Raw genomic sequence first — 57149 nt, 5'->3', positions numbered from 1 at the left:
TGACGGACGGAATAAGCGTGGCTGCGACATAAGCGCCTAAAATCCAGGATTTCAGCTTGAAATTGAACCGCCCAAGCGCAAAGGCCACCATCGTTCCCATCAGCACGTTGCCCAGAACGGACAAGCCGAGAATCGTGCCCGTATTCATAAAAGCGTTCAGCATATCCCCGCGGTGGAATACGGTGGAGAAGTTGTCGAAGTTAAGGAACGAGCTCGGGAAATCAAATACGCCGGACTTGGCGTACTCCTCATTGCCCTTGAACGCATTCAAAATGACGACATACGGCGGGAACAAAATAACAAACACGGCTGCAAGCAGTACCGCGTATTTCAGGGCGGCAGCTATTGTGCGGGAGGGCGGGACCGTGGCCGGGCGCGCGGTTACGCTGCCGGTACGGTGTTTTAATGGCGTTTCCATGCTCATGCTCTAGTCCCCCCCTCGCAAAATCAGCTTCCGCTGTACAAATATCACCAGCACGACGATAAACAGCAGCACCATCCCCATCGCCGAAGCAAGCCCGTAATTGCTGAAATTAAAGGCGGTCTCGACGGTTTGGGTAACAAAGGTCTGGCTGGAACCGGCCGGTCCGCCCTTGGTCATGACAAACGGCAGATCAAATACTTCAAGCGCGCCGCTGACCGTCAGCAGCATGCTGAGCTCCACGATTTTAATGATGCTCGGCCATGTAATGTAGAGAAAAGACTTGAACGGTCCCGCACCGTCGATTTTCGCCGCTTCATACAGATCGCCGGGAATCGACTGCAAAGCGCCTAAATAAATAACCATGTTAAAGCCCATAAACTTCCACGCCGAGATAAAAGCAAGCGAATAGTTGACGATAGCGGCGTCTCCCAGCCAACTCCGGATCCAAGACTCCAACCCGACGGAAGTCAGCAGCGCATTCAGCGAGCCGTTCTGCGCATCGTAGACGTAGGTGAACATATAGGCAATTGCAACGCTGTTCATAATATAAGGAAGGAAGAGCAGCACCCGGAACGTATTGCGTCCTCTTAACCGCGAATTGAGTAGTACGGCGAAGAATAAAGCAATGACGTTCTGTGCGATTCCCCCTATGAAGTACACGAAGTTATGGGAGAGAACCTTGAAAATATCCGCGTTCGTAAAAATCTCCTTATAATTGCTGATGCCTACCCAAGCCTTCTCCGGGCTGTAGCCGTCCCATGAGGTAAAGCTCAACCAGGTCAGGTAAATGGCCGGATAGAAGGAAAATACCGCAAGCAGCAGCAGCGGAAGCGTGAGAAAGGAGATTAATATGACATAGCGCTGTACCTTGTAACTCATTGCAAACATCGGCAACCCTTCTTTACTCCTTGATAAGGAGGAAGAGAAAACGTTATCGATTCCGCCGATAAGCATCTTCTCTTCCCGTTAACCCGCTATGAACCTTATTTGCCTAAGGCTTTCTTGGCATCTTTCCACTTCTTGTTGTAGGAATCAAATACCGCTTTCATGTCTTTGCCCATAATCGCGTCTTGAGCGAAGGCGCTTGTGTCGAACTGCATTTTGTTCGCAATCGCGAGGTAGTCGTCGTTCTCGGCAGCCATCTCGATCACCTTCGGATTGGTCGCCATAAATTCGTTCAGCTGAGCCAGCTTAGGCTTCTTGTCTTTCAGAACGGGGATAAAGCCCGCGTAATCGTCATAACCGGATTCTTCGATCAGGAATTTGAGGAAGGCTTTTGCCGTTTCCGGATTTTCGCTGTTTTTATCGATGCCGTAGTAGTAGTCGGAAGCCAGTATAACCTTCGCTTCCCCGCTGTTATCCAGCGGCAGCGGGAAGAAACCTACGTCCTCCGCGGCAGCGCCGTTGTCTACCACTTGCGGCACTACCCAGTTGCCAAGCAGGAACATGGCGATTTTGCCGGAAGCGACATCCTTCTTGGAGCCTTCCCAGTTCGTCGACATCAGGTCCTTCTCGACGTAACCGCCGTCCACCATTTTCTTCAGGATGGAAAACGCCTGCCAGTGCGGGCCGTCCACCGCGAAAGGTTCATCCTGCGTTGCCATCGTGTTATGCAGGGACGGGTCATTGGCGAAAATAAACGCCTCCTGATCCCAGCCGTACAGCGGCCATTTGTCCTTGAAGTTTGTCGCGAGCGGGATGATGCCCGCTGCTTTCAGCTTTTCGGCAGCGGCGTACAGCTCGTCGAGCGTTTTAGGCACTTCGGTGATGCCGGCTTGCGCAAAAGCCTTTTTGTTGTACGTTACGCCCATTGCGGCGCTGCCGGAGGAGATGCCGTACAGCTTGCCGTCCTGGCTGCGGTTGTCCTTGAAATAAATACGATCGTTCAGTCCGAGATCATCAAGGGGAAGATAAAAGTTCGGCAAATCCGAGTTTTTCACCGTGCCGGGGATCAGGCTGATGTCGGCGAGTTCGTTCGACGCCATGCGGATCTTGGTGGTTTGGTCATAATCCTTGATCGCTTCGATCTCAACCGTCGCGTCCGGGTATTTCTCGTGGAATTTGGCCGCGTAGTTCTTGAGCTCCGTATCCACCAGGTCCGTCCGGTTGGTTGTGAATACAACCTTGCCCGCGATCTTCGGAGCAGCCGGCTCCTCGCTGGCTGCGGCGTTTGTTGCTGCTGCGTTATCAGCCTTCGTTGTTGCGGCGGCATTATCCGCTTTATTATTGCTTGGCGATGCTGTCCCTTCGCTGTTTCCGTTATTTGAGCCGCAACCTGCTGCCATTGTCATTGCGAGGCCTAACACGGCCATGGTGGAAATCAACTGCTTCTTCTTCAAACCCGACTCCCCCTTGAATATGTAGTGAATGCGCTTACTTACAAAACCGATTATAGAGAAAGCGCCTTCGCAATTTAATGTCGCGGTTTTTTGTTTATGGTCTTTTATTTGGGTCTTTTCTACAAAAATTACTTCGAAGTTTAAGCTTCTTGATTTCGTAGAAAAGTTGCTTCGGAAGCATCGACTTCTATAAATTCCGGTACTCCTTAGGCGTAATGCCTACCATTTTCTTAAACACCTTATTGAAATAGATGGAGTCCGGGTAACCCACCTGCTCGCCGACCTCGTAGACCTTCAGGTCAAGCCGCTTCTTCAGCAGCTCCTTCGCCTTCATCATGCGCAGCTGCAGCACGTATTGCGTGATGGTCAATCCCGTCTCCTGCTTGAATAACGTGCTGAGATAACTCGGGTTAAGGAATACCTTCTCGGACAGCTCGGTCAGTTCAAGGTCTTTATCATAGTCCTGCTGGATCAGCTGTTTAACCGTCTCGATCACCCTGTTGCCGCCCTCCTTGCGCAGCGATGCAAGACGGTACATGGACAGCTCCAGCAGATGCTGGATCCGTTCCTTCAGCTCCGTTAGATTAAAAAAGTCCGCAACAGATTGGTAAACGCCAACCCCTGGCGGCGTCAGCTTCACCAGTTCGTCAAGCAGGCCGTCAACCTTCTGCACAGCGGTATACAACAGATTCGCCATAAACTGAACGAGATCCGAATATGGCGGTCTAACCCGCTCGAGTTCCACGAACATCTGCTGCACAGTCGCTCCGATTCCTTCGGCATCAAGCCGCTCCAGCGCCTGGGTAAAGCTGCCCGTCAGCAGCCCGGTGAAAAAAGCAGGATCCGCTGGAGCATTTGGCCCTTCCTTGCCCGTCATAACGGCAAACGCTTCACGCTTGTAAATGCCGGCGTAAGACAACGCCAACGCCTCCTGGTAGGCAGGCACCGCCGCATCGATCCCTCTATATCCGCCGCTGATTCCGATCGCAAACTTGCCTTTGGCGGCAAACTGCAGGTCGTTCATCAAACGAAGCGCCGTTTTGTGAGCAAGCCTGCCCGTCTCCTCCTCCTTGGGAGCAGGAACCAACAGGGCGATAATCTGCGCCTCCATAGCCACGCTCTCTATGCCTTCAGCCGCCATCGTTCTTCCCCATTCCAGCAGCTGCTCCTTCATGCCTTGATTCGAAGCCCGGACGGCAAGCATCGCGTAAGGGCGCTCGAATAAGACCGGCACGGAAAGCTCATCTGCAACGGTAGATACAGGAGCATCCTTATCGCCGCCCAGCAGCCGGCGCAAGTGCTGCTCCCGCAGCAAAAGGTCGCTCATTTGCGCTTTTTTGCTTAGCAGCTGCTCCTTTTCTTTTTCCTGCTTTGCCGCCTTTAGCTCTTCATGAATATGAGACAGGTTCGCCAGCAGTTCTTCCTTATCCACCGGCTTGATCAGATAATCCTTTACGCCATACTGCATGGCGGTACGCGCATAATCGAAATCATTATAGCCGCTCAAAATCAGACAGCGCGCTTCCGGAAGACGGCGCCTTAATTCCTCTATAAACTGCAGCCCGTCCATATAGGGCATTTTAATATCGGTAACGACAACATCCGGAGAGAGACGGTCCAGCTCCTGGGAGGCCTCAAAGCCGTTCGAAAAGCTGCCGACAACCAGATACTCCTCGTTCAGCTTGGAAATAATCTTCTCCAGCCCGCGGCGGATCAGATCTTCATCGTCGATAATCATAATGCTCAGCATTTGTTATTCACCATGCTTTCTCGGAAGTTTTAGATTAACGGTTGTTCCTTCTCCCCACTTGCTCTCGATCTCCAGCCCATACGTCTCGCCGTAATGCAGCTTAATCCGTTCGTTGACATTGCGCAGGCCTACCCCTGTCTTGGAGCTTGCCGATTCGCGCGTACCGTTCATCGCTTGCCGAAGCAGATCCAGCGTCATGCCGTCCATCCCCGCTCCTTCGTCTTTGATCGAAAAAATAAGAAGCTGCTCCTTCAGCTCCGCCGACAAGCGGATCGTGACTTCGTTGGGCTTACCCTCCATGCCATGGAGAATCGCATTCTCGACAATCGGCTGGAAGGTCAGCTTCATGACCGGGAAGTTCATCAGCTCCTGCGGAATGTCGAAGGCAACGACAAACCGGTTGCTGAACCGGTAGCGCAATAATTGAAGATACCGCTCCAAATGCTGCAGCTCTTCCCTTAACTCAACCGTCTCCCGCCCCCGGTTAATGCTGTATCTTAATAGCTTGCCAAGCGTAAAAGTCATCTCCGCGACCTCTTCGTCATCGTTAATCTCGGCGGTCATCCGGATGGTCTCCAAGGTGTTGTATATGAAATGGGGGTTAATCTGGCTTTGCAGCGCTTCCAGATCAGCCTCTTTTTTGCGGGACTGGATCACGTAAATTTCGGAGATCAGTTCCTTCATCCGCCTTAGCATGCGGTTAAATTCCGTGCCGAGTATACCCACCTCGTCCTTCTGCTTCACGTCAAAGCTGACGTCCAGGTTGCCGCCGCGCACCGTGCGCATCAGGTCCGTCATCTGACGGAGCGATCTGGTCATCATAAAAGCCAATATAACCGAGACTAGCAGCGCAAAGCCGATAATCCCGATGGTTGTCGTAAGCGTGACGTTCCGCGTCAATTGGGCATCGTGATGCAGATAGTCAACCGGAACAAACGCGAATATTTTCCAGCCGGTATCCTTGGATACGGAGTAACTGCATATGTAAGAGCTTCCGTCGACCACGACATTAAAGCTGCCCTGATCGCCTACGGCTCTCTGAATGACCTCGTTGCCCGTAATATTGGTGGCCGTCAGCACATGGTCGCTGTCATAAGCCACATTGTTCTGGCCGTCAATAATAAGCGTCTTCCCGTTCGTTACCGTATTCAGCTCCTGCACGACATCCTCAATGACGTGAATATCGGCATCCACCGCTACGTAGCCGATTGTCTCCAGCGTGCCGATATCCCGGATGCTCCGGAGCACCGTGAACAGATATTGCGGAGTGCCGTTAGCGCGCATCACCCGCTGGGTCGGAATAATGACGGGATTGCCGTTGCCCTCGATAGCGAGCCGCTTCCATTCCTCGTAATGGCTCATCATATCCTCGCGGATGGCATCCGTCTTGATCCGGTAGAATACATTGCCGTAATTATCGTAGAGATAGGCGGAATAGAGGTTTTTCCTCATGCTGTCGAGCAGGCCGATATAGAAGTCCATCTGGCGCTGCTTCTCGAGCGTCATCTCCTGATGGCTCATGTATTGCTGCATTTCGACCGAGTAGAGCGGGATTTTGCTGACGGTCATCATGTCTTCCAGATGGCTGTCCAGATTTGCCTGCATGTTGCTGATCAGCTCGGTAACGTAGTTTTTTGTATTCTTATTAATAGATTGAATGTAATTCTGATAGGAAATAAAGCCCGTAGCCGAAATAGGAATAATGATTAGAACCACGAATACGATAATCAGCTTCTTCTGCATGGTCATGCTGCTAAACCCGTTAAAACGGAAAAAACCACGTCCTATATTCATTTGCGCCGGCTCCCGTCACTCAATTATGTAAGCGTTTACTGTGATTCTGACACAGAGCCCAAGAAACAGGCAACCTTTTCTTCACGTAAATCGGGAAGGCCTAAACAGAGTGCAATAAACCTAAAAATTAGCCAATAGTCAGGGGGCTGCGGTTGGCGTTAGATTAGTAGCACGCGGCCTGCGTATTTCGTGCGGAAAGGAGGTAAAGCGTTTACATTTTATCCCAGGCCAGCGTACCATTAGCCCAATCATTTGAGGAGGTTATCGTGTGATCACCACTAGATTCCGAATGCTCTCCTACTCCCTTGCCCTGCTGCTCGCCTTTATGTCTTTGCTGGCGTTAGTCGGCCCTCCGGCGAAAAAAGCTTCCGCCGCCGTCTCCGGCTTCGTTACCCGCTCCGGAAGCCAGCTGATGCTGAACGGCCAGCCGTTCCGCTACAGCGGGCCTAACATCTATTGGCTTGCCCTAGACGAGAATCCTGTCGAGTATCCGACCGAATTTCGCGTAAACAACGCCTTGCAGACGGCAAAAGAAATGGGCGCAACCGTCGTTCGCTCCCATGCCGCCATCTCCTTCGGATGTCCGAAGTGTATTATGCCATCGCTTGGTACATACAACGAGACCGCCTTCCAGAAGCTTGATTACGCGATCAAAGCCGCCGGCGACGCTGGACTTCGCCTCGTTCTCCCGCTCATTGACCAATACGATTATTACCACGGCGGCAAAAAATCATGGACGCGCTGGTTCGGCTATCCCGACGACGGCATCAGCTACACCGGCTACGAGTTCTACAATAAGCCGGAAATCATCAGTGCCTTCAAACAGCATCTAAGCGTCCTCCTCAACCGCACCAATACTTACACCGGCGTCAAATACAAAGACGATCCGACCATTATGGCCTGGGAAACCGGCAACGAGCTGGGCTGGTACGACAATCCGACGGCGATGAAGAACTGGACGCAGGACATTGCCGACTATTTAAAAAGCATCGACAGCAACCACCTCGTCATGGACGGCACCTATGGCGTGAAGGATGCTCATCTCTCGATTTCGAGTGTAGACATCTACAGCGATCACTTCTACCAATGGCCGGCCGTTGGCGCATGCTGCAAAGGGTTGTCGGTTACCGAGCTGAATGCGCAGGCGAGTAAGGTTCAAGCCGCAGGCAAAGCGATGGTTGTAGGCGAATTCGCGTGGAACCTGGAAACCTACGGTACGCTTGCGAACTTCCTATCTGCCATCGAAGCCCAGCCGGCGATTGTCGGCAGCAACTATTGGGCGCTGTTCGGGCAAAACGACGACTATGGCTACAAAGTGCATAACGACGGATTCACCATCTACTATCCGGGCACCACTACGGATATGCGTACCAAAGCCCAGCAGCTGCGCAACCACGCTTACGCGATGCGCGGGATAGCCGTTCCTGCTGCAGGCGTCCCTGACGCGCCGCTTATTACGGGCCATCAGGCAAGCGGCGGAAAGGTTCAGTTGAAATGGAGAGGCGCGGCGGCAGCGGACAAATATACCGTCGAACGCGCAACAGCCGGTGCAAGCGGACCATGGACCGTTGTCTGCAATCAATGCGCGACGGACAATGATACGCCATGGACCGATTCGACCTCTGTCTCGGGCACGGCTTATTGGTATAGAGTTAAAGCCCATAACCTTGCAGGGGTTGCCGGCAGCTATTCTCCCGTCTATGCCACCGGCGGAACGGCTCTGCCTGCTCCGGGCGCTTTCGCGCAGTCGTCCCCGGCAAGCGGCGCAACGGGCCAAAGCGTGCTGCCGTCATTCGGCTGGAATGCCTCCAGCAACGCCGCAAGCTATACGCTTGTTGTCGCGGATAACAGCTCCTATACGAGCCCGGTTATTAACGCCAGCGGACTGACTTCCACCTCTTATACCCCGGGTTCCGCGCTTGCCTACAACAAAACGTACTACTGGAAGGTAACGGCCGTTAACGGCACGGGTTCCACGGTTGCATCAAATGCCGGTCTAACCTTCACGACCGCGACGCAAGCGACGTCGATTACGGTTGATTCGTTCGACTCCTACAGCTCGGACAGCGCGCTGCAAAGCGCTTACGTCCGCAATACGGACGGCGGCGCCTTGACGATTACCCGGGATACCGCAAACAAAAACGACGGCACCTACGGCATGAAATTTGCCTACACCATTGCAGCCTCTCCCGCCAATTTTGCAGGCGCAACCAAGCAGCTGGGTACGGCCGACTGGTCCGGAGCAACCGGATTGTCGTTTTGGCTCAAGCCGGACGGGTCGAACCGGACCCTGACGATTCAGTTCAAGGAGACCAGCGGCGAGCTGTGGGAAACGTACTATACGTTGTCCGGCACAACCGCGGGAATCGTCAATCTGCCGTTCAGCTCCTTCAACCATCCGGGCTGGTACAGCGGCGGCAACGGCGTGAAGGACTTGAATACGGTTAAGGAATACAGCATCTACGTGAATCAGGGCTCCGGCTCAACGGGCAGCAGCTCGATTTATATCGACTCCGTGACGGCGGGCCAGGTCGGCGGAGGCACTCAGCCTCCAAGCGATGCCATCGACAGCTTCGACAGCTACGCTTCGAATAGCGCGCTGCAGGCTGCCTACACAATGAACTCGTCCGGCAGCGCCATTACACCAACCCTTGATACATCCGTGAAAAGCGATGGTACTAACAGCATGAAGCTGAGTTATAACATTACAACGGCGGCCAACTATTCGGGCGTCATTCACCCGGTTTCCGCCAACTGGACCGGCAAAACGGGCATCAGCTTATGGGTGAAGCCGGACGGCTCAAACCGTACGCTGACCGTACAGTTTAAAGAAGCCAGCGGTGAGCCATGGGAGACGACTTATGTTCTCTCAGGCACAACGGCTGCAACCATTACGCTGCCGTTCAGCAGCTTTGCCCGTCCAAGCTGGTACAGCGGCGGCAACAGCACGCGTGATCTTGGCTCCATTGCCGAGATTAACTTCTACATTAATCAAGGCTCAGGCAGCACCGGCAGCAGCACGATTAATATTGATGCGGTAAAAACGTACTGAGGTTAGTAAAATGAAGAAGCCCTCTCAAGCGCAGGCTAATTGCCGGCTTGAGAGGGCTTTTCCTCTTAGGATAATGTCGCGTATAAAAGCAAGGTCCCGACGCTGCCCACCCATAACATAGGCACGCAGTTTGTTAGTATGGCAGCCCGTTTATAACGCCGGTAAATGGACCAGGCAACAATCGAGCAAGCGATCATAAAGAGTGGATAAACGCCAAGGCCCAGTACGAATAAAATGTTTAATGCCGTAAAGCCGCCGTCAAAGGACATGAAAGACATCCCGAACGTAAACAGCCACGGAATCAGAAACAGCAAATAAATAATCTGGCTAATAACGAGAAACTTCTTCAAAGATTATCCCCCTAAATTCTATATGATCTTAATAGTTCGCTATGCAGAAAAAATATCCCTTTTCCTTATTTCCAGGAATGTTCCTCCCGTTCCCCCCGTATATTTAGATGGCTATCCATCCCATTATTTAAGGCTTATGCTTTCGACGCAAGAATCATCATAACAGCCTTAAACAGGCTGTTTGAGTGATAATTCTTTTTTAGGAGGTACCTATGAACGCATCGTACTCGGAACTGCGGGCCAGAGCGAGAGAAAGCCTTAGAGGCAATTGGGGAAAAGCGATCGGAGGCTTTCTGCTGGCCATATTATTGGCGGCCGTTATCGGTCTGATCAACTACTTGATCCCGGTACTCGGAAATGTGATCAGCTTCCTGATCAGCGGCGCCATCTCACTTGGACTCATCAGCTTCTATCTGGGCATTGCCAGGAAAGAAAATCCGCCTGTATCGGAAGTCTTTATCGGCTTCGCCCAATTTATTAAAGCGTTCTGCCTGTACTTTATGATCGGACTCTTTACTTTCTTATGGACGCTGCTGTTTGTCATTCCGGGCATTATTGCGGCATTCCGTTACTCGCAAGCGTATTTTATTCTCCGGGATAATCCGGATATCGGCGTTCTGGAGGCTATCAACGAAAGCAAACAAATCATGAAGGGCAATAAATGGCGCTACTTCGTGCTGCAGCTGACCTTTATCGGCTGGGCGATCCTGGCCGCGATTCCTTTTGGCCTGGGTTATCTGTGGCTGTGTCCATACATCAGCGTTACGCAGGCTCACTTCTACGATGAAGTGACCGGCAGAAATTCGCCTCCAACCCCTGATTCGTTCTAAGTAACCGAATAACAAGAAAGGGGTGTCCCGCGAGTCATTACATGACAATGGGACATCCCTACTTTAGCGTTACGCCACCTTAGTGTATCCCCGCCTTATTCACACGTTGTTCCTCACTAACTTTGAGCCTGGCCTCACTGTTGCGTATCACGTCTGACCGCGGAAAAGTTCATTATTAGTGAGGCATTCTGACCTAACGATGGGCCTAAAGCTGATCATATACGCATTAGTGAGTATCCCCGCCTTGTTCACACGTTGCTCCTCACTAACTATGAACCTGGCCTCACTGTTACGTGAAAATGCCCCCTAGTGGCATGTCTGAGCGCGGAAAAGCTCATTAATAGTGAGGCATTTCGCCCTAACGATGGGCCTAATGCTGATCATATACGCATTAGTGAGTATCCCCGCCTTGTTCACACGTTGCTCCTCACTAACTATGAGACTAACCTCACTGTTACGTGAAAATGCCCCCTAGTGGCACGTCTGAGCGCGGAAAAGTTCATTATTAGTGAGGCATTCCACCCTAACGATGGGCCAAAAGCTGATCATATACGCATTAGTGAGTATCCCCGCCTTGTTCACACGTTGCTCCTCACTAACTATGAGACTAACCTCACTGTTACGTGAAAATGCCCCCTAGTATCACGTCTGACCGCGGAAAAGTTCACTATTAGTGAGGCATTTCACCCTAACTACAGCAAAAAAACCAGATTTCCTCTCCGGGAATCTGGTCTACCACTCGTTCACTTGTTAGCCCACCATCGGTGCGGTCTCCGCATGCGTGCCTTCTACCGGGTTGCCTTCTTTACGCCAGTACTCGATGCCGCCGATCATCTCTTTTACCTTGAAGCCTAGGCCGGACAAGCGCGCCGCGCCTTTGGTGCCGCCGTTGCATGCCGGGCTCCAGCAATAAACGACGATGAGCTGCTCCTTCGAAAACGATGCCGTTGTTTCCGCCGTCATTTCTCTCGAAGGCAGGTTAATCGCACCAGGAATGTGGCACTCGGCATACGCTTTTGGACTGCGTGCATCAATCAGCAGAAAATCATTGAGGCCATGCTGCATGTCGTAGTACACATCAGCTACGTCCGTCTCAACGGACAGCTTGTTCATATAGTGGCGGTGCGTAGTTTCAGGCGAAGCAGCAGGGGTTTCAAGAACGAGCGAAAAGAGTTGGTTTGTCATAACGAGTACCTCCAGTTAGGGATTAGCCAAATGCCTTGGCTTGTTGAAATCAATATAGCATGATCCCTAACATCGGAGTTATCGATGGTTTTCGATTGACTGCTTCAATGATTCTGATGATTGCCTCCTCCGATTAGATCCACGAAGCCAAGAAAGGCTTTGGACTGCCATTTCTTCTTCGAATAAATCAGCTGGGTATAAAACCTGCAAGCCGGGTGGTTAAAAGGCAAGGCAATCAGCTGCTGCTTACGAATTTCTTCGGCAGCCGCGATACGCGGCAGCAAAGCAACGCCAAGGCCATACACCACGCATTGCTTGATAGCCTCCATGTTCCCGAACTCATAGGAAGGCTTGCTGTCAATCTCGCCGTCCCTAAGCACTTTGAGCAGCATTGCCCGATACGTGCAGCCGTCCTCTGTGAGGATAAGAGGCTCGCCCGATAAATCCTCTGCCCGAACCTCGCTTAATGCCGAGAACCGATGCCCGGGACTCGCGATAATAACAAGCTCCTCTTCCCTCAACACCTGCGTATGGAGCTCCGGATCCGAGAACGGCGGATCGAGGATAATTCCAACATCCAGCGTCCCCTCTTTGACGGCTTCTATAATAAGAGGCTCATTCCCCGGCTGCAGCATGATGCTGATATCCGGATACTGCTGGCGGTACGCCTGCAAATACGGTGGCAGATAATAGGCAGCCAGCGTCTCAATCGTCCCGATGGATAACGTCCCTTTGGACTGCTTCGACACGACTTCCTTCGACTCCTCATGGAGCCTGAGCACTTCCTTCGCGTAAGGAAGCAGCGCCTCCCCGGCGATCGTCAGCCTCATGCTCCGGCCGAACCGTTCAACTAATACGGCGCCGTACGACTCCTCCAGCCTCTGGATTTGCGTCGTAATGCTGGACTGGGCATAGCCCAGAATTTCCGCCGCGCGGGTGAAGCTCCCGTGCTTCGCGACTTCGCAGAAGGTTTTTAAATAGGTTAATTCCACGCTAGAAACCTCCTTTTCGCCAAAAGCCTGCTAATTCCGTTTACGATATTGATTCGGGGGCAGCCCCGTCGTTTTCTTAAATGCCGTACTGAAATAATGCTGCGATTCATAACCCGTCTTCTCGGCGATCTCATGTATGGCTTGATCCGTCTCGTTCAGCAGCCGAATCGCTTCCTTCATCCGGGCGGCTGTCAGCATGCTGATAAACGATGTCCCCATCTCTTGTTTAAAAATACGGCTCAGATATACGGCCGACACGTTCAGCTCGCCCGCAATCCCCTCAAGCGACAAGTCCCGGTCTTCAAACCGGTCGGAGATAATCTCTTTCGTCCGCCGGACAAAAGGGCTGAGCTTCGTCTCCCGGTTAACGGAAGCCCGTGCCTCCGCATAAAGCGAGGGTACATCTCCTGATGAGCTGTGCTGGTAGCTGGCCACAATCTCAATCTTCAAATAGCCCGCCACATCCGCCTCAATCTGCCTAAAGACCGACTCCTGCGGTTTGCCCCAGATCAGAACAACAATTAATCCTACTTTATCCCGGAAATGAACGGAAGTAAACGGCTCAAGGTGCTCTTCCATAATGTTCTCGATGGCAAACAATAGAAGCTGGCGGTCCTTCTCGGAGAAAAACGCCTTGCCCTTCGACTGCTCCGGCCACCGGATGACGCCCACATAGTCCGGCTCCTCGCCCGGCATCCGAAGGAACGAAAGCTGCTCGCGAATCTCCGCTTCTCCGAGCTCTCCCTTAATCCATTCGAGGCAAAATCTTTCCCTGAGCAGCGCGAAGTTCTTATCGATCTGCTTGGAAGCCATCTGCAGAAGCTCTTCGTTAACGGTAGTTTCCTCCAGCTTCTGGACAACTCTCGCCAGCACTTCTCCCAGCATATCGGGATTAACCGGCTTCAGAATATAATCGTCAACCTCCAGCTTGATTGCTTCATAAGCATAATTAAATTCATCATGGCCGGTAATAATGACAATCTTGCATTTGGGAAGCTGCTGGCGAAGGTGGCTGATCAAGGTGAGGCCGTTCATAATAGGCATGCTGAGATCGACGAGCAGAATATTCGCCTGCTTTTCCACGGCCAGCTCCAGCGCTTCCTCTCCGTCTTCGGCTTCCCCAACGACCTCCAGCTGCAGATCCTCCCATGGTATAGAGCTGCGGATTCCTTCCCGGATAATGGACTCATCATCCGCGATTAACACCTTCCATGTGCGCGTCATGCGTATCCTGCCCCTTCCGATGAATAATAGGATGCTTAATGATTACCGTTGTTCCGGCTTTCTCTTTGCTCGCTATCGCAATGCCATAGGTCTCGCCAAAGCTTAACCGGATCCGCTCCTGCACGTTCCTCAGTCCGTAGCTGGCCGCTTGCCCCTGTCCTTGCTGACGTTCTTCCGCTGCCCTCTGCGCCGCATTTGCTTCATGAACCGAAGGCACCGCCTGAAGCACGGCGCGCAGCGCTTCGAGTCTTGCTTCCGTCATCCCCGCTCCGTCATCTTGAATAACCAGTTCCAATATCTCTTCGCTAATAATGGCGCGGATCGTTATCATCCCCGGCCCGCGGCGTTCCTTAATGCCGTGATAGATCGCGTTCTCGACAAGCGGCTGAAGAATAAGCTTCAGCACGAACAAGTCGTCGCAGCTTCCGTCTACTTCAATGTTATAGTTCAGCTTATCCTTATAGCGGGTTTGCTGGATTTTCAAATAGCTCCGGATATGCTCGATCTCATCGGTGAGCGGTATCATCTCCTGGCCTTTGCTTAGCCCGATCCGGAACAGCTTGGACAAGGCCTCCACCATCTCCGTTGCTTCCTTCGCGCCGTCCTTGCGGGCCAGCCACTGGATCGTATCCAGCGTATTGTACAGAAAATGCGGCTGAATATGGGCCTGCAGGCTGCGGAGCTCCGCCTCCCGCTTGAGCCGCTGCTCCGCCCACACTTGCGAGATCAGCCGGGTCATCTGCGACAGCATCTTGTTAAAGCTGCGGCCAAGCAGGCCAATCTCATCCTCCCGCTCCTCCGGAATGCGAATGCTCATATTGCCCTCCTCAACCTTGCGCATGAAGGAGGCCAGCTGCGAGATCGGCCGGGAGATCGAATGGGACAGGTAATACGAGGCGGCAATGCCAAGCATGCACACGATAAACACGAAGGTAACGAGATAGAGGTTAATATCCTTAATCTCCTGCACGCTGTCCTGAACGGCAAAGACCCCAACGGTCGTCCAATTGGTGAAGGAGGATTTCTGATAAATAAACTGCAGCTTCTGGCCCCCTACCGTTTGAGCGAACATGCCGGATACCTGCCGGCCGGGCAGAGCAACGCCTAGACTTCCGATCTTGGAGTTTTTCGGCGCGTAAATGCTCTCGCCCTTATCGTCGATCACCATCAAGTAGCCGGATTTTCCAAGCCTAACATCCCGAACCGTCTCCGCGATTACCCTCAGCTTAAGATCAATAAGGACAACCCCTAACGTCTTCTGCGTATCCGGATCCTGAATGGCGCGGACAACCGAGACGACCTCGCTGTCCTTGTAATTGGAATGGGTCGTCACGTTCCGGTTGGCCGGATGGCCGATAATTTTGAAGATCCCTTTCGCCTCAACAGCCTCCTGATACCAGCTCTCTTTTGCTAGACTATCGTTCGTCCGGGCATACATCTCGTTGCTGAAATAATCGCCGTTGGGCCGCACAACGATAATTCCCGCAACCTCCGAGTAGAGCGAGGTAAAGCCCTGCAGGAATTTGGACATGCGGTATTCCTCATGGTCATCGTCAATGGCCTCCTTCCCCTCGCTCAAGAAAGCCTGAATATCCGGATTCATCGATATGAAATAGGAGATATTCTGAATATTGCCCGCGTAATAATCCAGCGACTTGTTTACGTTGTCGATAAGCTGCATCGTATGGCCGTTAACCTGCTTCTCGACAATGCCGTTAACGATCCACCCCATTAATAATCCAATAACAAGGGAAGGCAAAATGCTGATCAGCAAGAAATGAAGAATCAGCTTGTATCGGATAGACCAGTTGTTCAGCTGGAAGCTCTTCTGCAGCTGTTTGAATACCATGGCTAGCGCTCCCCTTTACCCGTTACTTGGCATAAAACTGGTCTACGTCACCCGGAGTCACTACCGTAATGCCCGTATCGATGTTTGTCGGCAGCGGCGGGATGCTGGAATCCCCGTTATCCGACATCGGATTCACGATATGGTTGCGGAGATGGAACAGCTGCATAAGCGACCAATACCCCATGTTCCACGTCCCCTGCGCCAGAGTCGCCGAGATCGTGCCGCTCTTAACCATATCAAGCGTCCCTTTATCCGTGTCAAAGCTGATGATCTTTACCTGATCCAGCTTGTTTAACCGCAGAATGGCATTCCCCGCGCCGACCCCTCCGTTTGCTTCCGTTACGAAAATACCGCTTAGATCCGTGAACTTGCTCAGCAGATCGCGTACCTTCTGCTCCGATATCATCTGATCGCCTTTGCCGTCGGCAATCCCAACCAGCTGTAGATCGGGGAATTCCTTCTCCAGCGTCTCCTCAAAGCCCCTTGTTCTCTCCTGGTGGTTCAATTGATTAGGCAGCGTAATGACGCCAACCTTGCCGGTTCCGCCCGTCAGCTCGGCCATTTTCCGGGCTGCCGTTACTCCTGCATTATAGTTATTGGTTCCTATATAGGAATAGGCTTTGCTGCGAGGCGCGTCCGCGTCGAACATCACAACGGGAATGCCCGCTTCCACCGCTTTGTTAATCGCCGGGTTCAGAGCTTCGGAATCAATGGCGCTTACGGCTATTCCAGCGGGACTCCGCGCGATAACCTGCTCGAGCACCATCATTTCCTCCTGCACGTCGTATTGCGTCGAGCCCCGGTATTCCACCGATACGCCAAGCGCTTCCGCCGCGTCCTCGAAGCCTTTCAGCCCGTTTTTCCAATAGTCGATACCGGCCAGAAAATTCACCATCACATACTTCTCGTCCAGCGTACCGTGCAGCCCCTCGGGCTCATCCAGCAGTCCGCTATTGTCTTCCTTGACAAATACCATATACAAATAGGCCATCAGCGTCCCAATCAGCACGATATAGACGAGCAACAGCTTCTTCACCCGGATCCCCCCAATATGCAAAAAACCGCTTTCATTAACATAGCAGTTAAGCGCGCCTAGACACAAGAAGTGTTTAGACGCGCCAAGAGACGGCTCTGTTATTAAGCAGATTTGTTTTTGTTATAGAGGTCGAAAGCAACCGCGAGCAGCAGAACCAGACCCTTGATGCCCTGCTGATAATCGATGCCTAGACCAACCAGCGACATCCCGTTATTCATGACGCCCATAACGAGACCGCCAACGATCGCTCCGATTACCGTACCCACTCCGCCCGTTGCCGAAGCGCCGCCGATAAAGACAGCCGCGATGGCATCCAGCTCGAAGTTCACCCCTGCCTTTGGAGTAGCCGCGTTCAGCCTTGCCGCAAACACAAGACCCGCAAGGGCGGCAAGCACGCCCATATTAACGAAGACCCAGAAGGTCATCTTTTTCGTCTTCACCCCTGACAATCTTGCTGCCTTTTCATTGCCTCCAAGCGCATAGATATGACGGCCCATAACCGTTTTTCGCATCACGAAGGTGTACAAGGCAATCAGAACAAACAGCATGATGAGAATGTTCGGAAGACCTTTGTAGGAAGCAAGCACGTACGTAAACAGGTTTGTAATAATCACGATTGCCGCCAGCTTGATTAGGAAGAACGGGATCGGCAGCAGCTCAAGCTTGTATCTTTTCTGGACTAGACGTCCGCGCCACTCCATAAAGATGTACAACACCGACAGTATGATACCGATCAACACCGTAAGCAGATGAATGTCCCAGTTACCCGGAATGTCCGGCAGGAATCCCGTGCTTATGGAACGGAAGCCTTGAGGGAACGGAGCAACCGACTTGCCGTCCAGCACCAGCATCGTGAGGCCGCGGAATAATAACATCCCAGCCAGCGTGACGATAAAGGAAGGAATCCGTACGTAAGCAACCCAGAAGCCCTGCCAAGCGCCAACGATAGCGCCAAACACTAGCGACAGCACCATCGCCACCGGGAAGGACATCCCGTGTTTGACCATCATGATGGCCGACACCGCACCGACAAATGCCGCAACGGAGCCGACGGAAAGATCAATATGTCCGGTTATTATAACGAGCAGCATGCCAATGGCCAGAATAAGAATATAGCTGTTCTGCAAAATAAGGTTCGTAATATTAAGCGGCTTCAGCAGAATGCCGTCGGATAGAAACTGAAAGAGCAGCATGATTAAAATCAAGGCAATAAACATGCCGTATTGCCGGATATTGCTGCGTATTAATTTCAGAGCGGTTTCCATGCTGTCCTACCTCCTGCTTTTCGTCATATACTTCATAAGCGTTTCCTGGCTGGCTTCGGCTCTTGGCACTTCCCCGGTAAAACGTCCTTCGTTCATGACGTAAATCCGGTCGCACATCCCGAGCAGCTCCGGCAGCTCCGAGGAGATCATCAAAATCCCTTTCCCTTGTTCAGCCAGCTGATTGATAATGGTGTAAATCTCGTATTTCGCCCCTACGTCAATGCCCCGGGTTGGTTCATCGAGAATAAGGAGGTCCGGACCGGTAAAAATCCACTTGCTTAGCACAACCTTCTGTTGGTTTCCTCCGCTCAGGTTGCCGGTTTTCTGATGGACGCTTGGCGTCTTGATGTTCAGCTTCTTGCGGAAGCCTTCCGCCTCGGTTATCTCTTTGTAATCGTCCACCACAAACCATTTGGAAATACCCCATAGGTTGGCAAGCGTTGTATTGCGTTTGATATCGTCCATCAGGATAAGCCCGTATTCCTTGCGGTCCTCGGTTACGTAAGCAATACCCTCGTCGATCGCTTTGCTGATGTCGGGCAGACGGATTTCCCGGCCGTCCTTGAACAGCTGGCCGCTGATTTTTTTTCCGTAGGATTGACCGAATATACTCATCGCAAGCTCCGTCCGTCCCGCCCCCATCAGCCCCGCAATGCCAACAATCTCGCCGCGGTTAATATGGAAGCTGACTTCGTCGATCACTTTCCGGTCCGATTGCTGCGGATGGTAGACGTTCCAGTCTTTGACCTCAAACAGGATATCTCCGATATTCGGCTCCCGCTCCGGATAACGATGCGTCAGATCGCGTCCAACCATTCCTTTAATAATCCGGTCCTCGGTAATTTGATCCTCCCGAACCCGCAGCGTCTCGATCGTCTGGCCGTCGCGCAGAATCGTAATGGAGTCGGCTACCTTCATAATTTCGTTAAGCTTGTGGGAGATGATAATGGACGTCAGCCCCTGCTCCTTGAACGCCAGCATCAAATTCAGCAGATTTTCGCTGTCCTCTTCGTTTAGCGCTGCGGTTGGTTCGTCCAGGATAAGCAGCTTTACTTCCTTCGATAAAGCTTTCGCAATCTCGACAAGCTGCTGCTTGCCTACTCCCATCGTTCCTGCAAGCGTGTTCGGGGATTCGGACAAGCCTACCGTTTTGAGCAGCTCGCGCGTCTTCACCACCGTCTCGTTCCAGTTGATAATGCCGCGGCTTGCCTGCTCGTTGCCGAGGAAAATATTTTCAGCCACGGACAGCTGCGGAATAAGCGCAAGCTCCTGGTGGATGATGACGATGCCAAGCTGCTCGCTGCTTCCGATATCTTTAAATTCGCAGGCTTTGCCCTTGAATAAAATGTCGCCTTCATAGGATCCAAACGGATATACGCCGGAGAGTACTTTCATGAGCGTCGATTTGCCCGCGCCGTTCTCTCCCATAAGCGCGTGTATTTCGCCTTCTTTTACCTTTAAGTTAACGTTCTCCAGCGCCTTTACGCCCGGAAAGGTTTTGGTGATTCCCCGCATTTCGAGCAGGATATCAGTCAAAGCTATCACCACGCCTTCAGTTGGATAAGGAATACGGAAAATGATCTAGCAACGGCTTTGGGGCCGTCGCTAAATCATTTGGCTGCCGCAATGCGTGAGTACTTTATTTCAGTTCATCTTCGGTGTAATAGCCCGAATCGACCAGTACTTGCTTGTAGTTGGCGCTGTCTACCGATACCGGCTCCAGCAGGAAGGAAGGAACGACCTTCACGCCGTTGTTGTACGTTTTCGTGTCGTTCACTTGCGCTTCTTTGCCTTCGATCACCGCTTGGGCCATGCTGACCGCTACCTTCGCAAGCTCGCGGGTATCCTTGAAGATCGTGGAGGTCTGCTCACCGGCAATGATGGATTTCACCGAAGCAACCTCGGCATCCTGGCCTGTTATGATTGGCATTGGCTTATCCGCCGTGCCGTAGCCTACCCCTTTCAGGGAGGAGATAATGCCGATACTGATACCGTCATACGGAGACAATACGGCGTTAACCGTGTCGCTTGCATAGTTCGCGCTTAGCAGGTTATCCATCCGGGATTGCGCGGTTGCACCGTCCCAACGGAGGGTTGCGACCTGCTCCATTTTCGTCTGGCCGCTCTTCACGACCAGCTTGCCGCTGTCGATGTAAGGCTGGAGAACCGACATCGCGCCGTCAAAGAAGAAGTAAGCATTGTTATCGTCCGGGGAACCGGCGAACAGTTCAATGTTAAACGGCCCTTTGCCGTCCTTCAGGCCAAGCTTATCTTCGAGGTAGGAGGCTTGCAGCACACCTACTTTGAAGTTATCGAAGGTTGCGTAGTAGCTGACATGCTCGGTATTTTTGATCAGACGGTCATAAGCGATCACTTGAATGTTCTGGTCCGCTGCTTTTTGCAGCACGTCCGTCAGGGACTCGCCGTCGATTGCGGCAATAACGAGCACTTTAACGCCCTTCGTGATCATGTTCTCGATTTGGGAAACCTGGTTCTCGATTACATCCTCCGCATACTGAAGGTCTACCGTATAACCAAGCGCTTCGAATTCCTTCTTCATATTGGCGCCGTCGCCCACCCAGCGCTCCGACGATTTGGTCGGCATGGAGATGCCGATTTTGCCTTTTTCTGTGGTTGTGCCTGCGTTTGTGCTTTCCGTGCTGTTTGCGCCGGATGTGTTGTTCGCTGCCTTTTCGCCGCCGTTGTTGCCGTTGTCTTTACTGCTGCTGTTCGCGCCGCAAGCGGCAAGGACAACGATTAATGCGGTTAACACGAAGATCGATAACATCTTTTTCATTTCTGTCTATCCCCTCTCGATTTGTGAGATGAATGAGCCGATAGACAAATCATACAAGCGGAGGCTTTTTAAATCTTTTCACTTCGTTAACTCGTTTTTATAAAAAAACAAACAAAAAAAAGACTTAAGCGGATTTATCTGCTTAAGTCTTTATAAAGTTTATCTCAAGGCGATATCGCCTTCTCGGATATCGAGCGTTTCCCGCATAAATGCCTTTATCTCCTCAATTGCCTTCTCCTCGGCTTGAGCTGCTTGCAGAAGCTCGGAGATAATCGTTTCAGTCAGGCTGTCATTAAGCACTAAGCGCTCTATCTCCCCGAAAGCTTCCGCCACGCAGGCGTACTGAACCGATGCGGCTCGAAGCGAAGGCCAATAGGTTTCCAACACGGAGAAATAGTCGCGGATATCCCTCTTGGAAGCCGCATAGCATCGCAAAGTTGCCTGCCATCCCTCATGATCATAGTCTCCGCTTTGCAGAGCTGATGCTATTGCCGCATATGCTTCTCGGCCGCAGGCATACTCCGTCTCGGGCAGGAGCGGATTATGAGTTTCCCAGCGGTATACCGCCTGCATCAGCGATTCCTTGCATATTTCCATATGGTCTAACTCAATTCTGTTCTCGAAGAGCTGGTAATACCAATAAGGCGAGATCGGATTGCCGAAAGAGTTATACGGCAAATATTCCATTTCATCGCTTCCGTTCGAGAGAATCAGGGATTGCTCTGCATTATCGTAACCAGCAACCGCAACAAATTGATTCCTCCAAATGACGGCGCCTATTCCATTGTCTATTGTCTTTTTAATCTGGGATACAGCCGCTTCCCTATAGAGCGGTAATGTAGCATCAAAGCTAAAACCCGCATTTTGCGAAGAACCAATTCCAATAAAATCCGCTGCGAGAAAATTCTCGGCTACCCAATTGTAAGCTGTCGGAGCTTCCTCCGTTAAACGCCGGTTTACGGTAAAACGGAAAGCCATAGATGTCATGCCAGCCAGCATTGCTTTTGAGCCATTTATCCATCCTTTATGATGAAGAACAGCATGCATGGCATCAATATAAGATTCTGACTCCACTGTCATTTTCAAGTCTGCGAGGATAACCATCGCTGCTCACCTCTCGTCATGTCAATCATTTAGGGGTATGAATTCCCCACCTAGGAATGACGGATCTTCGCGGATCCGGGCAACGGTCTGATATTAGGCGGAATTCGTTAACTGCATGATCCTCTAGCTGCTTTGCTTCCGTTATATAGCCAATTAAGGCATCCCATTGATTGCGATCTATTTGTCTGGAATCCATGTTATGGATAATGGCATTTCGAATCAGCGGGAGCAGCTCATTTAGCTGCTTATAGAGTCGTACAGCTTCATCTATTTCAGGCCAAAGTCCCTGCGCCTCTTGCAAATAAGAGAGAATTTCCTCCCTTGAATAGCAATAGGAATCAAGGATATAGACGGCACCGCCCTCATCGTAGTCCCCTTGCCGAAGAGCCTGAATCAAGAAGTCATAAGCAAGCTTGCCGGATGCGATATCCGTATTGGGAAGTGTTTTATAAGGAGTGTCCCAGTCATAAATGGCAAGCCGCAGCGATTCAAGGATCATCAACTCTCTTGCGATATCCACCTTCCCGCCAACCGCCTGGCAGTACCAGAACTCCGTAAAATTAAGACCTAAATTATCATACAGGACTACATGAGGTTCATCGGACCAGCCATCATTTACGAAAAATACCCGGTCCTCTTCATCGTAGCCGTCAATTACGCCAAACTCCGGAATCCAATAAATAACCCCTACCCCGTTATCGAGGCTATCCTTGACCCACTCAACGGCATCCTGCTGGTAATGGCGGAAAGTTGGATGTCTCGTCCGTCCACAATCATACACCGTATATATACCAAGGTTGTCCATACCCGGCTTATGCTCGTTTATCCATTGCCCATACGCTGACACGGATAAAGGCAGCAGTCTTTCATGGACCGTAAATTTGAAGGCCATTCCGGTAAGACCCGAAAGCCGATATTTAGGGCCCTCAAACAATCCGGCTGCGGTTAGAACTGCATAGAGACTATCGATGTAAGATTTGGATTCCCGTTTCATGTTAAGCCCCAATTGTACGCTTGGCATAGCATTCCCCTAACTGAATTCCGTCGTTGTGTCTAATCGCTGTGCGATCTGCTCACACTTATTTTGCAGCTTTTTTTTAAGCCATCTCGGAGCAATCAGCTCTTCCCATTCGGTAATAAGCAAATGCTGAAGAAAGCTGTCCGTATCATAAAAAGCAATGGTATAAATAAGCTCTTCTTGCGTTTGTATAGTAAAACCCCTCCAGCTATTGCCGCTCAAAGGGGAGCTTAGTTTAATCTTCGCCAGATATGGAGCGCGGGCCGGCTTGCTGCCTTGTTCCAAGTAGTCGAATTCATTCTTCTTGGTCTCGCATTCGGATGCCGCAACCGCTATGGAAATCTGCAAGATCCCGTCCAGTCTAAGAAGAACCGGACGTTCATCCCCCCCGTTATACACGGCAACATAATCCGCATGATAGCGGGAAACGAAGCGGATTGGGCTTACTAGCAATTGACGCTCGCCTTCTTCATCCTTGTATAGCAGGTGAACGGACTTCTTACCCGCGATAGCCTGGGAAAGCAGCTCCATCGCTTGAATCGTCCGCGGATTGGCATCGAATATCGGAAGCTTGAGTCCGTCCAGTTGATCGGAAGCCTCAAACCTGCTCAACAGATCGGCCACGCGCTTTACGGACTCGGCGTTGTCATAATTGTAGTGCCGGTATCGAAGCGCAAGATATTTCAATATTTTCTGCTCTTCTTCCGACAAATACAGATGCGGCAGAACAAACGCCTCATCCTCGTAGCAATAGCCCCGATACTTCGCCACGTATTTGAGTGGAGCGCGAAGGGACATTTCCATATACTCAATATCCCTGGCCGCTTGTCTCTTGGAAATCTCGAATTGTTTAGCTAGAAGGCTGCTATTCGGATAAAGTCCCGCACGTACTTGTTGATCGAACCATCCAATGCGATGCATATTGCTCATCCTCACACAGCCTCCTTTTGTTGTTTCTATATTATTACATCATTTTCTAGAGATGAACTGCAATCCATTTTTCTACGAGACTGCCGCGTCCACTCTCTCTTGTGTGGCATTTATACACCGTTTGCACACTTTCAATGTTTTTCCTTCCGATGTCGTCTGCGTATACAAAAGCTTAATTCTTGTTCTTCCGCATACGGGACAAGTCCCTCTGCTTCGGGAAGGAAGGTTCCACAATACGCGTCCCCGTTTTGTTTTTGCCATTGTTCGTGACCTCATTTCGTTGTGATGTGCCCATTATAGAACAGGTGGTATGACATAAAATGTCATACCACTTGAGAAGTTTTAAAAAAAATGATTCTCTTGACTCCCCCCAGCCCCTATATGGCAAACTAACATTAGTTAGTCCCTACAATAGTCCTCAACTTACAGGAGATTAAATAACTATGTTTTTGAAAAAACAGCTTGTCCGTAAGCTTGGCAAAACGTATACCTATTACCGGATTGTCACCTCCTATGTCGATGAGCAAGGACGCAGGAAGCATCGGACCGAGAAATATTTAGGCGCGTTAAGCGAAGAAGAAGCCGAACGAATCCGCCAGGAGCTGCAGACCCGGAAGGCTTACCGCCCGGCGCTTCCTGCGGATCAGTCCGAAATGACCTACACTTTTCAGTCCATCCACAAGTTCACCTACGCGCCGCGCGCGCCAAAGGAATGGAACGTAACGGACACGGATATGGTCCTGCTTGTCCGGGAAGGAGCGGCAGACATTCATACCCATGCGCGAAAATACAGTCTGCAGGCAGGCATGGCGCTTTACGCTCCAGCCGGCTGCGGCATGCACATTATTAACGGATCCGAGCAGCCGCTAGTCATGGACCGGATTACCTTTCTTGCGCTTACTCCGCTTGCTTCCGGCAGCTGGACTTACTCGCGTGGTCAAGCCCCGCTCCAGGAAGAAGGGATTATCCATCTCGCTGCCCCTGGACGCTTATTCGGCTTAGCCGATGAATTATCCGAAGCCGTCTCTTCCTCCGGACCGCATAAAACCATTCGGGCCAGTCTTGCCTTCTACCAGTGGCTGGCCGCTTTGGTAAAGCTGGAGCCCACTTCGCAGCATACGGATGCGGGAGACTGGATGGAATCATCCTTAGACTATATCCGGGATCACTATTGGGAGGATCTGACGAGAGACCGGCTTGCCTCCATGTATGGGGTTAGTCCCGAGCATTTCTCCCGCTTATTCAAGCGGGAAACGGGTTACAGCTTTACCGATTACTTATGCCGGATAAGAATCCGCAGAGCACAGGAACTCCTGCAACTGCATCCTCAGAAAATGATGAACGAGATTGCTTTTCTGACGGGCTTCCACAGCGAGCATTACTTCAGCCGCAAGTTCAAACAGATTATTGGGGCAGCCCCTTCGGTATACCGCTCACTTCCGAAGAGCTATGCCGCTTTATCCGCCTACATGACCGCATCCATGCTGACGCTAGGCGCGTTGCCGACGCTGGGTGTTCTGGAGCCTTGGATGAAGGAGCAATTCAGCGGCAGCTTGACTATGACCCTTGTTGATACTCCCATTACGGCTGATCCGGAAACCCTGGACAAGCTGGCTTCGGTAAAGCCCGATCTCATTCTTATAGACAAGCCCCAGAAGCAGGAGGAGCTTCTAAGAGCTGCGGGACCTGTCTGCGTAATTCCGGATATTGACGAGGATTGGCGTCCCCCGCTGCTGTTTCTAGCGAATGCGATCAGCAGAACAAGCGAAGCAAACGCATGGATGGCCGGATTTGAACGGCGGGTGGCCGAGGCAAGGCAGCTTCTGGCCCCGCTTCTTGCGCGGAACGAGACGGTGGCGATCTTTAAAATCGTATCCGACAAGCTGTATGCATACGGAAAATCCACCAGCATGGGCGGCCTTCTCCTGTATACAGAGCTAGGGTTAACGCCGCCTGCCATCGTGTGCGAACAGCTTATCCGTCACGAGCTGCCGAACAAGGAAGTCTCTTCGCAGGAGCTGTCCAGCTTTGCCGCCGATCATATCTTTTTATTCGATTACCGTTCCGTCTGGTATCCGGATAAGCCTGCCTCTCTCCAATCCTCTGCGTGGCAGCAGCTTGAGGCTGTAAGGCGCGGCCGGGTATATACGCCAAATCCCGATATTTTCTACGGCTATGACCCGTTATCTCTGGAGCGGCAGCTGGAAGAAGCATTACGGCTTCTCACATCACAAAAAGTCTAATTATTGGTCATCAGCGTGTATGGACGATCCCAACCGAGAATTGTTATCATTTATCTAATAATGATTATTAATATCAGAGAGGGAGATCGTCTCATGTTTCATCAACTAAAGAAAATGTCCGTCACGGCTGCCACGCTGCTGTGTATTCTGGCTCTGCTTGGCGCCTGCGGCAGCAACTCATCCAATAATTCGAATGCTGCTAGTTCGGCTGCGTCACCAACGGCTGAAAGCTCGCCTGCAGCTGATAGCAATAATACAGCAACTACGGAAGAGCAATCCGCAACGCGTATTGTCAAAACCGTTAAAGGCGACATTGAGGTTCCAACTAATCCTCAGCGAATCGTCGCAGGCTACTATCACGGCACTCTGCTCTCGCTAGGCATTCAGCCGATTGGCGCCAGCAAGGAATGGTGGATGGGAAGCCCGTTCCTGAAGGAGCAGGAAGCCAAAATCACGGATATCGGATCGCCTGCTTCGGCGGAGAAGGTACTAGCCCTGCAGCCGGATCTTATCTTAATTAACGATACCCTTGCCGAGAACTACGACGACCTGTCCAAAATCGCTCCAACCCTCTTTATCCCTTATAACTCCATCAAAAACGTCCATGATGAGGTAAAACAATTCGGTGCTTTGCTGAACCGGGAAAAAGAAGCGGCTGCATGGGAAGCGGATTACCAGGAAAAGGCCGCTAATGCGCGCGAAATGCTGAAAGATAAATTGAAGCCGGGCATGACGGCTGTTCTGATGGAGATCGACGGCGGCACCATTGCGGTTATGGGCGATAACTACGGCCGCGGCGGCGAAGTCATCTACAACGCCCTGCAGTTCAAAGCTCCGGAATGGATTCAGAAGAACGTCATCGATAACGGCGTGCAGTACCAGGAAATCTCCATGGAGAAGCTGCCGGATATCGCAAATGCCGACTACATTTTCCTGTCCACTTACACCGAAACATCGGACGCGCAGCTTAAGTCTCTTACCGAAAGCAAAATCTGGCAAGGTCTGCCTGCCGTAAAAAACGGCAATGTCATTCCGTTGGATTACAAAACCTACTTCTACTTTGACGCAAAATCCATCCTTGGCCAGATCGATACTTTGGCTCAGACGATGCTGGAGCAGACAAGCAAATAAAGTTACGAAAGGGCTGTTCCATCGTCATTTGGACGATGGAACAGCCCTTATTTCTTTTCAACGTACTCTCCTTACTCTCCGCCTTACATTGGATTTTCCCCAGTAAAATTACGGTAAAAGGAACGGTTTCAGAGGCTATGCTGGATTCCATCCAGTAAAAAGGACTTAAAAACGCCGCGTGCGTCCAAACGCGAGCATTATGCTGTACTTAATCCAATCTAGCATAAGAGACCGGACAAAAACGTCCCCTACGCTGTATGAACTCCAGTGTAGCCCTTGCCCCACGTAGAATTCGCTTTTGCCGCAAGAACTAGAGTATAGTAGGACTAGTTGAAATATATATTCCAGGAGGCTAGAGCCATGTCACAGGAGATTTGGATTAACCTGCCGGTCAAGGATGTTCAGAAATCAACCGCCTTTTTTAATCAAATTGGATTCCAAGCAACTAACGTAGGCAGCGAGAGGGCCAAGCTTACGATTGGCCAGACCACGTTCCTGCTATTCCCCGAAGCGGCGCTTGAGAAATTTTCTGGAGCGAAAGTTGCCGATACCTCCCAATATGCAGAGGTGTTGTTCTCGCTTGGCGCTAACAGCAGAGAAGAAGTTGACGAATTTATTCAAAAAGCAGAGTTTGCCGGCGGTACCATCTTCGGCAAACCAAGCGAATCGGACGGCTGGATGTACGGCGCGGGCTTTGCCGACCTGGACGGTCACCGCTGGAATCTGCTGTACATGGATGAGAGCAAAATGCCGAAAGGCTAATGAATAACGCCGGAACCTGATTAAGGTTGCCGGCGTTTTTTTACACCCCGTACAATCTCCGGTATGCCGTTGGCGTCATCCCTTCATGCTCCATAAACCGCTTGTTGAAATAGCTGACGCTAGGATAACCGGCCTCTTCCGCAATCTGCCCGATGTTATCGTCCTTCCGCTCGAGCAGCCACTGCTTTGCCGCCTGCAAGCGGCAGCGGGTAATAAAATCCATTGGCGTCATACGCGTGGCGTTCCGGAACAGCTTGCAGAAGTAATACGGCGACACTCCTACCCGCTCTGCCCATTCCTCCAAGATAAAAGGCTTCACGGCCTCCTGCTGCATTAGCGGAAGCAGCTCCATAATCCGCTCGCTTGAGGTCCCCGTCTTGTTTCCTTGCAGGGCAGACGCATGCTCGACAAAAACCGTCAACAGCATATAGGTAAGCATAGACAGCTGGGCCGGCCGCAGAATCCGGTGCGTCTCCGCTTCGCGGAGCAGCTCCTCATGCGCTTGCTCCCAAATCTGCGGCTGCCGAAGCTTCCATAGCGGACTTTTATGAAAGCCCTGCTCGATCAGATAATCCCGAAGGCCCGTACCTCCGTAGAAATGAAACCATCGCACGTCCCACGGCTCATCCTGGCTGCTGTAATAGCGCTGCTTCTGCAGCGGAAAATACAGGATGGCTTCCCCTGCCCGAAGCTCATGAACAACGCCGTCAATCTCCGCATAGCCTTTGCCGGAAACGCAGTAATGGATATTGAAATTGTTCAAGGCTCCGGCCTCGCGGGTTGTGCTGTGCTCCGGGTCAAACCGGTAATTGCCCACCGATTCAGGCATGCAAAAATACGGCATATTCGGAAGCGTGAGCAGTAGGCTTTGTCGTTTCATATCGGGCACCTCTTTATGACAATATTGTTCTAATGGTATACAAAATAATATCATTTTAATTTTAATTATCTTCTCCTATAATCGCAATATAGTCATAAATCATTCTAACGAAGCGAGGGTGAAGCATGAGTAAAAAGCTTAGATGGGGCATTCTGGGATGCGCTAATATTGCAAAAAACGCGGTAATTCCAGGCCTTCATTTATCCGATTCGAACGAAGTGGCCGCGATCGCGAGCCGCGACGGGGAGAAAGCCAGACAAACGGCTGAAGAGTTGAACATTCCTACTGCCTATGACAGCTACGAGGCGCTTCTGGCCGACAGCTCGATTGACGTTATTTATATCCCGCTGCCGAACCATCTCCATAAGGAGTGGGCCATCCGCGCAGCCGAAGCAGGCAAGCATATTTTGTGCGAGAAGCCTCTCGCTCTGAACGCGCACGAAGCGGCAGAGATGGCCGAAGCAGCCGACAAAGCAGGCGTTCTTCTGTCCGAGGCGTTTATGTATCGCTATCATCCGCGCTATCAGCAGATTAAAGAGCTGATCGCATCCGGTGCAATCGGTCAGATTCGCGGGATCCGAAGCGCGTTTACTTTCAACAACCCGAACGACTCCAAGAATGTCCGCTTCCGCAAAGCTTGGGGCGGCGGCTCCATCTATGACGTAGGCTGTTACCCGATTAACGTGGCGCGTCTTCTTCTGGATAAAGAGCCCGAAGCGGTTACGGTTAACGCCCTCTTCTCGCCGGAGCATGACGATGTCGATATGATGGCCTCAGGCTTGATTGAATTTGACGGCAACGTATCGCTTACCTTCGACTGCGGCATGTGGGCGGCGTTCCGCAATCCGCTGGAGATTCTCGGAACCGACGGTATTATCGAAGTTCCGTCCGCGTTCGTTACGCCAACGGCGGAAAGCAGCCATATCTACCTGAACGCAAACGGCGAGCGCCGCCAAATTGAGGTACCGTACGTGAATTCGTATACGGCGCAAGCGGATTCCATTGCCCGTTCCGTTGCAAACGGTACTCCTCTGGAATTCCCGACAACCGATGCCATCCGCAATATGAAGGTTATTGATGCTTGCCTTTTATCTGCCCGCGAGCATGCGAGAGTTCAATTAAAATAATGATATCCGAGGAGGCCGCTTCATATGGAATTCTTAAAGCTGCAAGGATTGGACAAACCGGTATCCCGCTTGATGAAAGGCACGGACTATTTCTACCATGACTCTTATGAAAAAGCCGCTGCCAACATGGACGCCTACTTCGCCATTGGCGGCAACTGCTTTGACTCCGCCCATATTTATTGCGGCGGACAAAGCGAGGAAGTGATCGGCCGTTACCTGAAGGAACGCGGCACCCGCGACCAATGGGTGATTCTGACCAAAGGCGCCCATCACGACCAGAATGGCCCGCGCGTCAGCCGCGAAGCGATCCGCAGCGACCTGATGACGAGCCTTGAGCGTCTCCAAGTCGATACGATCGACATGTACGGTCTTCACCGCGATGATCCAAACGTCCCTGCGGGCGAAGTCATCGAGATTCTGAACGAGCATATCAAATCCGGCGCGGTGCAAACGATTGGCGTATCCAACTGGACCTGGCAGCGCATTCAAGAGGCGAATGACTACGCGGCGGCAAAAGGCCTTGTTGGCTTCTCGTTCAGCAGCCCTAACCTCAGCCTTGCGAAAGCCAACGAGCCGTTCTGGTCTGGCTGCGTGTCCGTCGACGACGAGACTCTTGCCTGGCATGAAGCCAACCAGCTTCCGCTGTTCTCTTGGTCCTCGCAGGCCCGCGGCTTCTTTACCGGCCGTTTCACTCCGGAAGATCGCAGCAATGCCGATCTGGTCCGCGTCTTCTACAGCGACGACAACTGGGAGCGCTATGAGCGCGCGAAGCAACTGGCCGAGCAAAAGAACGTCACGCAAATCCAGATCGCGCTCGCTTACGTGCTTAACCAAGCCTTCCCGACCTGCGCCCTCATCGGCGCCCAATCGCTCGAGGAGCTCCGCTCCTGCGACGAAGGCTCGCGCATCAAGCTGACCCGCGAGGAGATGGCTTGGCTGGATCTGAGCTCGGATAAGAAGTAAATAATCGTAAAAAAGACCGCTCCTGCTAACAGGAGTGGTCTTTTTACAAGCAAATTAATGGCTAGGACCCCGGCCTCCTGACCATAAATCGCTCCGCATTACGCTTGAAGCCGAACTGCTCATATAATCCATGGGCATCCAGCGTACCGAGCAGTCCCGACAGCCCTTCGTATTGCTGCACGATCCAACCCACTAACTCCTTGCCTAAACCATGTCCCCGATGCTCTTCATCTATATAAACGTCGGCCAGATAATAGACGGTAGCCCAATCCGTTATGACCCGGGCAAAACCTACTTGCCTATCTTCATAATAAATCCCGTAGCACGTGGAGTTCTGAATCGATTTCTTGATCGTTTCCCTTGTCCGCTGGTTTGCCCAGTAACTCTTGGCCAGATAGGCTTGGATCGTATCCAAATCAAGCAGGGACTTGTCATCGCTAAACCGGTAATTGTTATAAAAATGCTCCATGTTCGATGGCCTCCTAAATGAATTTCTTTGTAAAAGTAACTCGGTCATATCCTTCTGCAAAAAAGTCTTTCTCCTCATTAACGAGATCAAATCCGATACTCTTGTAAAAATCGATCGTTCCTTGACTTCCCGGATGGCCAAGCGTATACAAAATCGCCTGCTCCTCTCCGAGCTCTCTCAGTCTATCGCAGATTCCGCCAAGCAGTGCCCGGCCAACACCTTTTCTTCCAGCACTCTGCTTAACAACAACGCCTACAATCTCGTAAAGACCATCGTCATCATTAAAAATATAACCCGAATGCCCTATCACCTCACCATTATCCTCCGCAACAAAATAATCGCTTCTGCTCCTAGAAGATGAGGCGAAATAATCCGCCCACCTTACGGGATACCTAGCAATAACAAATGACGGAAATTGCAGCGGGTACTCTTGAAAAATAGAAATAACACGATCTTGATCGTACTGTTGGAGTTGACGGATAAGCAATCGAGCACCTCCTTTTGGCATTGATATCATTACCCATATTTTACAATTAAATCTCTGTGCACTACACCCGCATCTTCTAAAATTACGCAAAAAAGCTGATAGAGGTCTTTGACCATCATCAGCTGATTTAAACGAATTATTTTTTATCCCGTTCATACCAATAACCCGGAATGCCCCGTTCCAGTCGCATCAACGCCTCCAAGTAATAATAATCTCCCCATATCATAAAATCATCGAGACCATTATTTCCTCGGACATGATAGGAACCATGCTTCAGCAACCCTTCCGACTCCTCGCCGATTGTGGCGTATTTGCTCACAAGAGAATGCATTGTTCGATCTAGCCCTTGTTTAATCCAGGCTCGGTCAGCGTCCTCCTCCGGCAGAAGGTCAAGCAGCTCCAGCATCCCGCAGGCCGTGATGGCGGAAGCCGAGCTGTCGCGGCTTGTATGGGCTTCAACAGGCGCATTGAAATCCCAATAAGCGATATAATCTTCCGGTAAATGCTCCAGGAAGTAGCTCAACACTCTTTTGGATGTCCGCAGGAAAGCAGGGTCTTTGGTATACCGGTAGGATAGCGCAAAACCGTATATCCCCCAAGCCTGCCCGCGGGTCCAGGTCGATCCATCAGAATATCCCTGATGGGTGCCTCCACCAAGCGGCTCTCCTGTTTCTCTATTGAAATAAAACGTATGATAGGACGAATCATCGCCCCGCACCAGGTATCTTCTGGACAGCTCCGCCTGTTTGTATGCCACCTCCGCATATTGCGGCTTGCCCGTCACCTCCGATGCCCAATACAACAGGGGGAGATTCATCAAGCAATCAATAATGATGCGGCCTCCGTTTTTCTCATCCTGTTCCGGTCCCCAGGCTTGCAAGAAACCTCCTTGCTCACGCCATCTTCCGAGCAAGTGGTCTGCCGCACGCAGGGCCAGCGCATAAGCGCTGCCGTCCTTTTCCACAATCCATCCGGCAAGGGCCGATAACCCGTACAAAAAGCCGATGTCGTGATGCTCCAGGCAGATTTTCTCCTCAAAGCGTCTTCTAAAATCCGCAATCTGCCGCTTAGCCTGTTCTTGAAAAAAGACATTCCGACTATATTCATAACTGAGCCAAGTCAGCCCGGTATGAAATCCTTCGATCCAATCCTCGTTGCCCGACCACTCATAACGTTGTTCGTTCGTAATATGCGGGAAAGCCCCTTGATGTTGTTCCAAATTCCGGCGAACCTTACCGATCGCATCTTCGATTGCTTCGCGCCACATCCTTGCCAACCTTCCCTTCTACTTAGATTCATTTAATTCAAAAGAGTCCTCTATACGGTCTAACCATCGTTGCAGCTCTTCTTCCAGCGCAAGCAAAATTTCCGTTTGCGGAAGTTCCTTCAATAGAAGAGGATGAAGTTGGTACGGATCCTTCTTGAGGTCGTAGAAGATGCGCTGCGTTCCTTCGCCAGGCGTATAGCCTTTATGAACCACGTAGGTATACTCCTGTGTACGAATGCCTCGCCATCCGTATTTCCGGTTATCCAGCCCCAAGGCGGAGTAACTTTCGATCGCATCTTTTCTCCCCGGGAAAGCGCAAATAAACGCCGATGAAATCTCCGTCCGCCGGTTTCCGAGAATATCGCCGGATAGATCCAATCCTTCCACGGAAGCAGGGACGGGAAGCCCTGCAAGTCCAAGCAGCGTCGGCATAATATCTATGCTGTTAAATAACATATCCGTGTCGCCCTGCTTAATCTTACCCTCCCAGTTCATTACGCAAGGGATACCAATCGATTCCTCATGCCAGGAATGCTTCGCCATTAAACCATGCGACCCCATAAGCTCGCCATGATCCGAAGAAAGGACAATTAACGTATCCTCGGAAATTCCCAACTCCTGAATTTCCCGCCAAATGCGGCCGAATTGCTCATCCATGCCGGACACCGCTGCGAAGTAATCCCTTGTATACCGGAGCAGCGCTTCTTCTCCGCTCTCAAAGGTCTCTCCGGTATGAGCTTCAAGCCGTTCCCAACGGACATTAGGGCGCAGGTTTATTTCCCGTCCTCTGTATATCTCTTTGTAGAGCTCGGGTACAAGCTCAAAAGGGCTATGAGGTGGATTCCAGGAGAGGAATAGAGCAAAGGGTTCCATATTGCCGCCGCTCCCTTTTTCCCGGATATAATCCAGCGCTACATCAGTCTCATGCTCTAGCGACCATTGTTCAATCTGCACCATCTCGGGCGAATCTCTCCAGTAGTGCGGCCTCAGATGGTGATCATAGGCACCGTAGGAATACCAGAAATCAAAGCCGTGCCGCTTCGGCCCCGGCGGAGTATAGGCATCCCACTCCCGTGCGCCGGACTCCGGCTCCGGACAATGATTCTGCTCGGGCAAGTCCAAATGCCATTTTCCGATATAACCGGTCTGATAACCTGCTCCCTTCAATACATCGCCAATGCAGATTTCATCCGGGCTTAGCATGATATCCGCTCCGTTCTTGCAGTTTGTATAGACCCCATTGGATTGCGGATACCTACCCGTCATAAGCGCTGCACGATGCGGAGAGCAAAGCGGCGTACAAGAGAGCGCATGGTTAAATACCAGACTCTCCCGCGCAAAACGGTCGATATTCGGCGTAAGCACCTGATCCTCGCCCATAAACCCGGCAGCCTGCTTGCGCCATTGATCTGCAAATATATAAACGATGTTTGGCTTCATTTTATGTTCACCCTTTAACCGCGCCAGCGGAAATACCCTCTACGAAATGATCCTGGGCCAAAAAGTAAATGACGATCGTTGGTATAATCGCGCAAACCGCCGCCGCCATTAACGGCCCGTATTCCGTTGCGTGCTCGGTTTGAAAATGCTGCATGCCGAGCTGGAGGGTAAATAGGCTGTCCGAATTCAGATAGATCAACGGACCAAGAAAGTCGTTCCAGGAGTGCATGAAGGTAAAGATCGTCAAGCTGGCAATCGCGGGCCTAATCAAAGGAAGAATAATACGCGCGTATATGCCAAATTCACTTAGTCCATCGATTCTGGCCGCCTCCGAGAGTTCTTCCGGAATGGACATAAAAAACTGTCTGAACAGAAAAACGCCAAACGGACTAAAAGCTCCGAGCAGAATAAGCGACCAATGCGAATCCATTAGTCCGATCTTCTTGATTAATACAAACTGAGGAATCATCATGACCTGATAAGGCACCATCATCGTTGCTACATATAAGAAGAACAGCTTATCGCGTTCCGGAAACTTCACTTTGGCAAAGGCATACGCAGCCGTCGAGCATGTAATGATCTGCAGCAGCGTGGTTAGCACGGCGATTTTTATCGTATTGAGGTAATAAGTGAAGAACGGCAGTTCCGTCCATACCTTGCTGTAATTCGACCAGAAAAAATGGCTTGGAATCCACTGAATCGGAAAACTGAATATTTCCGCCTCCGACTTCACCGATGCGGAAAGCATCCACAGGAAAGGAACGACCATCGACAGGGCTACGGCCGTAACAACGGCGTATAGCGCTGTTTTTCTAAACCATTGTCCAAATTGCTGACGCCTTGCTATTGTGATCATTGTCTGACTTGCTTCTACTCGCGTGCTCATTGTTGGCTTCTCCCCTCTCTAACCCGCTATATCCGTTAGGAATAGTTCACCCATCGTTTTTGCCCTCTAAATTGAATCAGCGTAATAACGAGGATGATCGCAAATAGGACATAGGCCATGGCAGAGGCATAGCCATATTCGTAACGTTTGAAGGCCGTATCGTAAATATCGTATACAAGCATATGCGTTGAACGGCCCGGTCCTCCCTTGGTCAAGACATAGACCAGGTCGAATACCTTGAACGAGTTGATAATGCCCATAATAACCGTGAAGAAAATAACCGGCGACAGCATCGGCAGGGTAATGTTGCGGAACTGGGATACCTTGCCCGCGCCGTCAATTTCCGCCGCTTCATAGAGATCCTTCGGAATTCCTTGCAAGCCCGCCAAATACAAGACCATGTAATAACCAATGGAGTGCCAGATACTGACGATAATGACGGATATGAGCGCCCATTGCGTTGACGCAAGCCAGGCGGGAGGATGAGCAATGCCGAGACTTCTCAGGAATCCGTTTATCGGTCCCATGGTCGGGTTATAGAGCAGCTGCCACACGACGGCTACGGCAATGGTGGCTGTAATGTGAGGCAGGAAAATGGCTGTTCTAAACAACTTAACGCCTTTAATCCCTCTGTTAAGGGCGACTGCAGCCAAGATGGCGAGCATCAACGTAACGGGTACGGAGACCGCCGTCATAACCAAGCTGTTAATCAAGGAGATCCGAAACGTGTCATCGCTCCAGAGACGCGCGTAGTTTGAAAATCCGGTAAATTTGATTTCGCCAAAACCGTTCCATTCGGTAAAGCTTATCAGGAAGGATGCGCAGACCGGGAAGCAGATAAAGATTAAGAACCCCAGAATGTTGGGAAGTAAAAACGTATACCCTGTCAAACGATTACGCCTTAGCGCTTTACTCGACATTTCCTCACCTCATTTGAAGCAGCCGGGCTTTGCACTTCAAGCAAAGCCCGCCCCTCTCTGTTCTGTGCGTTCCTTATTTTCCGGATTTGTAATCGTCGGCGTATTTATCAGCCCATTCGGAGGCTATGCGCTGACCAATCTTGTCGATGGCCTGTTCGGCCGATTGGGCACCCGTTAAGGCCAGCTCCCCTTCTTGCAAGTACACGCCTTGCACAAGAATGTTTTTTACGCCCGGCAGCAGCGGATATTCCGGATATTCCTTTTGCTCAACGAAGTAGTGAATGTTTTTGGGCTTCAAGCTTCCGTCGCCAATGTAGATCTTGCGAATATCGTCGTTCATGTAGCCGGTGAGGAATCCTCTAGCCGCAAACTGCTCCGCGCCTTTCGCGCCGCTCATGAATTGAAGCACTTTAAAGGCCTCTTCTTTATGCTTGGAATCTTTATTTACCATCAGAGATACCGGAGTAGCCAGGCTTGTATTGGCAGCCACCCCATCTGGATGCGGGATCGGCACAACATCCCAATCGAAGTCGATCTTTTTCTCCGCCTCGGCTTGTCTAAGCTGAGCGACATGCCAGTCCCCGATCAGGTTCATCGCGACATTGCCTTTCTGGAAGGCGGAGTTGTAATGAGCCGAGGTCGAGATTTGCTCCGCCCAACCCATAATGGAGCCGTCCTTTTCCAGATCCATTCTGAATTGCAGTCCTTCCTTAAACGGCGTTAAATCCTTGTCGATAATGGAAGCGCCGGTCTGAACGCCCTGCATATACCAGGTTTGCGCCCAAGGCTGCAGGAACGCGCCGTAAATTTTATTCGCCCCTTCGCCTTTGGTCATTTGTTTGGCCAGGTCGCGGAATTCGCTCCAGGTCATATCGTCTTTCGGATAGGCGACGCCCGCCTGATCGAATAGCGTTTTGTTGTAGTACAACATCCAGTTGGATTTCCGGTAAGGAAGTCCGTATACTTTGCCGTTTACTTTCAAGGAGTCGTACAGCGGGCCGTACCCGGAGACGTCGACGTTTTCTTGCTTGATATAATCATCGAGCGGCTCCAGAATGCCCGTGTCCAGGAACACGTCCATGTTGCCGCCGAACAAATCGATATTGTCCCCGGAGGAGAGCTGCATGCGAAGCTTTTCGTAATATTGCGCTTGCGGTATAGTCGCGAATTCGACTTGAATATTAGGATTTTCCTTGCTGAACTCCGCGTAAGCGGCCTTAAACGTTTCCAAATCATCCTGGAGGACCGTGGCCTTCAAGTGAACGACCTCCGTCTTATCTTGCGAAGAAGAAGCTGTGCTGTTATTGTCCGCTGTCTGCCCGTTAGAACCGCAGCCGGCCAGCAACCCCATCAATAATGAGCCAGTTGCAGCAAGCTTTAAACTTTTCCTCATTGACACTCACCCTTTTTTTGATATGATTTGTGTGCGTTTTCTTAATTTGAATATTACGTAAATGCCGGGCTGGCCGATAGATGAATGTTTTATACCCCCACTTTGCACGAAGAGAAGGAAGTGACTTTTTTGCTGTTCATTACGCTCTTACTGCTCATCTTCACGATTTTGTTTACGTATAAAAAGCTTAATCACGCCTCGACCCGCTTCATGTACGGAATTATTATCGGTTGGGTGCTTTCTTTCATCTCATTCACCTTGTACCTTAGTAAATTCAATTATTACTTTAATGTCATTCACAGCTTCTTTGACTTCAGTCCCGGGACCTGGAACTATCTTGTATTAACCCAATTCAATCCGAACTGGCTTATCCGTATTCTGAATATCGGCGTCGGACTCTTCTACTGCTCATTGCTAGGCTTTGCCATAGCCTTTACGCATAGCCTTGGCCCAAAGAGCCAAAGAATCGGTTACGCGTGCATTCTGTTCTATTTTGCAATTCAAACCGTCTATTTTGACCCTTCCTTTCAAATCTCTTTGAGTAACGAACCTCATCATCCGCTAGTGTTTAATGGGATAGAAACCGTCTTAAAAGGCCTTCGCTACCTCATACTTTTTGTTGCTTTTGGCTTGCTGCTCAATTATTATTTGAATTATCCGAAAATTAGGTTCATCAAAAATCTGACCTTATATCATGTTCTGCTCTTTATTCCGCTTGTCGTCATCCATCTGTTTGTTTTCTCATGGGCCCCGAAAGTATTGGTGAGAGCCACCTATCTGAAAGGGTATTATAACTATTTGCAGCCGCCGCTAAGCTATCAATCCATTCTTCTTCCGGTGTTTCCGTATGCGATTTATTTGATTCTATTCTTGATGATCTATCTGGTCTATAAGTTTAATTCGATAGAGAATTACCGCAAAAACCGCGATATTCAAATCAACAAAAGCATTGATACGGCCACTCTCGGTACGCGTGCTTTTACCCATGCCCTGAAGAATCACTTGATTGGCATCCAATCTGAAGCGGCTTATCTAAAAAAGCGCCATCAAGCGGATCACGAGTCCTCATATAGCCTTGATTTGATCCTCGAATCTTCTCATGCGGCGTTAAACAGCATCAACGAAGCCGCTGAAAAATTAAAAAATATAAACTTGAATTTGCAGCCGCTGTCTATCGACCTGCCGATACAACAAGCGGTTGCCCGGCTATCCGAGCTGAATGTCCGCTGCAAGGTGGAAGCTGCGCCAAGCCTGTCGCCGGCTAATTGCTACATAGATTCCAACCATTTGAGCGAAGCCATCTATAATCTGCTTCTTAATGCCAGCGAATCCTTGCAATTCCGGGAGGACGGCCATATCGCTATCGAAAGCAGCCGGCAGAACGGCTGGGCGCTTATCCGGATTTCAGATAATGGTCCCGGCATCGCGGACGAGCATTTGGAGACGATCTTTGATCCTTTCTTCACCACGAAAGCTTCGGTAAACAACTGGGGAATCGGCTTGTCCTATTGCCATAAAATCATCCTGGGACATGACGGCAAGATTGTAGTAGACAGCAAAAAAGAGGCTGGAACAACCTTTACGGTGTTCTTGCCGATCATTTAGAGAGAGAAGCAGATGAAAGGGGATTTTTGTATCATGACACAACAAACCATCCGTATTCTCATCGCCGATGACATGGAAGCCCATCTTCGAAGGCTGGAAAGAACCTTCGCAGGACATGATGAATTTACTTGCGTGGCGCGTGCTTCCTCTGGACATGATGCGCTCCTCCTGGCCGGCCTGCACCAACCCGATGTCATTCTAATGGATATCGAGATGGAATCCCAATATGCGGGTATTCAAGCAGCGAAATTAATCAACGAGAAATACCCGCACATGAAAATTATCGTCCTCACCGTTCACAAGGATGAAAATTTTATTTTTGCAGCTTTCCAAACCGGCATTACCGATTATTTATTAAAAAACGCTGCCGACATCGAGGTTCTGGACGCCGTCCGCGCAGCCTACATGAATGCCTCTCCCATCCGACCTATGATCGCCGAGAAAATCCGCGAGGAATTTGCGCGAGTGAAACGGGCCGAGAACAGCCTGATCAATATTATTCAGATCATTTCCGAGCTTACGCCTAGCGAGCTCCAGGTTCTAAGGCTGTTATGCGAAGGCAAGAAACGGAGGCAAATCGCGGAGGAACGCTGCGTCGAATACGAAACGATAAAGAAACAGATTAATTCCATTCTGCGAAAATTCCAAATGCCCGATTCGGCAATGGTGATTCAAACGATTAACGACCTTCGCATATTCGAGGTTATGAAAAAGCTCTAAAAAAAAGCTGATGGCGGCTTAATAACCGTCATCAGCTTTGCTATTTTACAAGCTCTGCAGCTGCTTATAACCCTCTGCAAAATTCTCGTAAGCCCACTTGATATGATCCTTGCTTTCGTATTTGCGGTAAGTGCATTCAATGACCATGATGAGATCGAGATAAAAATCGTACAACACGCGTCTCCTCTGCTCGGACTCGGTTAAACCAGTGATGCCATATCCCTCGCAGAACGCGCCCAAAGTATTCTTCGCGAACCGTCCGAAATAAAATTCGCTGAGCGGATCGCCCCAAAAGGCGCGCTCGAAGTCGATCAGTCCGGAAATGCTTCCTTCTTGAACAAATAGGTTGCCGTCCCACAAATCCCAATGGATAAGCGAAGCTTCCTTAACCACTCCCAGCAGTTCTCTGTAGCGAAGCACTTCCTTCTCGATTTCCGCATAGGACATCGGCAGCTCGACGCCTGCATCCTTGCCGTCTGCCAGCACATCCGCCATCATGCCCTCAAACGCTTCCGCCCAGTTATCCTTCCTGCGGCCCTCCGGTTGAAGCGACCCAAAGAAGCTGTTCTTATAGGCATTAATGGAACGGCTGTAGCCGCCAAGCTCGCGTGCGATGGCCTCCCGCTCCTCCAATGAGAGAGAGTCCCTAACTTTATTCAGGGCTGTTCCTTCTACGTATTCCATGAAAAAATACTCCGCCGGGATGATCGAGCAAGAAGCATCGTACGCATAAACACGCGGAGCAGGCAGTCCTGGCGTATCCGCGACGAGGCGCATGGCTTCTACTTCCGTCCGCATCATGTTCTTCTCGTAACGCATGACCAGCTTATCCGCGGATGGCGCAATCTTCAGGACGGTCTTCCTTCCATCCCCCAGCACAATCGAGTAAGCCATGTTGGCCCAGCCGTCCGTTAGCTCGCTTGCCGAAATATAAGCCTGCCCAAAAGCCTCCCGTACGATCGTTTCGATCTCCTTGTCATTCAACCTGTACTTGTTCGCATTTTCCATTGCGCCTGACAACCTCCGGTCATTGGGATAGGTCTTAGCGGTGAACCTTGTACACGCCCGCTTTGCTTAAGCGGCGAATAAGCTGTATTTCTTCGTCCGTCAACGGCGAAAGATCCGCGGCAGAAATATTTTGCAGAAGCTGCTCACGGGAGCTTGCTCCCGGAATCGCCACGGCTACTGCCGGATGGCTAAGAGAATAACGAATCGCAAGCTGCGAAAGACTCCGTCCCTCAGACGTCAGCTGCGCCAGCTGCCGGCGAAGCTCGAGAAGCTCGTCGAGTTCATAGTCCAGCGCGCCTTTGGACGGCTGGCGGTTTGCCGCAAGCGCGCCGCTTGCAACAGGTCCGCGCGCGATCAGGCTTAGCCCCTTTTCTTCCAGCAACGGGAGCACCGTTTCCTCTGCGCGTCGGTCCACGATGCTGTATTGATTCATTACGCTTACGATGGAAGAACGCGATGCATATTCCCGAACGACATTCGGACGAATGGACGAAATTCCGTATTCCCGGATTACGCCCTCCCGCTTCAATTGCTCGAACGCTTCGATTGTCTCGTCAATCGGATCTTCGATCGTCCCGCCGTGCAGCTGGTACAGATCGATATAGTCCGTTCCCAGCCGTCTAAGGCTTTCTTTCACCGCGGATAAGATATAATCCTTCGACGGATCCCACGCCCAGCCCTCCTGCCCCGCCATTCTCCGGTTGCCGACCTTGGTAGCCAGCACCACCTGCTCACGGCGTCCTCGGATGGCTTTGCCGACAAGCTCTTCGTTCCGGCCGCTGTCATACAGATCGGCTGTATCCAGCAGAGTAACTCCCCGCTCCAGGGCTTCATGAACAAGGGAAATGGCCTTCTCTTCATCCGTGCCCAGCGACATGCAGCCAAGTCCAATCTCCCCTACGTATAATTCCGAACCGCCTAATTGCTTTTTTCTCATCCGAATCCGCTCCTTTCCGCTATTCCCCTTAAAGTTTAAGTCCGTTTACTTTCTTCTGCATCCTCCAGCAGCCATACCCCAACACGCCGAACAGGAATAGATAAAGGACCAGCAGCGGTACGCCTACCGTCCATAACCTGTCGCTAAAGAGATTCCTCAGATTAAGCATATTAACAAGCATAATGACCAGGTTAACGAGCATCATAACGGCCATAACCCCTTGCAATCTTTTGTACAACTGAATCAATGAGTCTCGGTCCGTATAGAGCTGAGGCTCATCCCCGGGCTGCCATCCCCTGCGAAAATAATGCCAGAGCGAGCCGTAAGAGCTGACATATTCCCAGCCTGCGTCCTGATACAAATCAATATACTCCTGAAACTTGCTGCTTCCAAGCGTTTGCCCCGTCTGGTAATCCAGTCTGTACGTATACCGGACCGATTCATCCTTTGCGAAGAAGCTGCTTGCCATACTCGCCTTCTTGAAATGCAGCCCGTCACGGGACATATCGTTAAGCCACTGCTCTTCCCTCTCAAAGTTCCAGCTCATCGTCAGCCGATGCCGCTTAATCAGCTTGTCGCTCATCCGCCTCACCCTTTCTTCGTAATCAGGGCTTGCCGCCCTACGTTCAGAAGCTCTTCCAGTCTTGATATCTCCGCTTCGACTACCTGCTTGCCATTCTCGGTAATGGCATACATTTTGCGGCGCGCATCCGCTCCCTCCGGAACGGGATATTGCTCAATTAGCCCTTTGCCCAGCAAGGTATTAAGCGCCGTATATAAAGTGCCTGCACCAAGCTTAACGCGCCCGCCGCTCCTCTTCTCGGTATCCTGCATAATGCCGTATCCATGCGATGGCTCCGTATAGAGAACAATCAGGATATAATAAAACGCTTCAGTAAGCGGCAGCATCTCTTTCATGTCTTGTCATCCTTCCCACCATTCAAACTATATCGTCTGTCGATATATCTTATGCTTATATATTAAGTCTCGATATATCGACTGTCAATATAATTTTGGGAAATTTATCAAAACTAATCTCACAAGAAAAAGAACATGCCGAGAGTTTCGACATGCTCTAATAGGTTTCTTCTTTGCTTAGCGAATCGGGATATAAATGGTCATGCTGATTTTCTGCGGCGTGGAGTTCAGAACATCCGTCACTTCAAAGTCCGGTCCCTCTCCCCGCTCATAATTGCTGTTAGGCAGCCAGGTTCCATAGATGTATTTCCATGCGTTTTGTCCAATTTCGGGCATAGTTCCGTTGCGGAAAGCCGCGTATTTGCCGGAAGGAAGCTCAAGGCAGGCGAAGCCCTCCTCTACCTCCGCAAATGAAGTGACCTCCTCGCCTATAAGGAACGAAAAAGCACCGTCCTCGCCGTAACCATGGGGGATGCCGTAAGCAAAAGCCGGCCGCGCTTTGTTAGGGATGCGCATAAAGTATTCATGATTGCCAAAGTGCGCATAGAATCCCGGAATCTCCTCGAAATACCGCTCGTTGTTCAGATTGGTCGGGTAGTTATAACCGATAATACGAGTCGCTGGCCGTTCAATGATGTCCGGTTTGTACATCGTTAATCCTCCTCGGATATTAGCCGTTAATGCGACGAGATCAATGGGGAGCCGCAAGGCAAGCAGCGGCTGATGCTTCCTGTACTGTGCCGGAGCCATGCCGAAATAACCGGCAAAGGCACGGGTAAACGCCTCCTGCGAGCCGTATTGGTAAGACACCGAGATATCAAGCACCGTGTGGCGGGTAACCCGCAGCTCTTCGGCAGCCCTGCTTAACCTTCTCTTCCGAATGTATTCCTGCACCGTAAAGCCCGTAATGGCATGGAATAGCCTTTGAAAATGGTACAGCGAAAATCCCGCCCGGATTGCAATCGCCTCCAAGCTAAGGGCTTCCTGCAGCTGTTCTTCTATAAAGGTAATCGCATATTGGATTCGGGTGTAATGTTCCATTCGTAAGATTGATCCAGCTCCCTCGCTCATCGTTACGGCTATCCTATCAGGAAAACGTTTTTTATATTTGATCAAGAATGCTCTTTTGGCACCCAATCATATTCCATCAGCTTTGCGGTGTGCAGGGCCCTCTCCTCGCCATGAAGCCGGCTGATGACATAGAGGGACATATCGATGCCGGCCGAAATGCCGGCGGACATTATGATTTTCCCGTTATCTACGTATCTGGCGGTCTCGGAGATTTCGGCGGATGCCGGCGCGACCTGCCTCAGCTCCTCGGTTGCAAGACGATTCGTCGTCAGCTTCAGCCCTTCCAGCACTCCTGCCTTCGCAAGGATCAGCGCGCCGGTGCAGACGGATAGCAGCAACTCCGACTCGTCAGCGCATTTCCTGATCCAATCGGTCAGCACCTTGTTGTGCATTTCCTGACGGGAGCCCCAGCCGCCGGGGATAAGCACGACATCGGGCTTGGGACAGTCATGAATGGTATAGGCCGGATTGACGCTCAGATTGCCTAGGGCCGTAACGGGACTGTTATGCTCCGCCACGGTGAACACATGGAAATCCTGCCCGCGATTGCTGCCCGTAATAAACACTTCAAACGGTCCCGTAAAATCCAGCACTTCAACGTTGTCGTAGATCAGAATAGCTACATTTCTTCTCTTCTGCATCCGCTTCATCCCCTCAATGAAAAAAGAGTATCATCTCTAAAAGAGAACCGATACTCTGCCCAGGCGTACGGCTGATGACGTATGCGCTCCCTCGTGGTTCTCCACGTTTACGCCAGTCGCGCATACCAGATATTTACTTTTATCATAAACCGGGCATATTCGCGGAGCAAGCTAAATTTTGCGGAAACAAATAAGGACAAGCTGACGTCTATGTATTGGAGTGTTCAAAGTAAAGTTAAGGGCAGGAACAAGGGATGGGTGGCTATGAAGCTAAGAAGATGGCAGAAAAGCACCGCGTGTATACTGCTGCTCCTCATCATCGCAGGCGTATTGGAATATAAGGGCATTATCTGGCATAACAACCTGTTCGCGTCTAAATACAAGGTAAGAGGGATTGATGTGTCCCGCTATCAGGGCGAGATTGATTGGGGCAAGGTTGCCGGCAGCGGCAAATGGCAGTTCGTCTATATCAAGGCAACCGAAGGAAAGGATATGACGGATAAGGACTTCAAGTCGAATTGGGAGCAAGCCGGAAGCCAAGGGATGAGGATCGGCGCTTATCATTTCTTCACAACGCAAAGCACCGGCGCCGAGCAGGCGGCGCATTTTATCGAAGAGGTACCCAATGAGCCCGCTAACCTCCCTCCCGTTATCGATATCGAGATTGCTCTAGATAAGGATGCCGCCCGCATTCAGCGGGAACTGACCATTCTCTCCAGCCAACTGGAGGAGCATTATAAGCAGAAGCCTATCTTGTATGTCACTTACGATACCTTTAATACCTACATAGCGGGCAGCTTCAAGGATTACGAAATCTGGATCAGGGATATCGTCAAGCATCCGCGTTTACGAGAAGACCGTAGTTGGTTATTCTGGCAATACAACAACCGGGGTCATATCCCCGGCATCGATGCGTATGTCGATATTAACGTTTTTAACGGAGACAAGGAACAATTTAAGGCGAGGTTTGATCGTTAAAAAATAGAAGCCGAAACTTCTTTGGAAGCATCGGCTTACGGATTACTTTTCAATTTTATAGGTAAACTTCCACTCGGCCGTATTCCCTGAATACCTGCCGCGGTTCTCCGTCACAACGACCTTCAATGCTTTATTGACGGTTTTTGTGATAGACGATGCCTTTACGGCATCATTGGCTGAGTTGCTATCGGGAATTTTATCCTGCTCTTCGGCATATGCCTTCAGCTTAATGCTGTCCGTTGATTTCAAGCTTAAGGTAATGCTTTTGTTTTCCTGTACTTCCTTGCCATTCACGTAAGCCTTAGTCAACCACTCGTTACCGACATGGTTGTTCTCAACCAACTCCACGCTGACAAGCGTTACTTTGAACTTGGTTGTTTTGTCCGAAGCCGAGACCGGTTGTATTAGCAGCGCAAAAACAGCCATAACTGCCATAGCTACCTTCAAAAGCTTACTCAATGCGAATGACCCCTCCTATTGTTCCGAGGATAATGCCTCCTCGATGGCCAGTTCCAAATCGGTTGGCTGCGTCGTTGGCTCGAATCGGGCGATTACTTTTCCTTCGCGGTTAACGAGGAACTTGGAGAAGTTCCACTTTACGCCGTCGCCCTCATATAAATCCGGATGATTTTGCTGGAGAAAATTCTTCATCCACTGCTCATCGGAATTGTCCGCGTCAAAGCCCCGGAAAGGCGCCTGCTCCGTCAAATATTGAAAGAGCGGATGAATAGGTTCTCCGCGGAGTTCCACCTTTTCGAACAACGAGAAAGTTACACCGGCTTTGCGCCGGCAATGCTCTTCTACTTCCGCATGGCTGCCAGGCTCTTTGCCGTTAAATTGATTGCACGGAAAACCCAGTATTTCAAAGCCGTGCATCCAATATTTCTCGTACAAATGCTGGAGACCTTCGAACTGCTTGGAATAGCCGCATTGGCTTGCTGTGTTCACGATTAGAAGAACCCTGCCGTAAAAAGCAGACAGATGAATAGGCTCCCCATTTATCTCATTTACCTGAAAGTCATAGATGGACTTGTTCATCTTTAATCCCTCTCCCCTTTTTTATATTTAATCCATCATATAACCAAGAAGCCTATTTGAATAATATATAAAAACAATAATCTTCATAGGCAATTTCAATAAAGTATATATTGGAAAAAAGGCTTATAAAAAGCCCTCTCTCTCCATGAACTCCGCAGCTGCTTTCAGAATAATCCGGTCGCGCATCAGCATAAACAGCTTGGCGTGATTATCTCCGCCGCCCGCCACTGCTTTTTCCATAATATCCAGCGCTTGTGCGGCAGACAGCCATTGAACGGACATTCCGAGCTGTTCTTCGGCTTCGGTGAGAGCAGCCGTACCCGCAACATGCCGCGCTTTTGCCAGATAACAATGCGAATGCTGCAGAAACCTATTCCGGTTCTTATGCTCCTCCACAAAACCAAGCCTGCAGATGACATCCGCTTCGCAACCGGTCTCTTCTTTTATTTCCCGTACGAAAGCCTCCTCGGGGGACTCTCCTTCTTCCATTCCTCCGCCGGGCAGCTTGTAGAGATCAAGCTCGGCCATATACATCATCGCGACCTGTCCCTGGTTATTGAATAAAACTCCCCTTGCGGCATAACGCGAGACGGTATCCAGGTATGCCGGGTCGCCTCCAATAAAATCACTGTCGGTTATCTTTATGTTTAGCATGAGCCATTATCTCCTTTTTAAACTTATCGGTAATCGGATAATCGTCTACGGACCAGTTCTTTTCGCGGGCACGCCTTTTTCTGAAGGCATATCGCGCTCCTTCAATCAGCAGTGCCATGCAGAGGCTGGGAATAAGACTATTAAAGGCGTTATCCGGACTAAAATGCCTCACAGAGGAATAAATGCCGTCGCATATTAGGAAAAAGATTAAAGCATACAAGAGCCATCTCAACCCTTTGGCCAACTTTTTAAACCGTTTAAAGTTCAGCAAAGTTAAGTAAATAGCCACGATAAGAATGATAAGAATCATAACCATTCCTGTTATACCTCCCCTGCAATCTTGGGCCGAACCTTATAAATAACTATATTAAAAATATCCGTAGCCTATGGGAATGAAATCGATTAATATAAGAGCATTGTAATTGTCATATTTTACATATGAAGTCACTTTTAAGGGGGTTTATATGCTTCAGGCTTACTGGTACATAACGAAAATGAAGCTTCTCATTAATCTGACTTACCGGTTTGAAGTATTCACTTCCGTTGCAACAAATCTTATTCTGATGCTGGCTTCCGTATTCTTATGGCAGACGGCTTACAAAGGCGGCTCCGGAACGGTAGAATCGCTTAGCCTGCAGGATATTACGACCTACACCATTCTCTCGATCATTATCTCTACCATCTTCGTATGCGATGTACAGAATACCATCTATTACAAAATACGGGAAGGACAAATTGTCACCGACTTCTACCGTCCTATCCCTCTTTTTGCCTGCTACCTGGCCGAAGATATCGGGGAGATGCTCAGCTCCTTGTTAAACAGGGCGCTTCCGCTTGTCGTATTTGCCTCCGTCTTTTTTGGTATTCCGCGGCCAGCTTCCTTCCGGAGCTTCCTGCTCTTCCTTCCGAGCTGCCTCTTAAGCTACGCCATTCTATGGCTGCTCAGCGCGCTTATAGGACTGATTGCGTTCTGGGTGATGGAGCTTGGCAACATGGGCAATGTCAAGGACGCTATCGTCCGCGTATTGTCCGGCAGCATTGTGCCGCTGTGGTTTTTCCCGGAATCGGTGCAGACCGTCTCGAAATTTCTTCCGTTCCAATACACCTACCAGACTCCGCTCGGCATTTATATCGGCAACACAAGCACGTCCGAAGCCTTTACCTCCATGGCTGTTCAAGCCGTCTGGATCGCGGTGCTGTATCTGATCCTGGCAGCCGGATGGGCGCGCACGAAGAAAAAAACGTTAATCCAGGGAGGCTGAAAACGTCCTTATGGTATCTACGATCAAGCATTATGTATCCGTTGCTTCCTGCTGGGCGCGCCTCGCCGTACAGCGGCAGCTTGAGTATCCGCTGTTCCTGTTCAGCTGGCTCCTCATGATTCCGATTCAATACTTCTCCGGCATCTGGATGCTCAAGATTATCGTCGACCGCTTCCAGGCGCTTAACGGCTGGGATTTCCCGCAGCTTACCTTTTTGTATGGACTTGGCCTGATCAGCCACGGCATTTTTGTTGTCTTCTTCATCAATACCTGGAGTATCGACCATATGGTCATTAACGGCGGCTTCGACCGTCTCCTGCTTCGACCGATGAACGTTTTCTTCCAGCTGGTTGCGAGCTACGTGAATTTTATCGGGTTAATCGATTGCATACCGGGCATTATCATCTTCCTCTATGGCGCCGACATCGCCGGCTTTGACTGGACGCTCGCGAACATCGGCAAGCTGATTCTCGTGCTGATCGGAGGTATTCTGATCCGTGCGGCACTGTTCACGAGTCTCGGAACAATCGCCTTCTGGACCAAGCGCAACGGCTCCATGGTTGGCTTCGCCCTCACGATGCTGGAACGGGCAACCATGTATCCGCTCAGCATGTATCCGTATTTTCTGCAGGCGTTATTCACCTTCATCATCCCAATCGGGTTCATCAGCTTCTATCCTGCCGCCGAGTTCCTGAATGCGGACAGCGGCGGCCTCGACCTTCCGCTAAGCTTTGCTCTGTGGACACCGCTCGTAGGCGTGATCTGCTTCCTGATTGCGGGCGGCATCTTTAAATTCGGCATGAAAAATTACGAGAGCGCAGGCTCTTAAGCCATAGGGGGATCTGACTGGAATGGAAACCGTTATTGAGGTTAAGGATCTCGTGAAAGAATACATTATCGTGAAAAAGGAAAGCGGGCTGCGCGGCTCGATCAAAAGTCTTCTCTTCCCCAAAAAAACGAAATTTAACGGCGTAAACGGCATCAGCTTCTCGATCGCGCCCGGCGAAATCGTCGGCTACATCGGACCCAACGGCGCAGGCAAAAGCACTACCATTAAAATGCTGACCGGCATCCTCCATCCGACCTCAGGCTCCATCAAGGTATGCGGCATCTCTCCGCAGGCCGACCGGAAGGCCGTCGTCCGCAAGCTTGGCGTTGTATTCGGGCAGCGAACCCAGTTGTATTGGGATTTGCGTCTCGGGGAATCGTTTGAGCTGCTGCGCCGGATTTACCAGATTGATCAGAAAGCCTACGACGACAATCTCGCGATATTAACCGACGTGCTGAAGCTGCAGGAATTTATCGATACCCCGGTGCGCCAACTGTCGCTTGGCCAGCGCATGCGCGGCGATATCGCGGCGGCCATGCTGCATTCGCCCTCGGTATTATTCCTCGACGAGCCTACGATTGGGCTGGATGCCGACGCGAAGCATGCGATCCGGAATTTTATTAAGGAAATTAACCGTACCCGCGGCGTTACCGTTATTCTGACCACCCATGATCTCGATGACGTGGAGCAGCTTTGCAGCAGAATTATTGTCGTTAATAACGGCAAGCTTGTAGAGGACGGCCCCATCGGCTCCATTATCCATAAGCTTACTCCTCACCGCATGTTAGTAGTGGAGCTTCACGAGCCCTGCGATGATCTTACCACTCCGCATGCCACGGTTATTAAGCAGGAAGGGCTGAAAATCTGGTACCAGTTCGAAAAGGAAAGCATCTCCGCCTCTGAGCTTATCGCAGCCCTCTCGCAGAAGCTTCCGATTCAGGATATCAGCGTCAAAGAGCCTAATGTCGAAGATGCCATCCGCGAGGTTTATAAAACAACGGCAACCGTATAAGTAAGGCATGGGAAAAGCCGGGGCACACTCATTTGGAGTGGACCCCGGCTTTCGTTATTATTCATGAAGAGCCAGGCCGCTTGGGCTGGCAGCTGTATCAATCTTGTTCGTCACTTCAAAGGTCTCTCCGTCAATGACGGCGATACCGTCGCTTACCGCTACATAGATTCGGTTGGTTTTCGTATGAACGGCCACCGCTTTCGGGCGGCTTCCAACCGGAATGGTCTCAATAACCTTGTGATTGGACGCATCAATAACCGAGACGCTGTCGCTTCCGGAATTCGAGACGTACACCAGATTGGCAAAGGTATCCACTCCGGCAGCATAAGGATTTTTGCCGATCCCTTCCGTTATTGTTTTTAAGACGGTGTTGGTCCCGCCATAAATAACGCTTAAGCTATCACTTAGGAAATTAGGCACATAGATGAGATTCGCGTCCTCGTGAATACCCGCAAGCCCCGGCTCATGTCCAACGGGAATATCCGGGAACAGCCTTGCATGGGTGTATCCGTCGATAACCGAAATATCATGATCCGGGCTGCCGTTTGCTACATAAATCCGGTTCGTATCGGTATTAATAACCATTCCGGCGGGAATGTTGCCTACTCCGACGGAATCGATAAGATGGTTGGCTTCCCCATCCAGAACGTCCACGGTATTAAGAAGCGAGCTTGTAATATAGACGCGGTTGGTTTTTACGTTTACGGCTGCGAGCGACGGAAACGGGCTTACCGATACAACGGCTGCCACTTCCTTGGTGCTCCCGTCCAGCACAAAAAGCTGATGCTTGCTGCTGTTAATCGCATAAATCCGGTTCATCGCCGGATTAAGAGCTATCCCTTTAACGGAGCCTGCAGACGGTAACGGAATCGTATCGGTGACGGTATCCGTCTCCCCGTCGATAACCAGGATTTGTCCTTCATCCGATAAAGAGACAAAAAGCTGATTACCCCTCATTGCTGCCGTAGTTTTGGATTCAGTTGGAGCCGGCATAGGAATTGGCGTTAGAGTAGGTGCTGGAGTTGGTGTTTGAGCTGCTTTTGGAGTTGGTGCCGGGACTGGTGTTGGCGTTTGAGCTGCTGTTGGAGTTGGTACTGGGGCGGGTATTTGAGCAGGAGCTGGTATTGGAACCGCTACGGCCTGATGCGAGACCTGGACTTCAGCTAAAGGCGAAATAATCGAAGGAATCGGTGCCTCTATAAGCTCGGCCTCGGGTACCTCTTCCTCTTCGTAATCTTCGTAATCAGTCTCTTGCCCGGTCTCATCGTCAAGCATATCCAGCCATTGCGGCAGCTGCTGCAATTTCCTTTTCCGCAACTTCCGTATCGGCTGTCTGTACCGTTGTTGCGGTGTTACGGTTGCAGCGGCAGCTGCTGGCGTTGTCTTCGGAACGCTTGGCTTCGCTGCTTTTTTCTGTTTTTTCTTTGGTTTCGTTATCTGTTCTATGCGACTAGGGGGGCTTAGAAAGCCCGACTGCTTCTGAGGCAGGTACATCAGCAGCGGTGCGGATTCTTTTTTGCCCCGGCTATACATTTTCACTCGCTTCCCCTCCTCAAGCATACATAACCGCTTATTTATTATAAGTAGGTAAGTATGGAATGGCTTGGGTATTTGCTTATAGTTTCATGCGACTTCTTACCATTAATGCGGCACCCGTCACAACCGCGTCTTCCTTTAATCGGCCCATCGAAAATTGCGGGATGTACGCTTCGCCGTAATACGTCTTCTTAACCGCTACCTCCGTCGCTACCCGATAATACATCGGACTGGCGCTAATCAGAGCCCCGCCAAGAATAATCAGCTCCGGGTGGAACGTATTGATCAGATTCGCCAGCCCTACTCCGAAGTAGGAGGCGGATTGCCGGAACATCTCCCGTATAAAAGGATCGCCGGCGTTTAGCCCGGCCGTAATCGTATCCAGATTTACTTTTTCCGGAACAACGTTATTCAATAATAAACTTCCTCCGACCTTCAGCCTCGTCCGCACCTGTCTTTCCAGCGCCTGAACGGAAGCAAAGGTTTCGAGCGAGCCGTAGTTGCCGGATTCCTCCAGCCTTGGGCCGTCCACATCGATAATCATTTGCCCGATGGAGCCCTCCATGTCGACCTTTCCGTAGACGATCCTCCCATGGGACATCATGGCTGAACGCAAGCTGATTCCTGCAGAGACGTACAACGCATGCTCCACGTTTTCTTGCCGTATGGACCAATGTTCTCCTACCAGAGCCGTATTAGCCCCATTCTCAAGCAGGGTTGGCAGCCCGGCGGCTTCTTCAAACAACGCGCAGATCGGTACCTGCTGCCAGCCTTTAGCCGGAAAATACTGAGGATTAACAATAACCCCGCTGCTGCGGTCAAGCGGTCCTACCGCCCCGATGCCCAGCCCCAGAATACGGCTTTGCGATATGGCATGGTCCTTCATAAAGGCAAGCATCAGGCTGACCGTATGGGCAACCAGACGCTCGGGCGTCATCGTCTCGTCCATACGCCACCGGACAACGGACTTCTGATTCATATTCAAATCAAATAAACCAAGGGTCGATGTGAACCTGGAGATCTCGAGGCCAAATATATATCCGTAATCGGGATTAATCTGATAGAGAAGCGGTTTTCTGCCGCCCTTCGACGGACCTAATCCGGTAACGAGGATAAGACCCTCCTTGGCCATATCATCCAATAAACGGGTCATCGTGCTGCTGGTAATATCATGGGCTTCCAGCAGCTCTGCTTTGGCAATTGGCCCAAGATTAGCGATGTAATCGTAAATAAGCTGTTTATGCGAGGGGACGGAACGCAGAGAATAACTCATCGTTTCATCCTTTCCGGATAGATTATCGTTGCTACCTGCAATTATACCCCAGATCAAGAATAGGGGCTATGCCGATTGGTTTTCTCCACTTTATTCAATTTTGAACGAAACTAAACAGAGTAGTAAGGGTTATCCACTCGTTTTTATCGGTATAAGCATTTCTTATAATCCAAAATTCCCAAACTTTAATTCAAAATGAATTTAAGTTGCTATAATAGCTATGTAAGAGTCAAAAGGAGAGAGTTTACATGCAGACAAACTGGAAAGAACGACTCTATTTTTTGGCACAGCTATTCTGGGTATTTGTACGGATCGGTCCTTCCACCTTTGGCGGCGGTTACGCCATGATGCCCGTCATTGAACGTGAGGTCGTTAATAAACGTAATTGGATTGCCGAGAAAGAACTTGCTGATGTCGTATCGCTAGCCGGATCCGCTCCGGGCGGCGTTGGCGTCAATGCCGCAGCCTTCATCGGGTACCGGAAAGCCGGCATACCGGGAGCGGCTATGGCGGTTATTGGCGTAACGTTGCCAACCTTTATTATTATCATCACGCTTAGCCTGTTTTATCTGAAGTTTCAAGACAATCCCAAGGTTGTGGCTGCCCTGAAGGGGGTTCACGGCGCGGTTGTCGCGCTGATCGTAATGTCCGCGTACCGAATGGCCAAAGCCGCCATCTTTGACAAGACAACGTTAGTCATGCTGGTCCTCGCGCTTCTCATTCTGCTCGTGCTTCCGCTTACTCCGCTATATATCGTAGCAGCAGGCATCCTGGTTGGTATCGGCATGGTTCGGGTCAAGGAGAAAACGGGCAAACCAGCCAATACGGAAAAGCCATCCTCCAGCAGCCAAGAGCTGATGTATCCGGAGTATTATATTTGATAAGCGCAAGGGAGAGTTACGTATGATCTGGGACTTATTCCTGACTTTCTTCAAAATTGGATTTATCTCGTTTGGCGGCGGTTATTCCGTTATTCCGATGATACAAAGCAAGGTGATCTCGCACGGGTGGATGACAACCGTTGAATTCCAGAAGGCCGTTTCCCTTGCCGGCATGGCGCCGGGGCCAATCGCCACAAATGCCGTAACGTTAATCGGCTACGACACAGCGGGAATAACCGGCGCGATTGCCGCCTGTGCCGGGATTGTCCTCCCGTCGCTGCTCGTCGTAATCGTGTTGTCGGCTTTCTTCTTCAAGCTTCGGAATAACAAGACGATGAAATCCCTCTTTTACGGCCTGCGGCCCGTCGTTACCGGATTAATCATTTATGCGGCGCTTCACTTCGGCGGCTTCGACAAGCCGGGCAGCTACACCTGGACGACCGGGTTTACGCTGCTGATCTGCGCAGGCTGCTTATGGCTTTTGTTCAAATACAAGCTGCACCCGTTAACCGTTATCGCGGCGGCGGGAGCAGCCGGAATTATCTTTTTATAGCCCTTTTGAATCCTCCGCGGCAATCTGGTAATCTTGCATGAGATACCATTTTTGAAAGCGGGGGATTTCGTTATTATGCTGGCCACGATTGCGAAAAAAGGCGCAGGTTATACCGTAACGTTCGAACGCAGGCTGAATCATTCCAAGGAAGACGTATGGTCTTATTTTACCGATAACGAAAAGCTGCCCAAGTGGTTCTCCGAGCTTCGCGTAGAGGATCTGCGGGAAGGCGGGCATCTCAGCTTCAACATGGGCGATGGCAGCTATGAGACGATGACCATCACGGCTTACGAGCCGCTGGCCGTACTCGCGTTTACCTGGGGAGAGGACATGGCCGTGCGCTTTGAATTCCGCGGGGAGGACGGCGGCTGCAAGCTCGTGTTGATCGAGAGCATCTACAAGCCATCCGAGCATACGCCTAAAGACCTTGCCGGCTGGCATGTCTGCCTCGACGTCATTGCATCGCTGCTGGACAGCGGACAACCCCTTGCGGACCGCAAGGCAAGTTGGCAGCACTGGCATCAGAAGTACGCGGAGGCCTTGAAGCAGCTGCAATAAAAGATAATCGGGCTGTCCTGTGATGGACAGCCCGATTTTTTTGTTTTGCATTAGGGCTTAACGATGTCGCACATCGTTAAGGATTGCTTTTTCATGCCTGCCAGCGCCCTTAACGATGCGGCGCATCGTTAAGCTCGGCCGCCACACACGTCCGCATCACTCACATTTCCCGCCAACCTAAGCAAATAAGACCCTCTCAGGGTCTTATAATGACTAATATTACCTTGCTTTCGCCCGACTGCTATAGCTCCAGCCTCCTGAAATTCGGAAACGGCTGGGCGGCTTCCTTCAGCGATCCAAGCCCCGTCATTTCCGCGACAGCCATCATACGCTCCCAGATCGGCCAAATGACCGGAGAGCTATGCGCCTGCCTCTTGGCCTCCTCGGATTTCCATTCGAAAATCTCGATAACGGTCCCGTCCTCCGCTTCAAGCTGAAGCAGTGGCAGCTCCGTAATCAGTCCCTCCCGCTTAAGAGCCGGTCCATGCTCCCGAACGATCTCATGAAGCTCCTGCTCCTTGCCGGCATGCGGCCGGTACAAAGCAATCGCGATACTTTTATCCGACATCTCTATCTCCCGCTTTCTGCCGGCAATAATTCATACAGCTCATTAACCGAGCAACCTATCGTGTCCGCAATGGAGATCGCCGTCTTTAAAGGCATTAACCGCTTATTCTCGATATAGTCGGCCAACCGTTCCGGCTTGTATAACAAGGCTTCGGCTAATGCCTCCCGGCTCATCCCCCGCTCCTCCAATCGCTGCTGCAGCAAGCAGCGGCCTAATTCATATTTCATGGCATGAATCTCCTGTGATCTTAAGTTCCGCAGAACGTCCGGTACGGACGCGGCGATTGTTCCGGAAGCGCGGCATAAGCCTCTTGCTCATCCGAATAGGCATAAGGGTTCGCAAGCGCGGCAAGCAGATTATCCAATACGCACAGATTACCCTGCTCCGCTGCCTCCAACGCTTCCTCTACCCGGTGATTGCGGGGAATAACGGCCGGATTGCTGCTCCGCATCAGCCGGAGAGCTTCTTCTTTGGACTCCGCTTGCCTGCCTAGTCTCGCCTGCCATTGCTGCTGCCATTCCGCAAACTCCGCCATCCCGTGCAGTACGGTATTTTCCGGTTTGTCCATCGATAAAGCCCGGAATGTATTCGTGTAATCCGCCTGGTTCCGCTGCATCAGCAGCACAAAGGCTTCAATCAGCGCCTCATCCTCCGGTTCCTCGTTAAAGATCCCAAGCTTCGCGCGCATGCCCTGCAGCCAGTATTGTTGGAACAGCTCGCTGTAATCCGACAACGCATCTTGAGCCAGCTCAATTGCCCCTTCTTCATCCTCGTCCATTAGCGGAAGCAAGGCTTCAGCCAGCCTGGCGAGGTTCCAAGCGCCGATAGACGGCTGATTGCCAAATGCATAGCGGCCTTCCCGGTCAATGGAGCTGAAGACGGTAGCCGGATCATAAGCATCCATAAACGCGCATGGCCCGTAATCTATCGTTTCTCCGCTAATCGCCATATTGTCCGTATTCATAACCCCGTGGATAAAACCAACCAGCTGCCATTTCGCAATCAGCGCCGCCTGGCGTTTGATCACTTCCCTGAAGAAGCCGACATACCGGTTCTCGCCGTCCTCCATATCCGGGTAATGCCTCTTGATCGCGTAATCCGCCAACGCTTGAAGCTCCTCGAGCGTCCCCCACTGGGCAGCAAACTGGAAGGTGCCGACACGGATATGGCTTGCGGCAACCCGGGTCATAATCGCGCCTG

Annotated in this window: 56 protein-coding genes and 1 riboswitch (2 of these 57 cut by a window edge); of the genes, 16 read left to right on the top strand and 40 right to left on the bottom strand. The window is 50.9% G+C overall.

Annotation, left to right across the window (positions count from 1 at the left end):
- The 5 genes from PJDR2_RS03530 to PJDR2_RS03510 all read right to left on the bottom strand — a co-directional run.
- Window positions 1-424: the start of a carbohydrate ABC transporter permease gene (locus PJDR2_RS03530; protein WP_012772680.1), read on the bottom strand. It extends 467 nt beyond the left edge of the window; only the first 424 of its 891 coding nucleotides appear in the window; it begins with the start codon at window positions 422-424; the stop codon falls past the left edge of the window.
- A 3-nt stretch (window positions 425-427) separates the two neighbouring features.
- Window positions 428-1312, bottom strand: a complete 885-nt coding sequence (locus tag PJDR2_RS03525; protein WP_012772679.1) for a carbohydrate ABC transporter permease — start codon at window positions 1310-1312, stop codon at window positions 428-430.
- 95 nt (window positions 1313-1407) lie between these two features.
- Entirely contained in the window at window positions 1408-2763 is a 1356-nt protein-coding gene (locus tag PJDR2_RS03520) for an ABC transporter substrate-binding protein (RefSeq protein WP_012772678.1), read from the bottom strand.
- A 187-nt stretch (window positions 2764-2950) separates the two neighbouring features.
- Window positions 2951-4513 carry a response regulator gene (locus PJDR2_RS03515; protein WP_012772677.1) on the bottom strand — a complete coding sequence of 521 codons (1563 nt, stop codon included), beginning with the start codon at window positions 4511-4513 and terminating at the stop codon, window positions 2951-2953.
- A 3-nt stretch (window positions 4514-4516) separates the two neighbouring features.
- Entirely contained in the window at window positions 4517-6307 is a 1791-nt protein-coding gene (locus tag PJDR2_RS03510) for a cache domain-containing sensor histidine kinase (protein ID WP_012772676.1), read from the bottom strand.
- Between the two features lie 268 nt (window positions 6308-6575).
- On the opposite strand from PJDR2_RS03510, the gene PJDR2_RS31695 reads away from it, so the two are divergent.
- On the top strand, window positions 6576-9359 hold the full coding sequence (locus tag PJDR2_RS31695) for a carbohydrate binding domain-containing protein (RefSeq protein ID WP_012772675.1): 2784 nt from the start codon (window positions 6576-6578) through the stop codon (window positions 9357-9359).
- A gap of 65 nt (window positions 9360-9424) precedes the next feature.
- Here the strand turns inward: PJDR2_RS31695 and PJDR2_RS03500 are convergent, their stop codons facing one another.
- On the bottom strand, window positions 9425-9709 hold the full coding sequence (locus PJDR2_RS03500; protein ID WP_012772674.1) for a hypothetical protein: 285 nt from the start codon (window positions 9707-9709) through the stop codon (window positions 9425-9427).
- Window positions 9710-9921: 212 nt separating this feature from the next.
- Here PJDR2_RS03500 and PJDR2_RS03495 point away from each other — a divergent pair, with 212 nt between their 5' ends.
- A complete protein-coding gene (locus PJDR2_RS03495; protein WP_012772673.1) occupies window positions 9922-10539 on the top strand; it encodes a DUF975 family protein in 618 nt (205 codons plus the stop codon).
- A gap of 750 nt (window positions 10540-11289) precedes the next feature.
- Here PJDR2_RS03495 and PJDR2_RS03490 read toward each other — a convergent pair.
- The 11 genes from PJDR2_RS03490 to PJDR2_RS03440 form a co-directional block, all read right to left on the bottom strand.
- Window positions 11290-11724: a rhodanese-like domain-containing protein gene (locus tag PJDR2_RS03490; protein ID WP_012772669.1), complete on the bottom strand. Its 435-nt coding sequence runs from the start codon at window positions 11722-11724 to the stop codon at window positions 11290-11292.
- Window positions 11725-11828: 104 nt separating this feature from the next.
- On the bottom strand, window positions 11829-12716 hold the full coding sequence (locus PJDR2_RS03485; protein WP_012772668.1) for a LysR family transcriptional regulator: 888 nt from the start codon (window positions 12714-12716) through the stop codon (window positions 11829-11831).
- A 30-nt stretch (window positions 12717-12746) separates the two neighbouring features.
- Complete coding sequence (locus tag PJDR2_RS03480) at window positions 12747-13940, bottom strand: response regulator (RefSeq protein ID WP_012772667.1); 1194 nt, start codon at window positions 13938-13940, stop codon at window positions 12747-12749.
- Window positions 13906-15789, bottom strand: a complete 1884-nt coding sequence (locus PJDR2_RS03475) for a cache domain-containing sensor histidine kinase (RefSeq protein ID WP_012772666.1) — start codon at window positions 15787-15789, stop codon at window positions 13906-13908. The genes PJDR2_RS03480 and PJDR2_RS03475 overlap by 35 nt, the downstream gene beginning before the upstream one ends.
- Window positions 15790-15811: 22 nt before the next feature.
- Window positions 15812-16825 (bottom strand): substrate-binding domain-containing protein, encoded by a 1014-nt coding sequence (locus PJDR2_RS03470; RefSeq protein ID WP_012772665.1) that lies wholly within the window; start codon window positions 16823-16825, stop codon window positions 15812-15814.
- Window positions 16826-16926: 101 nt separating this feature from the next.
- Window positions 16927-18090, bottom strand: a complete 1164-nt coding sequence (mmsB, locus tag PJDR2_RS03465) for a multiple monosaccharide ABC transporter permease (RefSeq protein ID WP_012772664.1) — start codon at window positions 18088-18090, stop codon at window positions 16927-16929.
- A gap of 6 nt (window positions 18091-18096) precedes the next feature.
- Entirely contained in the window at window positions 18097-19626 is a 1530-nt protein-coding gene (gene mmsA, locus PJDR2_RS03460) for a multiple monosaccharide ABC transporter ATP-binding protein (protein ID WP_012772663.1), read from the bottom strand.
- Window positions 19627-19729: 103 nt separating this feature from the next.
- The gene (gene chvE, locus PJDR2_RS03455; protein WP_012772662.1) at window positions 19730-20887 is read right to left on the bottom strand and encodes a multiple monosaccharide ABC transporter substrate-binding protein; all 1158 of its coding nucleotides are present in this window, start codon (window positions 20885-20887) and stop codon (window positions 19730-19732) included.
- Window positions 20888-21046: 159 nt separating this feature from the next.
- Window positions 21047-21991 carry a hypothetical protein gene (locus tag PJDR2_RS03450; protein ID WP_012772661.1) on the bottom strand — a complete coding sequence of 315 codons (945 nt, stop codon included), beginning with the start codon at window positions 21989-21991 and terminating at the stop codon, window positions 21047-21049.
- Between the two features lie 25 nt (window positions 21992-22016).
- Complete coding sequence (locus PJDR2_RS03445) at window positions 22017-23012, bottom strand: hypothetical protein (protein ID WP_012772660.1); 996 nt, start codon at window positions 23010-23012, stop codon at window positions 22017-22019.
- Between the two features lie 9 nt (window positions 23013-23021).
- On the bottom strand, window positions 23022-23939 hold the full coding sequence (locus PJDR2_RS03440; protein WP_012772659.1) for a helix-turn-helix transcriptional regulator: 918 nt from the start codon (window positions 23937-23939) through the stop codon (window positions 23022-23024).
- Window positions 23940-24382: 443 nt separating this feature from the next.
- Between PJDR2_RS03440 and PJDR2_RS03435 the strand changes: the two genes are divergently transcribed.
- The 3 genes from PJDR2_RS03435 (at window position 24383) to PJDR2_RS03425 (ending at window position 28075) form a co-directional block, all read left to right on the top strand.
- Window positions 24383-26182: a helix-turn-helix domain-containing protein gene (locus tag PJDR2_RS03435; RefSeq protein ID WP_012772658.1), complete on the top strand. Its 1800-nt coding sequence runs from the start codon at window positions 24383-24385 to the stop codon at window positions 26180-26182.
- Between the two features lie 93 nt (window positions 26183-26275).
- A complete protein-coding gene (locus PJDR2_RS03430; RefSeq protein ID WP_012772657.1) occupies window positions 26276-27313 on the top strand; it encodes an iron-hydroxamate ABC transporter substrate-binding protein in 1038 nt (345 codons plus the stop codon).
- Window positions 27314-27673: 360 nt separating this feature from the next.
- Window positions 27674-28075 carry a VOC family protein gene (locus PJDR2_RS03425; protein ID WP_012772656.1) on the top strand — a complete coding sequence of 134 codons (402 nt, stop codon included), beginning with the start codon at window positions 27674-27676 and terminating at the stop codon, window positions 28073-28075.
- 40 nt (window positions 28076-28115) lie between these two features.
- On the opposite strand, the gene PJDR2_RS03420 is transcribed toward PJDR2_RS03425, so the two are convergent.
- Window positions 28116-28955: an AraC family transcriptional regulator gene (locus PJDR2_RS03420; protein WP_012772655.1), complete on the bottom strand. Its 840-nt coding sequence runs from the start codon at window positions 28953-28955 to the stop codon at window positions 28116-28118.
- Between the two features lie 125 nt (window positions 28956-29080).
- Between PJDR2_RS03420 and PJDR2_RS03415 the strand changes: the two genes are divergently transcribed.
- Together PJDR2_RS03415 and PJDR2_RS03410 are read left to right on the top strand one after the other, a co-directional pair.
- Window positions 29081-30082: a Gfo/Idh/MocA family protein gene (locus PJDR2_RS03415; protein ID WP_012772654.1), complete on the top strand. Its 1002-nt coding sequence runs from the start codon at window positions 29081-29083 to the stop codon at window positions 30080-30082.
- 24 nt (window positions 30083-30106) lie between these two features.
- A complete protein-coding gene (locus tag PJDR2_RS03410) occupies window positions 30107-31045 on the top strand; it encodes an aldo/keto reductase (RefSeq protein ID WP_012772653.1) in 939 nt (312 codons plus the stop codon).
- A 61-nt stretch (window positions 31046-31106) separates the two neighbouring features.
- Here PJDR2_RS03410 and PJDR2_RS03405 read toward each other — a convergent pair whose 3' ends face one another.
- The 7 genes from PJDR2_RS03405 to PJDR2_RS03375 form a co-directional block, all read right to left on the bottom strand.
- Window positions 31107-31514: a GNAT family N-acetyltransferase gene (locus PJDR2_RS03405; RefSeq protein ID WP_012772652.1), complete on the bottom strand. Its 408-nt coding sequence runs from the start codon at window positions 31512-31514 to the stop codon at window positions 31107-31109.
- 13 nt (window positions 31515-31527) lie between these two features.
- Complete coding sequence (locus tag PJDR2_RS03400; RefSeq protein ID WP_012772651.1) at window positions 31528-32001, bottom strand: GNAT family N-acetyltransferase; 474 nt, start codon at window positions 31999-32001, stop codon at window positions 31528-31530.
- A gap of 136 nt (window positions 32002-32137) precedes the next feature.
- Window positions 32138-33268, bottom strand: coding sequence for a glycoside hydrolase family 88 protein (locus PJDR2_RS03395; protein ID WP_041613276.1), 1131 nt, complete (start codon window positions 33266-33268; stop codon window positions 32138-32140).
- Between the two features lie 18 nt (window positions 33269-33286).
- A complete protein-coding gene (locus tag PJDR2_RS03390; RefSeq protein ID WP_012772649.1) occupies window positions 33287-34708 on the bottom strand; it encodes a sulfatase in 1422 nt (473 codons plus the stop codon).
- Between the two features lie 7 nt (window positions 34709-34715).
- Window positions 34716-35594, bottom strand: coding sequence for a carbohydrate ABC transporter permease (locus PJDR2_RS03385; protein WP_012772648.1), 879 nt, complete (start codon window positions 35592-35594; stop codon window positions 34716-34718).
- A gap of 35 nt (window positions 35595-35629) precedes the next feature.
- The gene (locus PJDR2_RS03380; protein WP_012772647.1) at window positions 35630-36514 is read right to left on the bottom strand and encodes a carbohydrate ABC transporter permease; all 885 of its coding nucleotides are present in this window, start codon (window positions 36512-36514) and stop codon (window positions 35630-35632) included.
- A gap of 73 nt (window positions 36515-36587) precedes the next feature.
- Window positions 36588-37907: an ABC transporter substrate-binding protein gene (locus PJDR2_RS03375; protein ID WP_083778014.1), complete on the bottom strand. Its 1320-nt coding sequence runs from the start codon at window positions 37905-37907 to the stop codon at window positions 36588-36590.
- 129 nt (window positions 37908-38036) lie between these two features.
- On the opposite strand from PJDR2_RS03375, the gene PJDR2_RS03370 reads away from it, so the two are divergent.
- Together PJDR2_RS03370 and PJDR2_RS03365 are read left to right on the top strand one after the other, a co-directional pair.
- A complete protein-coding gene (locus PJDR2_RS03370; RefSeq protein ID WP_041613275.1) occupies window positions 38037-39512 on the top strand; it encodes a sensor histidine kinase in 1476 nt (491 codons plus the stop codon).
- Window positions 39513-39545: 33 nt separating this feature from the next.
- On the top strand, window positions 39546-40232 hold the full coding sequence (locus PJDR2_RS03365; RefSeq protein WP_150106422.1) for a response regulator transcription factor: 687 nt from the start codon (window positions 39546-39548) through the stop codon (window positions 40230-40232).
- Between the two features lie 45 nt (window positions 40233-40277).
- Here PJDR2_RS03365 and PJDR2_RS03360 read toward each other — a convergent pair whose 3' ends face one another.
- The 6 genes from PJDR2_RS03360 to PJDR2_RS03335 all read right to left on the bottom strand — a co-directional run bounded on the left by PJDR2_RS03360 (window position 40278) and on the right by PJDR2_RS03335 (window position 44807).
- Window positions 40278-41240 (bottom strand): phosphotransferase family protein, encoded by a 963-nt coding sequence (locus tag PJDR2_RS03360; RefSeq protein ID WP_012772643.1) that lies wholly within the window; start codon window positions 41238-41240, stop codon window positions 40278-40280.
- Window positions 41241-41274: 34 nt separating this feature from the next.
- Complete coding sequence (locus PJDR2_RS03355; RefSeq protein ID WP_012772642.1) at window positions 41275-42177, bottom strand: aldo/keto reductase; 903 nt, start codon at window positions 42175-42177, stop codon at window positions 41275-41277.
- A gap of 28 nt (window positions 42178-42205) precedes the next feature.
- Complete coding sequence (locus tag PJDR2_RS31690) at window positions 42206-42760, bottom strand: DUF2812 domain-containing protein (RefSeq protein ID WP_012772641.1); 555 nt, start codon at window positions 42758-42760, stop codon at window positions 42206-42208.
- A 5-nt stretch (window positions 42761-42765) separates the two neighbouring features.
- Window positions 42766-43095 (bottom strand): PadR family transcriptional regulator, encoded by a 330-nt coding sequence (locus PJDR2_RS03345; RefSeq protein ID WP_012772640.1) that lies wholly within the window; start codon window positions 43093-43095, stop codon window positions 42766-42768.
- A 177-nt stretch (window positions 43096-43272) separates the two neighbouring features.
- Complete coding sequence (locus PJDR2_RS03340) at window positions 43273-44136, bottom strand: effector binding domain-containing protein (RefSeq protein WP_041613274.1); 864 nt, start codon at window positions 44134-44136, stop codon at window positions 43273-43275.
- Window positions 44137-44207: 71 nt separating this feature from the next.
- A complete protein-coding gene (locus tag PJDR2_RS03335) occupies window positions 44208-44807 on the bottom strand; it encodes a DJ-1/PfpI family protein (protein ID WP_012772638.1) in 600 nt (199 codons plus the stop codon).
- 50 nt (window positions 44808-44857) lie between these two features.
- A riboswitch (ZMP/ZTP riboswitch) is annotated at window positions 44858-44937 on the bottom strand.
- Between the two features lie 134 nt (window positions 44938-45071).
- On the opposite strand from PJDR2_RS03335, the gene PJDR2_RS03330 reads away from it, so the two are divergent.
- Entirely contained in the window at window positions 45072-45785 is a 714-nt protein-coding gene (locus PJDR2_RS03330; protein WP_150106420.1) for a GH25 family lysozyme, read from the top strand.
- A gap of 42 nt (window positions 45786-45827) precedes the next feature.
- On the opposite strand, the gene PJDR2_RS03325 is transcribed toward PJDR2_RS03330, so the two are convergent.
- The 4 genes from PJDR2_RS03325 to PJDR2_RS03310 all read right to left on the bottom strand — a co-directional run bounded on the left by PJDR2_RS03325 (window position 45828) and on the right by PJDR2_RS03310 (window position 47793).
- Window positions 45828-46244 carry a hypothetical protein gene (locus tag PJDR2_RS03325; protein ID WP_012772636.1) on the bottom strand — a complete coding sequence of 139 codons (417 nt, stop codon included), beginning with the start codon at window positions 46242-46244 and terminating at the stop codon, window positions 45828-45830.
- 15 nt (window positions 46245-46259) lie between these two features.
- Window positions 46260-46823, bottom strand: a complete 564-nt coding sequence (locus tag PJDR2_RS03320; RefSeq protein WP_012772635.1) for a glutathione peroxidase — start codon at window positions 46821-46823, stop codon at window positions 46260-46262.
- 123 nt (window positions 46824-46946) lie between these two features.
- Window positions 46947-47477, bottom strand: a complete 531-nt coding sequence (locus PJDR2_RS03315) for an NUDIX hydrolase (protein WP_012772634.1) — start codon at window positions 47475-47477, stop codon at window positions 46947-46949.
- Window positions 47449-47793: a hypothetical protein gene (locus PJDR2_RS03310; protein WP_012772633.1), complete on the bottom strand. Its 345-nt coding sequence runs from the start codon at window positions 47791-47793 to the stop codon at window positions 47449-47451. Before PJDR2_RS03310 ends, PJDR2_RS03315 begins: the two co-directional genes overlap by 29 nt.
- Window positions 47794-47941: 148 nt before the next feature.
- Here PJDR2_RS03310 and PJDR2_RS03305 point away from each other — a divergent pair, with 148 nt between their 5' ends.
- The 3 genes from PJDR2_RS03305 to PJDR2_RS03295 are packed head-to-tail and all read left to right on the top strand — an operon-like array spanning window position 47942 to window position 50580.
- Window positions 47942-48739, top strand: a complete 798-nt coding sequence (locus PJDR2_RS03305; protein ID WP_012772632.1) for an ABC transporter permease — start codon at window positions 47942-47944, stop codon at window positions 48737-48739.
- A 10-nt stretch (window positions 48740-48749) separates the two neighbouring features.
- A complete protein-coding gene (locus tag PJDR2_RS03300) occupies window positions 48750-49568 on the top strand; it encodes an ABC transporter permease (protein ID WP_012772631.1) in 819 nt (272 codons plus the stop codon).
- Window positions 49569-49590: 22 nt separating this feature from the next.
- Entirely contained in the window at window positions 49591-50580 is a 990-nt protein-coding gene (locus tag PJDR2_RS03295; protein WP_012772630.1) for an ABC transporter ATP-binding protein, read from the top strand.
- 57 nt (window positions 50581-50637) lie between these two features.
- On the opposite strand, the gene PJDR2_RS31685 is transcribed toward PJDR2_RS03295, so the two are convergent.
- Window positions 50638-52113 (bottom strand): YncE family protein, encoded by a 1476-nt coding sequence (locus tag PJDR2_RS31685; RefSeq protein WP_265525152.1) that lies wholly within the window; start codon window positions 52111-52113, stop codon window positions 50638-50640.
- Window positions 52114-52195: 82 nt separating this feature from the next.
- The gene (locus PJDR2_RS03285; RefSeq protein ID WP_012772628.1) at window positions 52196-53389 is read right to left on the bottom strand and encodes an ROK family transcriptional regulator; all 1194 of its coding nucleotides are present in this window, start codon (window positions 53387-53389) and stop codon (window positions 52196-52198) included.
- A 248-nt stretch (window positions 53390-53637) separates the two neighbouring features.
- On the opposite strand from PJDR2_RS03285, the gene PJDR2_RS03280 reads away from it, so the two are divergent.
- The 3 genes from PJDR2_RS03280 (at window position 53638) to PJDR2_RS03270 (ending at window position 55381) form a co-directional block, all read left to right on the top strand.
- Window positions 53638-54270, top strand: a complete 633-nt coding sequence (locus PJDR2_RS03280; protein WP_012772627.1) for a chromate transporter — start codon at window positions 53638-53640, stop codon at window positions 54268-54270.
- A 22-nt stretch (window positions 54271-54292) separates the two neighbouring features.
- A complete protein-coding gene (locus PJDR2_RS03275) occupies window positions 54293-54823 on the top strand; it encodes a chromate transporter (RefSeq protein WP_012772626.1) in 531 nt (176 codons plus the stop codon).
- A 75-nt stretch (window positions 54824-54898) separates the two neighbouring features.
- Complete coding sequence (locus tag PJDR2_RS03270; RefSeq protein ID WP_041613875.1) at window positions 54899-55381, top strand: SRPBCC family protein; 483 nt, start codon at window positions 54899-54901, stop codon at window positions 55379-55381.
- A gap of 241 nt (window positions 55382-55622) precedes the next feature.
- Here the strand turns inward: PJDR2_RS03270 and PJDR2_RS03265 are convergent, their stop codons facing one another.
- The 3 genes in view from PJDR2_RS03265 to PJDR2_RS03255 are tightly spaced (at most 20 nt apart) and all read right to left on the bottom strand, a layout consistent with a single transcriptional unit that may run on beyond the window.
- Window positions 55623-55949 (bottom strand): hypothetical protein, encoded by a 327-nt coding sequence (locus tag PJDR2_RS03265; RefSeq protein ID WP_012772624.1) that lies wholly within the window; start codon window positions 55947-55949, stop codon window positions 55623-55625.
- A 2-nt stretch (window positions 55950-55951) separates the two neighbouring features.
- Window positions 55952-56176 (bottom strand): helix-turn-helix domain-containing protein, encoded by a 225-nt coding sequence (locus tag PJDR2_RS03260; protein WP_012772623.1) that lies wholly within the window; start codon window positions 56174-56176, stop codon window positions 55952-55954.
- Window positions 56177-56196: 20 nt separating this feature from the next.
- Window positions 56197-57149, bottom strand: the 3' portion of a protein-coding gene (locus PJDR2_RS03255; RefSeq protein ID WP_012772622.1) for a protein adenylyltransferase SelO. Its footprint extends 514 nt past the window's final position; only the last 953 of its 1467 coding nucleotides appear in the window; the start codon falls outside the window, past its right edge; it ends in the stop codon at window positions 56197-56199.

Origin of the sequence: Paenibacillus sp. JDR-2 (assembly GCF_000023585.1) — a bacterium.
Classification (GTDB): Bacteria; Bacillota; Bacilli; order Paenibacillales; family Paenibacillaceae; genus Pristimantibacillus.
Note: the sequence above shows the minus strand (reverse complement) of the source record. Positions and strands in the feature narration are given on the sequence as shown.

Excerpts from the sequence above, each read along its gene's own strand:
- PJDR2_RS03525 (WP_012772679.1), bottom strand. The coding sequence starts at position 1,312 with ATGTTTGCAATGAGTTACAAGGTACAGCGCTATGTCATATTAATCTCC.
- PJDR2_RS03515 (WP_012772677.1), bottom strand. The coding sequence starts at position 4,513 with ATGCTGAGCATTATGATTATCGACGATGAAGATCTGATCCGCCGCGGG.
- PJDR2_RS03510 (WP_012772676.1), bottom strand. The coding sequence starts at position 6,307 with ATGAATATAGGACGTGGTTTTTTCCGTTTTAACGGGTTTAGCAGCATG.
- PJDR2_RS03495 (WP_012772673.1), top strand. The coding sequence starts at position 9,922 with ATGAACGCATCGTACTCGGAACTGCGGGCCAGAGCGAGAGAAAGCCTT.
- PJDR2_RS03490 (WP_012772669.1), bottom strand. The coding sequence starts at position 11,724 with ATGACAAACCAACTCTTTTCGCTCGTTCTTGAAACCCCTGCTGCTTCG.
- PJDR2_RS03480 (WP_012772667.1), bottom strand. The coding sequence starts at position 13,940 with ATGACGCGCACATGGAAGGTGTTAATCGCGGATGATGAGTCCATTATC.
- PJDR2_RS03475 (WP_012772666.1), bottom strand. The coding sequence starts at position 15,789 with ATGGTATTCAAACAGCTGCAGAAGAGCTTCCAGCTGAACAACTGGTCT.
- mmsB (WP_012772664.1), bottom strand. The coding sequence starts at position 18,090 with ATGGAAACCGCTCTGAAATTAATACGCAGCAATATCCGGCAATACGGC.
- chvE (WP_012772662.1), bottom strand. The coding sequence starts at position 20,887 with ATGAAAAAGATGTTATCGATCTTCGTGTTAACCGCATTAATCGTTGTC.
- PJDR2_RS03450 (WP_012772661.1), bottom strand. The coding sequence starts at position 21,991 with ATGGTTATCCTCGCAGACTTGAAAATGACAGTGGAGTCAGAATCTTAT.
- PJDR2_RS03445 (WP_012772660.1), bottom strand. The coding sequence starts at position 23,012 with ATGCCAAGCGTACAATTGGGGCTTAACATGAAACGGGAATCCAAATCT.
- PJDR2_RS03440 (WP_012772659.1), bottom strand. The coding sequence starts at position 23,939 with ATGAGCAATATGCATCGCATTGGATGGTTCGATCAACAAGTACGTGCG.
- PJDR2_RS03435 (WP_012772658.1), top strand. The coding sequence starts at position 24,383 with ATGTTTTTGAAAAAACAGCTTGTCCGTAAGCTTGGCAAAACGTATACC.
- PJDR2_RS03430 (WP_012772657.1), top strand. The coding sequence starts at position 26,276 with ATGTTTCATCAACTAAAGAAAATGTCCGTCACGGCTGCCACGCTGCTG.
- PJDR2_RS03425 (WP_012772656.1), top strand. The coding sequence starts at position 27,674 with ATGTCACAGGAGATTTGGATTAACCTGCCGGTCAAGGATGTTCAGAAA.
- PJDR2_RS03420 (WP_012772655.1), bottom strand. The coding sequence starts at position 28,955 with ATGAAACGACAAAGCCTACTGCTCACGCTTCCGAATATGCCGTATTTT.
- PJDR2_RS03415 (WP_012772654.1), top strand. The coding sequence starts at position 29,081 with ATGAGTAAAAAGCTTAGATGGGGCATTCTGGGATGCGCTAATATTGCA.
- PJDR2_RS03410 (WP_012772653.1), top strand. The coding sequence starts at position 30,107 with ATGGAATTCTTAAAGCTGCAAGGATTGGACAAACCGGTATCCCGCTTG.
- PJDR2_RS03405 (WP_012772652.1), bottom strand. The coding sequence starts at position 31,514 with ATGGAGCATTTTTATAACAATTACCGGTTTAGCGATGACAAGTCCCTG.
- PJDR2_RS03395 (WP_041613276.1), bottom strand. The coding sequence starts at position 33,268 with ATGTGGCGCGAAGCAATCGAAGATGCGATCGGTAAGGTTCGCCGGAAT.
- PJDR2_RS03390 (WP_012772649.1), bottom strand. The coding sequence starts at position 34,708 with ATGAAGCCAAACATCGTTTATATATTTGCAGATCAATGGCGCAAGCAG.
- PJDR2_RS03385 (WP_012772648.1), bottom strand. The coding sequence starts at position 35,594 with ATGAGCACGCGAGTAGAAGCAAGTCAGACAATGATCACAATAGCAAGG.
- PJDR2_RS03380 (WP_012772647.1), bottom strand. The coding sequence starts at position 36,514 with ATGTCGAGTAAAGCGCTAAGGCGTAATCGTTTGACAGGGTATACGTTT.
- PJDR2_RS03375 (WP_083778014.1), bottom strand. The coding sequence starts at position 37,907 with ATGAGGAAAAGTTTAAAGCTTGCTGCAACTGGCTCATTATTGATGGGG.
- PJDR2_RS03365 (WP_150106422.1), top strand. The coding sequence starts at position 39,546 with ATGACACAACAAACCATCCGTATTCTCATCGCCGATGACATGGAAGCC.
- PJDR2_RS03360 (WP_012772643.1), bottom strand. The coding sequence starts at position 41,240 with ATGGAAAATGCGAACAAGTACAGGTTGAATGACAAGGAGATCGAAACG.
- PJDR2_RS03355 (WP_012772642.1), bottom strand. The coding sequence starts at position 42,177 with ATGAGAAAAAAGCAATTAGGCGGTTCGGAATTATACGTAGGGGAGATT.
- PJDR2_RS31690 (WP_012772641.1), bottom strand. The coding sequence starts at position 42,760 with ATGAGCGACAAGCTGATTAAGCGGCATCGGCTGACGATGAGCTGGAAC.
- PJDR2_RS03345 (WP_012772640.1), bottom strand. The coding sequence starts at position 43,095 with ATGAAAGAGATGCTGCCGCTTACTGAAGCGTTTTATTATATCCTGATT.
- PJDR2_RS03340 (WP_041613274.1), bottom strand. The coding sequence starts at position 44,136 with ATGGAACATTACACCCGAATCCAATATGCGATTACCTTTATAGAAGAA.
- PJDR2_RS03335 (WP_012772638.1), bottom strand. The coding sequence starts at position 44,807 with ATGCAGAAGAGAAGAAATGTAGCTATTCTGATCTACGACAACGTTGAA.
- PJDR2_RS03330 (WP_150106420.1), top strand. The coding sequence starts at position 45,072 with ATGAAGCTAAGAAGATGGCAGAAAAGCACCGCGTGTATACTGCTGCTC.
- PJDR2_RS03320 (WP_012772635.1), bottom strand. The coding sequence starts at position 46,823 with ATGAACAAGTCCATCTATGACTTTCAGGTAAATGAGATAAATGGGGAG.
- PJDR2_RS03315 (WP_012772634.1), bottom strand. The coding sequence starts at position 47,477 with ATGCTAAACATAAAGATAACCGACAGTGATTTTATTGGAGGCGACCCG.
- PJDR2_RS03310 (WP_012772633.1), bottom strand. The coding sequence starts at position 47,793 with ATGGTTATGATTCTTATCATTCTTATCGTGGCTATTTACTTAACTTTG.
- PJDR2_RS03305 (WP_012772632.1), top strand. The coding sequence starts at position 47,942 with ATGCTTCAGGCTTACTGGTACATAACGAAAATGAAGCTTCTCATTAAT.
- PJDR2_RS03300 (WP_012772631.1), top strand. The coding sequence starts at position 48,750 with ATGGTATCTACGATCAAGCATTATGTATCCGTTGCTTCCTGCTGGGCG.
- PJDR2_RS03295 (WP_012772630.1), top strand. The coding sequence starts at position 49,591 with ATGGAAACCGTTATTGAGGTTAAGGATCTCGTGAAAGAATACATTATC.
- PJDR2_RS31685 (WP_265525152.1), bottom strand. The coding sequence starts at position 52,113 with ATGTATAGCCGGGGCAAAAAAGAATCCGCACCGCTGCTGATGTACCTG.
- PJDR2_RS03285 (WP_012772628.1), bottom strand. The coding sequence starts at position 53,389 with ATGAGTTATTCTCTGCGTTCCGTCCCCTCGCATAAACAGCTTATTTAC.
- PJDR2_RS03280 (WP_012772627.1), top strand. The coding sequence starts at position 53,638 with ATGCAGACAAACTGGAAAGAACGACTCTATTTTTTGGCACAGCTATTC.
- PJDR2_RS03275 (WP_012772626.1), top strand. The coding sequence starts at position 54,293 with ATGATCTGGGACTTATTCCTGACTTTCTTCAAAATTGGATTTATCTCG.
- PJDR2_RS03270 (WP_041613875.1), top strand. The coding sequence starts at position 54,899 with ATGCTGGCCACGATTGCGAAAAAAGGCGCAGGTTATACCGTAACGTTC.
- PJDR2_RS03265 (WP_012772624.1), bottom strand. The coding sequence starts at position 55,949 with ATGTCGGATAAAAGTATCGCGATTGCTTTGTACCGGCCGCATGCCGGC.
- PJDR2_RS03260 (WP_012772623.1), bottom strand. The coding sequence starts at position 56,176 with ATGAAATATGAATTAGGCCGCTGCTTGCTGCAGCAGCGATTGGAGGAG.